This is a genomic window from Asticcacaulis sp. EMRT-3 (assembly GCF_030027245.1).
Lineage (GTDB): Bacteria > Pseudomonadota > Alphaproteobacteria > Caulobacterales > Caulobacteraceae > Asticcacaulis.
Genome location: NZ_JASERT010000001.1, coordinates 2,403,457 through 2,461,127 on the forward strand (window position 1 = coordinate 2,403,457; position 57,671 = coordinate 2,461,127).

Genomic DNA, 57,671 nt, shown 5'->3' on the forward strand with positions numbered 1-57,671 from the left:
GATTGGGATCGAGCAGGCGGCCATAATCATCATTATAATCAATACCCAGCGCCCGCTTGCCGAAATACCATTTGACCGGATCGGGGCTCTGGAACTTCGTCAGGTTGAGGATACCCTGATCGACCACGGCCAGACTGAGGCGCGCGCTTTCGCCGAGCCGCATCCCCTTGATCTGCACTGGCACCTCGATATAGCCGTGGCCATTCTTGTCGTGCTTCGGCGGTTGCGGCTGGTCGCTGGTCGCCAGTTCGACATCGAGCTTGCGCGGCCCCGGATCGAGCGGCACATAGATCAGGCCGATGGCGCGGCGCGGCTTGGGCGAACTGACCGGATCGCGCGCCTGGATCAAACTGACCAGCACATAGGCCCCGCCGCCCCAGTCCGCCGAGGTTTTGAGATGCACGGTCGTGCCATTTTCGCCGACCGAAACGGTTTGCAGGTCGATAATGTGATCGGTGGCCACCGCGATCTGCGCCTCGCCCTTATACGGCCCCTTCAGGGTCAGATCGACCGTATCGCCCTGTTTGTAGGTCTGCGAACCGGCGGTCAGGCGCACGAAATCGGGCGCATCGCCGCCCTGCGAGGGCGAACCCCAGCCCGACGAGAAGCGCGTCACGGTTTTGGCTAAACCGGGCGCTTCGACCTCAAGCCGGTAGTCACCCCAATCGAGGCCGCGTTCGATGGTCAGGCCGGTATTGGCGTTGAGATCATAGGCTTTTTCCGCCACCAGCACATCATGGTGGCTGGAGCGCCAGCGCCATTTGCCGTCGGCGACATACCAGTCATAGTCCCAGACCTCGGAGATCAGCCGCACGGTGACGCCTTTCACGGCGGTCTTTTGCCCCTGCGGCGTCACGCCGACGATGTTGAACTGCATCTGCGGCGTGTCGCGCCAGTTTTTCGTGTCCTTCTGCGTCACCCTGACGCCGAGATAGAGCGGTGAGGGCAGGATTTTCAGCGTCTGGCTTTCCTTGACCGGACGCCCGCCCGGTTCGAACACCGAAGCGGTCAGCAACACGCTCAAGGGCTGGGTGGTCTGACCGGCTGCGGAGGCTGCAAACGGGAAGGTGGCCTTGCCTTGCCCGTCCGTGGTGGTGGCGGGCAGATCGACATATTTCTCATCATAGCCTTGCGAGGCGTCGCCGAAGCTATAGTCCTTAAAGGCCGGAAACGGCGTCGGGTCGGCGCTGATGCGCGCATCACCCGTCACCTGAAGGCCCGAACCGATGGCGCCGTACAGATAGTGGGCCGTCACCGTCACCGGGCGGGTATCCTTGAGCGACAGGATCGGCGTGTCGGCGCTGGCATCGACATCGACGCCGAGGCGCTGCGGCGCGAAATCCTCAACCGCGAAAGAGGTTGAGCCCGCCGCATCGTCCATGCCGTCCAGCTCGACTTTCGCCGACCACTGGCCACGCGGCGCGCCTTGCGGCAGGGTGATATTTTTGCCCGCAAAACCCTGCGGGGTGGCGGCAAAAACATAGCGGAAGGCCTCGACGCCGGAGGGCCGATAGACGACCAGCGCGCCCTTGCGATCCTTGATCACCCGGCCTTGCGCATCGCGCAGCAGCGCCACCAGATGGATGGTTTCGCCGGGGCGATAAATGCCGCGATCGGTATAGACGAAGGAATCGACGCCAAAGGCCGAGGTGCGGCCATCGCCGCTTTCGCCTGCCTGCCGTCCGCCAACGCTGTGCGACGACATGTCCATCGGGGCGCGGGTAATATCGGAGGCCGTGTAATCGTTATTGGGGCCATAGGCCATGACCATCTTGGCCTGCAAGGCATTTTCGCCTTTCAGCAAGGTGCCGGGAAAGGCGACGTGGCCATTGGCGTCGGTCTTCGCCGTGCCGAGCGTATCGCCGTTCATGGCCACCAGATCGACCCTGACCCCGCCCATCGCCTTGGCCGTTTTCAGCGAACGCATGATGACATCAAGTCCGCCCGTGCCTTTGTAGGTGGTCATGGCCATGTCGGTATAGATGACCCAGCGCCGCGCACTGGCCGGCTGATCATCGGCCTTCTTGTCGCGCCCGCCGGATGCGTCGCGCGCCTTGACGACATAGGCTCCCGGTTGCAGGGTTTTCAGCACAGCGCCGAGCGGGAAGACGGTGGTGACGCGCTGGCCGTTATTGAGCTTGACGCCCAGCTTGCCGGTCCACACCTTGACGCCGATGTCGTCGGGCGAATCGTCGCCATAGCTGTAATCATACTCGCCCTCGGCTACCGGATCGGGCGCTGACACCGATTTGCGCACCAGATTGCGATCCGACACGCGCCACACCTCGACGGCGAGCGACGACACATTGACCGTTTCAATGCCCACCCCATCGCCTTCGGCGCGCGGCAGGATGACGCCATTACCGGCAAAGCCGACATAGGCGGGCTTGATGCCAAAGCTGAAATCAAGATCGGCATCGGCCTTCAGCGTATCGCCGCCCCTGGCAGGCAGGCCCTTGAGCAGAGTGATGCGGCGGTCGGAAAAGCCAAAGCCCGACACGCACAGGGTATCATCCTTGACCGAAATGGCCGGGGCTGAAGGCAGGGCGGGCGACACCACCACATAGTCGCCGTAGGGCTGGGCCGGATCGAGCGGGCGCGACATCTGCACGCACGCCTTGGGGCTGTTGCCCGATGTGTCGAGACTCTGGTGCCAGACGGCAAAACCGGCGGGCTTCTGATCTGAGGCGCGCGGAGCATTTCTGGCGCGCGGCTTGCCAAACAGGCCGGTGGCAGGCGTCATCAAATCAGCGGTGGCCACCGCCGCCTTGCCGCCGCTGCCATGACCGAGCGCGTAATCGGTGAGAAAGCCGATGCCGAAACCGGCGATCAGCACGGCAGCGGCCGCCGCGATCAGAGTCCGGTTGTCTCCATTGAGCATCAGCCTGTTCCCCGCCGTCTGCGCAGGCCCGCAGTTGCGCCCCCGCTCATCTTTAGGCGGACTCAAACGTGGAATTCAGCAAAGATCAATCTTTGTTTTGGAAAATGTCAAAACATCATTAGTGATTTGCAGGTCAGGATCAGATTGGCAATGCGGGAGTTCGGCGGGTTTGAGTAATACATTTGCGCGCGTCATGGTGCTGGTGGTCGATGATAATCACTATATGCGGGTGATTGTCTGCACCATGCTGCGCTCTATGGGCATCACCCTGATCCGTGAGGCCTCCGATGGCGTCGATGCGCTGGAAATCGTCCGTGACTGGCGGCCCGATGTCATTATTCTCGACCTGATGATGGAGCAGCTCGACGGCATCGAATTCACCAAGCTGGTGCGCACCGGTTCCGACAGCCCCAACCCCTATGTTCCGATCATCATGATGACCGGCCATACCGACCGTCGTCGCGTTCTGGAGGCGCGCGATGTCGGCATCAATGAATTCATCGCCAAGCCGCTGACCGCGCGCGCCCTGATCGACCGTCTGCGCAGCGTCATCAATAATGAACGCGGCTGGGTGAAATCCTCCTCCTATGTCGGCCCCGACCGCCGCCGCCGCAATATGCCCGACTATAAGGGGCCGTTCCGTCGCGTTTCCGACAAGGCCGAGGGCAAGATCTGAGGCTTACAGCGCCGTTAGATCGTTTCACGGGCAAACAGCCCTCCCTCGGCGCGCGCGCCGCCTTGCGCCTCCGCCTGGATATATTCAACCACAGGACAGCCATGCGAAATCAGGCCTGACTGTATCCCTTCCGCGAGGCCCCGTTCGCCACCGCGAAGGGTAACCGCGTCTGTACCTGTAAGGCCACATCCGGGTCCACAGTGCTGCACTGCCGAAAGAAAAACATTGACGACATCAAAAACTGTTGTTGTTCTTGGTGTTTTCAAGGACAGTTTGCCCTTATGGCGTCTCAGGCACGCATATACGATCAGTACTGGCAGGAGTTGTGCCGTGTTGTGCGGCGCAAATTCGGCGCGGGCCCGCCTGACCCCGAAGAAGCCGCTCAGGCCGCGTTTGAACAACTGATCACGGCGATGAAGACGGGCGAAATTACCAATCCGCGCGCCTTTCTCCACCGCTGCGCCTATAATTATGTTATCGACCACAAACGGCGTCAGGCGGTGCAAAACCGCTATGAGGATGAAATTATTTCCTTAAATGTGACCGGCGGCACTAATGAATTCGATGCCCAGCGCGTCTTAGAAGCAAGAGAACGCCTGACGGGTGTGATGCGCACCGTTCAGGACATGGAAGCAAAGAGGCGAAGGATCCTTTTGTTGCACACGATTGACGAACTGAGTTTTGCCGAGATTGCTCGCAAAATGAGCCTGTCACCCACGCGGGTGATGCAGCTCTTTGCCGATGCTCTGGCTCAGTGCGCGCGTGCGGCCAGGGAAACCGAAGCCCGCACGTCAGACGTTACGGCTATGACGGTAACAGGGAAGCCCCAAGGGAAGAACGGAAAGTGAGCATGTCACAGGACATGGACGATCAGGCGGCTATCGATCAGGCGGCCAGTGAATGGTTCGCGCGCCGACGCCTGAGCCAGGAAACCCATCCGCATGAGGCGGGGGCGGATAATGACGAGGCCGAATTCAAAGCTTGGCTGGAAGCCGATGCGCGTCATGCCGCAGCCTATGGGCTGATGGAGCGCACCTTCGATGATATTTTATGGGCTGTGCCCAATTCCGGTTTTGGCGAACGCACCCGCCGTTTAAGCTGGCGCACATGGACCTATGCCCTGCTGGCCGGGGCGGCCTGCGTGGCCGGGGCGCTGGTCTTGATCAATATGCCCAGCGTACGCACGGAATCGACCGGCATTGGCCAGACGCGGCAACTGGCCCTGGCCGATGGCAGCCAGATCACGCTGGCGGGCCGTTCCTCGGTCGAAATCCGCTATAGCCGCAGCGAACGGCGCGTCACGCTGAAACAGGGCGAAGCCTATTTCAGCGTCGTCCATAATGCGGCGCGTCCGTTTCTGGTGCGTGTTGGCGATGTGGATGTGCGCGATGTCGGCACCCGTTTCGATGTCAATCTGCGCCCGTCCTCGCTCGAGGTCGATGTGCTGGAAGGCCGTGTGGCCGTGGCCTATGCCAAAAGCGCTGACGCGGCCACCCAGCTTGCGGCGGGCGACAGTTTGCGTGTGCCGACCCGACCGCAAGGCGCTACGGATGGCGAAAACTGGCAGGTGCATCATCAGGCCCAGTCCGCCACGGCGTGGAACGAAGGCCGCATGGTCTATGATAATGCGCCGCTGGGCGACATCGTCGCCGATCTCAACCGCTATTATGCTCCGGGCGTCACGATCACCAGCCCGGCCGTGGCCGATCAGCGCCTGACCACCAGCTTTGCCGTGACCGATATCGACACCTTCCTCAACACCCTGCCGGTGGTCGCCAATGTCAGTTTGCAGCGCAATGCAAACGGGGCCGTTGTAATATTGCAACGCAATAAAGACGAATATAACAAATCGTAAATTTATGACCGTTTTTTGACGGTCACCCCCTGCTGATAGGCGCAACTCATCCGTCCCAGAATGTGGAAGCCAGCCAAGAGAGCCGGCTCCTCCCCTCCACATTCACACTTTCCGGGACAAAAGATATGCGTGACGTTGCAGGCTTTTTACGATCAGGCGCCAGCCTGACGGCTATGACCGCCGCCCTGTGCGCCCTGCCCTCTCTGGTGCAGGCGCAGGACACAGACCAGCCCACAGAAGTTATTGTTACAGGGACACGCACGACGGGTCTGAAGGCTGTTGATAGCCCGGCCCCGATCCAACTTGTTGATTCTAATGCGCTTAAGCGCGTTGGCGCGCCCGATCTGGCCGCCGCGCTTTCGCAAAGCGTGCCGTCGTTCAATGTTCAGAGCTTCGGCAGCGACATGGCCAACCAGACCCTGTCGGCCCGCCTGCGGGGCTTAAGCCCCAACCACACGCTCGTGCTGGTCAATGGCAAGCGCCGTCACGGCACCTCCAATCTGGCCGTGCTCGGCGGTTCGTTCCAGGGCGGTGCCGCCGCCGATCTGAGCTTCATTCCCGTGGCCTCGATCGACCATATCGAAGTGCTGACCGATGGTGCTGCGGCGCAATATGGAACGGACGCAATTGCGGGCGTGATCAATATCATTCAGAAGAAAAACGATTCGGGCGGCACGATTGCCCTGACCGGTGGCCAGTATTTCGACGGCGGCGGCAAGACCGGCGACATCAGCTTCAATATCGGCCTGGCGCCGACACCGAAATCCTTCCTCAACCTGACCTATGAGTCGAAATATCACGGCTATTCCGACCGTGGCGCCGCCGATCCGCGCGCGGCCAACTATCCGATCCTCGCCACGGCGCCGGGCTATCCCTACCTCAACCACATTCAGGGCGACGGGATGCAGCGCCTGAATGTGATGGCCTATAATTACGGTTATCAGATCAACGATACCTGGGATCTGTACAGCTTCGGCACCTATGGCCGCAAGGCCGCCGCCTCGCTGGAAAACTGGCGCACGCCCGACAAACTGCCCGCCCTCTATCCGCTCGGCTTCAATCCGCGCGAAGCCGATCACGAAGCCGACTATTCCGCCACGCTCGGCATCAGCGGCATGATCGGCAAATGGGGCCTCGATCTCGCCACCACCTATGGCGAAGACGATATGGATCTCAGCAATTACAGCACGGGCAATATTTCGCTGTACAAGGACACGGGCTTTACCCCCACCGCCTTCTATGTCGGCTCTTTCAAGGGCACGCAGGAAACCACGACGCTTGATCTGACGCGCAGCTTTGAAGTGGGTATGGCCGAACCTTTGAACCTGGCGCTCGGCGTCGAGCACCGCCACGAAACCTATGGCATTACCCAGGGTGATCCCGCCTCGAACTACAAGGAGGGCGCGCAGGCCTTCCCCGGCTTCGCCGCCACCGACGCCGGCTCGCATTCGCGTAACAATGACGGGGTCTATGCCGATGTATCGATGAAGCCGATCGAGCCCCTGCTGGTCGATGTGGCCGTGCGCTACGAAGACTACAGCGATTTCGGCTCGACCACGGTGGGCAAGGTGACGGCGCGCTATGATTTCAGCCCGGCGGTTGCGGTGCGCGGTACGATTTCGACCGGCTTTCGCGCCCCCACTATGGCCGAAGAATATTATTCGGCCACCAATGTGTCGCCCACCTCGGCCTTCGTGCAGTTGCCGCCCAATTCGAACGCGGCCAAACTGCTTGGCGTTGACGGGCTGAAGCCCGAAAAATCGACCAATTACAGCCTGGGCCTCGTCCTGCACCCCACGGCCAAGCTGTCGATGACGGTGGATGCCTACCAGATCGACATCGATGACCGCATCATTGGTTCGGGTTCGATCTATGGGTCGGGCGCTCCGGCAGGCGTGCCCAACCTGTCTGAGGTGACCGCCGCCATCGAGGCCAATGGCAATGTGCTCGATTCGAGCGTGGCCTCCACCGGCGTCAACATGTTCCTCAATGGTGCCGACACCACCACCAAGGGCGTGGACGTGGTTCTGTCCTATCCCACCAGCTTTGGCCATTTTGGCCACGTCGACTGGTCTTTGTCGGGCACCTATGTCTCGACTGAGGTGAAAAAATATCTCGACGCCTCATCCTTGCTGCCTGCCGCCCTGCTGTTCGACTCCACCGTCACCACGCGCCTTGAAAAGCAGTCGCCAACGACGCGGGTGATCGGCAGCGCCCTGTGGAAGATCAAGAAGCTGACCGTCAGCCTCAAGGAAACCTATTATTCCAAGACTTCGTCGGTGACGCTGGGACCGAAATCGGGCACGCCGTTCGTTTCCGAGGTTGAACCGGCCATCCTGACCGATCTCGACATCAGCTACAGGCTGCCAAAGGGTCTGGGCGTGTCGATCGGGGCGAACAATCTGTTCAATCACTATCCTGAAAAGATCAATCCCGGCCTGATGGCCGAATATGAGGCGCTCGGTTACTCGACGGCGGTGTCTCAATACCAGAGCTACTCGCCGTTCGGGTTTAACGGCGGCTATTACTACGCCAAGCTCACCTACAGCTTCTGATGTTACGGGGCGCGGCGGTTTCCAAAACTGCCGCGCCCCGATGCGTTTCAATTCCAGTGTTCATAAGCACACCGCAAGGAGATAGAAGTCCATGATCCATAAAGCATCCAAGGCGATTGCTCTCGTTGGTTTCGCCAGCCTGCTCGCGGCCCCCGCCTTCGCCCAGACGGCTCCCGCCGCCATTTCGCGTCTCTATGCCAAGCCCGACGCCTTTCTGGCCACCAGCGCCGCCGTGCCCGATGGTTACAAGATCATCTATCTGAGCGGCCAGCTCGCCGATGTTGCCGATCCTGCCGCGCCTAAGGGCACGGTGGCTGCCTATGGCGACACCGAAACCCAGACGGAATCGGTGCTGAACAAGCTCGACGCCGCGCTTCAGGCGCAAGGCGCCACCATGAATGATGTCGTCAATATGCACGTCTATCTGGCCGGTGACCCCAATATGGGCGGCAAGATGGATTTCGCCGGCATGATGAAGGCGTATTTGCGCCACTTCGGCACGGCCACAACCCCCAACCGGCCGACGCGCGCCGCCTTTCAGGTGGCCAATCTGGCCGCGCCCGGCTTCCTCGTCGAGATCGAGGTCGTGGCGGCAGTGCCCCAGAAATAAGTGATTTCACGCGGGCGCAGAGGTTCGCGCCTGCTTTCAGCCCTCACAATACATAAAGCCAACATCATGACCGAAAACACATATCGTCCGCTCGTTTCGCGCCGTCGCTTCATTGAAACCGTCGCCGCCTTCGCCGGCACCGCCACGATGGCGGCGGGCCTCGCCTCCTGGGGTGTGGCCACCGCCTCGGCCACCAAGACCCCGCCCAGCCTCAAAGGTTCCGGCACCGGCAAGAAGGTGGTCATTCTGGGTGGCGGCTGGGCCGGGCTCGTCTCGTGCTACGAACTGAGCCAGCAGGGCTATGACTGCGTGATCATCGAGGCCAACCCCTATATCGGCGGCCGCGCCCAGACCGCGCGCAACGGCACCAAGGTGCAGCAACTGGGCAAGGATCCGCTCGAATGCACCTTCGCCGAGGGCGAATACCTCAATTACGGCCCGTGGCGCATTCCGTTCAACCACTATTCCACCCTCTACTATACCCGCCTGTTCGGCATTCCCGTCGAAACCATGGTCAATCAGAACGACGCCGCCTTCGTCTATTCGTCCACCGGCCCGATGGCGGGCAAGCGCGTGCGCCAGTTCGAGATCAAGGCCGATGTGCGCGGCTATACGGACGAGCTGATGTGCAAGCTGGCCGCCAGCGGTCAGCTCGACGGCTATCTGAGCAAGGATGACGAGGAAAAGTTCGTCGAATATCTGATCAGCGAAGGCTATCTGAAGCGCGATTCCAAAACCTATGAAGGCACGACCGGACGCGGCTTTGATGTCAATCCGGGCGCGGGCCTTGTTCCCGGCCCCGGCGTGCCGTCCAAGCCCTTCAGCTTCTCCGATGTGCTCAATTCCAACATGTGGCAATCGGTCAAGTCGGTCGGCGAATTCGAGCAGCAGAACACCATGCTGGAGCCGGTGGGCGGCATGGATCGCACGCCGAAAACCTTCGCCAAATATATCGGCGACAAGATTCGCATGAGCTGTCAGGTCGAGAAGATCGACCAGAACGCCAAGGGCGTCACGGTCAACTATCTCGACAAGGTGACCGGTGCGCACGAAAGCGTTTCGGGCGATTACTGCATCTGCACCATCCCCATTTCGGTGCTGAAGAATATCGACGCCAACTTCTCCAAGCCCTTCAAGGCGGCGATGGATCAGGTCGCCTATGCGGCGGTCGGCAAGATCGGCCTGCAAATGAAGCGCCGCTTCTGGGAAGAGGATGACGGCGTCTATGGTGGCCATGTCTATACCGATAATGAGTTCGGCCTCCTCTCCCTGCCCTCCTATAATCTGATGGGCAAGACCGGCACCATCCTCGGTGGTTATCTGCACGGCGCCACCGGCATCAAATATTCGGCCATGTCCTATAAGGATCAGTTCGACGCTGCCTTGGCCAATGGCGCTCTGGTCTGGCCGAAGACCATGACCGATGAATTCGCGTCCGGCTTCTCCTATTACTGGCACCTCGACCCGCATAATCTCGGCGGCTGGGCCGAATGGAGCGAAGACGCCCGCAAGACCGCCTATCCGGTTCTGCTGGAGCCCGATAACCGCATCTATCTGGCCGGGGAACACCTGTCCTATCTCGGTGGCTGGCAGGCAGGCGCGATCGAATCGGCCTGGCAGCAGATCGAAAAACTGCACCTGCGCGCCAGCGCTGCCTGATCCGTATCTGTTCCTTTTTCCAAGAGACTGCACATGACATCTATCCTCAATACCAAGTGCGCCACCCGTGTGGTGATCGGTCTGGCTCTGGCGGGCGCCCTCAGCGCCGCTCAGGCTCAGGCCATACCGGACGGCCATAGACTGTTCGTACAAAACTGCTCGGCCTGCCATCAGGTGACCGGCAAAGGCATACCGGGTGCATTTCCGGCGCTGGCTGGTGACAAGTTCGTGCTGAACGCCAGGGACGATGTGATCATCCGTACCGTCCTGCAAGGCCGGGCCGGTATGCCCGCCTTCGCGGCCAGCCTGGATGACAACACGCTGGCCGCCATCCTGACCTATGTGCGCTCGGCCTGGGGCAATAAGGCACCCGCCGTCAAACCGGCCTCGGTGGCGCGCATCCGCAAAACCGTCAGCACCGGCGGCAGCAGCCCTATCCATAACTGATACAGGGAGACGCGAAACAGAGATCTCATACTGGCGATTGCCAGGCCCCGGCGTGAAGCGTCGCCGGGGCTTCTTTTTCATATCTGCCGCAACGCACCATTCACATGACCGTGATCCGCAGGCCGGGGCCTGCGGTCATGAAGACGTGTGGTTATAACAGATAATGCATTGTTATTACGTAATTTTATGGTTGCGTATAGCCAATGTGACGCGAGGAAAGCCAGGCGGAAGGGCGCAGCCTTTCACGCCACAATGTTACATATTCAACCATCGTGTCTTTCGCGTGTGCGAGATACGTGCCTATCCTGAACTTTTGACCGGAACTTTTAACCTGTCAGGCAGTCGCCGGAAGGCAGATTTAAGGAAAAGGCCCATGCAGGTCTTGCGACGCCCGTTCATACCGGCCCGGCTCCCGGCGGGAAGCTGTGAGGCGCTATGGTAGGCTGGCCGGGGATGAAGGTGTTGAAACCGCCTGCGGGCCAGCCGTCCTACCGGCCCGGCCCAGAGCTGCGCCTTCGTCTCTGTGTCCTGCTGTTCTGCCTGTTGGCCGTCAGCGCCTTCTTCGTCACCCGCGCCCTGGCCGATGGCGCACGCCTTGGCTACGCCATAGCTGCAAGGCCGCTGGCCCAGGCCCTGCTGGAGATTTCGCGCACCGGCGGCATTGTCGTGGTGGCCCCTTCCGATCTGGTGGCCGGAAAGACCTCCCATGCACTGACGGGCACCTATACACCGCAGGAGGCGCTGGCCCTTGTGCTGACCGGCACGGGCCTGAGCGCCCGCCGGGTATCGGCCAGCAGTTTCGTGCTGATACCTGCGGCGCGCAAAATTCCGGTGGCGCGCAAGCCGCAAGCCCTTGATACGGCGCGCCCTACCGAGGTGGTTGTCACCGCCAGCCGTGATCTGGCCACGCCGCGCTCCGGCGGCATCCTGTCGCGCGACACTCTCTCTGGTGAGCATCTGGCCTTTTTCGGGACGGGCGACCTGCCGCAGGCCCTGACCCAGGCCATACCGGCCATCGCCATGCAGGCCTATGGCCGCGACGCCGCCAACAATACCCCCTCGATCCGCCTGCGTGATCTCAGCCCCAACGACACCCTGACTCTGGTCAATGGCAAGCGCAGGCACGGCACTTCCAGCCTGTCGGTGATCGCCGGGCCGTTTCAGGGCGGGGCCAGCGCCGATGTCCGCATGATACCGGTCAATCTGATCGATCATGTCGAGGTCGTCACGGATGAGCTGAGCGCCGGCTATGGCAGCGACGCCATAGCGGGGGTCGTCAATATTGTGCTGAAATCGCATCAGGGCGGTGGTGCGGTCACCACCACGACCGGCGGCTATTTCGACAGCGGCGGCCAGACCGTCGATGTGGCGGCCAATATGGGCGTCGTCAGCTCACCGACCGCTTTTTTGCAGGTCAGTCTGCAATCGAAATATCACGGCTATAGCCAGCGCGGAGCCGTCGATCCGCGCGTTCTGGCCTATCCCGGACTGACGGCGGCCAAAAACTATCCCTATCTCAATACGGTGTTCGGCGATGGCGCCTATCGCCTCAATGTGTTCGGCTTCAATGCCGGACGCGATCTGGGCGACCACTGGCAGGTCTATGGCTTCGGCATGGTCGGGCTGAAAACGGCCGCCTCGCGCGAAAACTGGCGCGCCCCCGACCGCCTGCCCGACCTCTATCCGCAAGGCTTCACTCCGCATGAAGCGGTCAGGGAAAACGACAGCGATTTCACCCTGGGCCTGCGCGGTCAGGTGCGTGACTGGAGTGTCGATGCCGCCTTCAGTCACGGTGCCGACCATCAGGACATCAGCAATTACGGCAGCGCCAATATTTCGCTCTATCAGGATACGGGCAGCACGCCGACGCGCTTTAATATCGGTGATTTCGCCCGTGACCAGTCCGTGGTCAATCTCGATGTCCACCGCGCGTTTCAGATCACGCCCGCCCGCAGGCTGAGTCTGGCCTTCGGGATCGAAGACCGGCTGGAAAACTATGCCATCGGGGCGGGCGATTACGCCGCGACCTATAAGGAGGGCGCGCAGGGCTTTCCCGGTTTCTCAGCCCAGGATGCGGGCCATTATCGCCGCCGCGACGAAGCCGCCTATATCGAACTTGGGCTGGATGACGGGCCGCTGAAGATCACGGGCGGCGGGCGCATCGTCCATGTCAGCGGCTTTGGCTCCGCCCTGATCGGCCGAATGTCGGCGCATCTGGCGCTCACACCGGTTGTGGCCGTGCGGATGGCCCTTTCCAATGGCTGGCGCGCCCCGACGCTTGCCGAATCCTACTATTCCGCCACCAATGTCAGCCCCAGCGCCGCCGCCCTGCAACTGCCGCCGTCTTCCGCTGCCGTGCGCGCACTCGGCTTAAGCCCGCTCGTTCCCGAAACATCGCGCAATGCCAGCCTCGGTCTGAGCCTGCATCCCGCCCGCAACCTGAATATATCCCTGAGCGGCTACCAGATCGATATTCATAACCGCATCGTCGGCAGCGGCACGCTTTATGGCTTTGGCAATCCCGATGGCCGCAACGCCCCGGCCATCCTTGATGCGATAGCGGCGCGCGGCGTCGTGCTTGATCCCGGCATCACCAAGGCGAGCTTGAGCGTTTTCACCAATGGTCTGGATACGCGCACCCGCGGGCTGGAGATGCTGGCCAATATGGCATGGGCCGCGCAGGGCTGGCGCGTACGTATGTCGCTCAGCGGCAATGCCAGCCTGACGCGCGTCAGCCATATCCGCGTCACACCCGCCTCGCTGCAACCGCAAAGCCTGTTCGATCCCTTCACCCTGTCCAATCTGGAAGACGCCTCGCCCGCCTATCGCTGGATTCTCGACACCCAGATCGTGCGCAATCCGTGGATGTTCGACCTGCGCGCCACCCTCAATGGCCACGCCGCCACCACGCTTGAAAGCAATCCCTATACCGAAGGCGGCGTCAGTTATCCGGCGGAATGGATTCGCTCGGTCATCCATCCGCATGTCGTCTTCGATGTCGAGGCGAGCTACAGGCTGAACGCACGGGTCAGCCTGTATGTCGGGGCCGATAATATCTTCAACCTCTATCCCGAAAAAATCGATGCGCGCCTGTTGCACAGCTACGTCGCGAGCCAATCGAATCTGGCGGTTTATCAATACGCCACCTGGTCGGCCTTCGGCATCAATGGCGGCTATTATTACACCCGGCTGAAGGTGGATTTTTAGAGCCCCGCGTCACCGCCATTGACGTTGCGCCAACGGGGTCGCTAAAGACATGGGCAAGGGAGTCTTCTCATGCGCAACCTGCTGATCCTTGGCGGCGGCACGGCCGGCTGGCTGACAGCCGCCTGTCTGGCGCGTCACTTCGACGCCGCCATGATGGGGCCCGTGCGAATCACCCTGATCGAATCGCCCGCCATCGCCACGGTGGGGGTTGGCGAAGGCACCTTTCCTACCTTGCGCAATACGCTGCGCACGCTCGGCATCGACGAGGCCGCCTTCATGCGCGACACCTCGGCCACCTTCAAGCAGGGCATCCGCTTCAACGACTGGGTGCACACGCCCGAAAATGGCCGTCACGAACACTATTTCCACCCGTTTGAAGCGCCCTGTTACGCCGAAGGGGCGGCGCTCCTGCCCTACTGGCTGCGCATGGATCCGGCCACACGCCCGCCCTTTGCCGAGGCCATGACCTTCCAGAAGCGCGTGGCCGAGGCGCGGCGCGGCCCCAAGCGCCCGCACGAAGGCGCGTTTTCGGGGCCGCTCAGCTATGCCTACCATCTCGATGCGGCCCGGCTCAATGCGGTTCTGGCCGAGCGCGCGCGCCAGCTTGGCGTGCGCCATATCGAAGACACACTGACCGGCGTGGTGCGCGATGAAAACGGCGGCATCGCTCATATTGTGACCGAAGCCCACGGCCACCATACTGCCGACCTCTATATCGATTGCACGGGCTTCCGCGCCGAACTGATCGGCAAGGCCCTGCGCGCGCCGTTTCACAACGTGCGTGACATCCTGTTCGCCAACCGGGCCGTGAGCTGCCGTGTGCCCTATCCGCGTCCGGGCGCGCCGCTCGAAAGCTATACGGTGGCCACCGCCCATGCTGCGGGCTGGAGCTGGGACATCGGGCTGGAACAGGGCCGTGGCGCGGGCTATGTCTATTCCGCCGACCACTGTAGTGATGAAGACGCCGAGACCCTGCTGCGCAGCCATATCGGCGCCGGTGCCGACATCGAGACGCGCATCACCCGCTTCGAGCCGGGCTGGCGCACCACGCCGTGGGTCGGTAACTGCGTGGCCGTGGGCCTGTCGGGCGGTTTCGTCGAGCCGCTGGAGGCCACCGGCATCGTCCTGATCGAGCTGGCCGCCAGTATGATCGCCGAAATGCTGCCCGCCGCCGGGCCGGTTCATGCACCGGCGGCGCGCTTCAATATGCTGATGAATGAACGCTATGAAAATATCGTCCATTTCCTGAAGCTGCACTATGTTCTGAGCCAGCGCAACGAGCCCTTCTGGCGCGACAACCGCGACCCGGCCAGCCTTCCCGCAGGGCTGACTGAGCGGCTCGATCAGTGGCGTTACCGCCCGCCCGGCCGTTTCGATTTCCGCCTCGACACCGAAACCTTTGCCTGGTTCAACTATCAGTATATTCTGTACGGCATGGGCTTCCAGACCGATGTGTCAGGCGCTGATAACGGCCCTGTGTCGTCGGCGGAGGCCGAGCGGATGCTTAAGCGCATCCGGCAGTTCGGCGAACGCGCCACCCTCGACCTGCCGCCCCACCGCACCCTGATCGAGCAAATCTATACGCACGGCTTCAGCGAACCGGCTTAAGGCTTTAAGGCAGAGATTTTACGGCCGTCTTCTGCGGCGGCGCGTCCGGCGACATATTGCCCGACTGGAAGACAAGACCGGCGTGGCGTTTCAGCTTCGGCGCCACCATCGGGATCGACAGCATGGTCGAGGCCACGGCCATCAAAAGCGTGGCGGTAAAGGCCCCGCTGGTGATGATCTGCTTGTCGAGCAGGATGTTGACGAAGATGATCATGATCAGGGCCTTGGTCTGTAACAACCAGCCGATGATCGAGGCCTCGCCCTTTTGCCATTTAAGAATGCGTCCGGCCAGATGAATGCCGGCCAGTTTACCGCCGACCGAAGCCACCAGCAGCACGGCGGCTGCGATAAATACCGCCGCTCCGCCCATTTCCCAGGTCGTGCGCAGACCGGTGGACAGGAAAAAGACCGGCATGATGGCCAGCAAAATATGGTCGCGGAACAGATCCATCTTTTTTTGATCGAACAGATCGGAATCCAGCACCGCCCCGGACAGGAAGGCCCCGACCATGAAATGCAGCCCCGACCAGTCGGCGGCGAAGCCCGACGCGGCCAGCCAGATCAGCGCCAGATACCAGCGGTCGCTTTCGCGGACGCGCCGCATCAGCTTGCGCATCAGCCAGGCGGCCACGGCAAAGGCCAGCAGAAAACCCGCCTGCCGTCCCACCCGCTCCCAGTCGAGCAGGATCAGGGCCAGCACGCCCCAGATGGCCACATCGTCGAGCGAAGCGTAGCGCAGGATGCGCTGGCCAAGCGGCTGGCGCAGCATGTTCAGCTTTTCCATCAGCAGCACAAGAATGGGCAGGGCCGTCACGGCGCAGGCCATGCCGATGCCCAGCACGAACTGCCAGTCATGACCCTTGGGGCCCACCCACAGGGACAGGCTGCCCGTATGCAGGGCGAACATCAGCAGGCCCGCCGCCGCCACGCAGCCGAAGACCAGCGGCGTGAACAGGGCCAGACCGGCGGTGACGGCAGTTTCGCCGCGATATTGCCAGACCTTTTTCAGATCCAGTTCGATCCCCGCCACAAACACGAATATCATCACCGCCCACCAGGCAATGCCGTTCAGCGCTCCGATGGTTTGCGGATTGAAGACGAAATGATAATAGGCCGGAAAGACCGCGCCCAGAATGCCGGGCCCCAGCAATATACCGGCGATAATCTGCACCACCACCAGCGGCGCAAAATAATCGGTTCTGAACAGCCGCCACATCAGATAGGGCACGGTCAGTATGATCAGCATGGCGATCAGAAAAATTTCAGTCGGCCCCATTGTCATTGGCGCTGGTTCCCCGAATAATAAGGTTATTTTTTGCAGACCTAGCCGAAGTTTTTGCACAGCGTCAATCAGAATTTTTAATTATAAGCTATTTATTTTATTCATTATTTTTATGTTGCGATACATGTGGAATGTAGGCATGTTTCTACATATGACGCCTTGCCTCTTCCCGGGGGCATTTTCGGAGACGACCAGATGCCGACCATGACCAGCCGTGAATTCAATCAGGACGCCGGGCGCGCCAAGCGCGATGCGCGCAGCGAACCCGTCTTCATCACCGATCGCGGCAGACCCACCCATGTGCTGCTCAGTTTCGACGCTTTTTGCCGCCTGAGCGGCCAGGGCGAATCGGTGCTCGACCTGCTGGCCCTGGACGATGGTGCCCATGTCGATCTGGAAGCCTCCAGCCTCGGCGCGGGCTGGGACCGGCGCGAGGAGTTCCGCTGATGTATCTGCTCGACACAGGCATTATGTCCGCCCTGCGCCACGCCCGATGGGACGCTGCCTGCGCGCCGCTGGCACAGTGGGCGCGCGGCATAACCCCCGCCCGCCTGTTTATTTCGGCCATTACCCTGCTGGAGCTGGAAAATGGCGTCGCCCATGTACAGAAGGACAGGCCCGATGAGGCGAAAGCCCTGCGCGTCTGGCTCGACAATCAGGTGGCCACGACCTTCGATGGCCGCATCCTGCCGGTCGATGCCGCCGTGGTGCGCCGCCGCTGTGGCCTCAACTACGCCGATGGCCGCGACGGCCTGATCGCCGCCACGGCGCTGGAACACAGCCTGACACTGGTGACGCGGCGGCCTTCGGCCTATCGCGCCGGACGGGTCAGGCTGCTTGATCCGTTCGCGGCCCACCCGGCAAGCGACGCCGCGCCTCAGGAAAGCGAATGGGCCGGGGAAGCGCGCAGCGGTCAGGGCTGGCTGCGCAATCTCTTTCTGCGCTTCTGAGGGGCTTCGTCCCGGCCACGGCCCACAAAGAAGGGCGAGCCTACCAGGCCCCGCCCAGCGCGCGGATCAGGCCCACGGTCGATTCGTAGCGGGCGGCGCGCACACGTAAGGCCTGACGGCGAACGGCCAGTTGCTGGCGTTCGGCGTCGAGCACGTCTAGCTGCGACGACGAACCATTGGCATAGCGCGATTGCGACATGGCAAGCGCCCGGTTGGCCGCCTCCAGCCCCGCATCCTGCGCGGTCTGCTGCTGGCGCAGATAGCCAAGGTCTGACAACTGATCCTCGACATCGCCGAGCGCCGTCAGCACCTGCTGCTGATAGGTGGCGAAGGCCGCATCGAGGCCGCCTTGCGCATAGTCGATACGGGCACGCCTTTGCCCGCCGTCAAAAACCGCCTGTGACAGCATGGCCGCCAGCGACCAGCTCGTTGAGGTCGATTTGACCAGCGTATCGAGATCGGGTGACAGATAGCCGCCCGAAGCGGTCAGGCTGAGGCTGGGCAACCAGGCGGCTTTCGCGATGCCGACGCGCTTTTGTGCCGCGAACAGACTGGCCTGCGCCGCCTTCACATCGGGACGGCGCGCCAGAACATCGGCGGGAATCCCGGCGGGGATGGCGGGCACAGAACCGGCCCAGGGCTGGCTGGCCCAACGGCTGGTCGTCACGTCGAACGTGCTGGCCGGTTCGCCGACCAGAATGGCCAGGGCATGGGCCAGTTCGGCGCGCTGCTGATCGAGCGCCGCGCCTTCGGCCTCGGTACTGGCCACCTCGGTCTGCATCCGCGCCACATCCAGCTCGGCGATGTCGCCTTCTTTGAAACGCTTTTGCGTCACGTCCAGACTGCCGCGATAGGCCGTCAGCGTATCGGCCACGATGGCGCGGTCTTCATCGAGCGCGCGCAGGGCGAAGTAGCTCTGCGCCACCTGCGACTGGATCAGCAATTGCGTTTCATCCAGCAAGGACTGCGCCGCCTCGGCATCGAGATGCGCCGCTGACGCCGCTTTTGCCAGCCGCCCGGACAGATCGACCTCATAGGACAGGTTGAGATCGAGCGCGTGACTGGTGGCGGCCTTGCCCTGCGGCTGCAAATAGGTCGATTGCGAGGGATTATAGCTCACCCCCGCCTGCGGCCACAGATCGGCATGGGACGATTTCAGCAAGGCGCGCGCCTGTTCGAGGTGGGCGGCGGACAGGCGGATGTCGTTATTCTGCTGGCTGGCCCGCGCCATCAGATCGTCGAGTACGGGGTCAGAGAAGATCAGCCACCAGCCGCCCGTTTGCGGCGCAGGCGTGGAGGATGCCTCCGAGGCGGTGGCAAAGGCCGCGGGCGTGGCAAAGCTGGGCGGCGGAAGCGGCGCGCTGGCGCAACCACTGAGCAGGGCGGCGGCGAGGCTGACAGCCGGGAGCGTTTTGAACAGGGTCATGAGGCCCTCCTTAGAAGCGCACCCCCGAAAAGTGTGACGCACTTTTCGGATCCAGATGCGCGTTAAAACAAAAGGATTAGAGCGCCGATCTGAGTTTCTCAGATCGGAACACGATCTAATCAATAAAAAGAACGGGTTGCGCTTCGGGTAGGTCGGGCGTGTCATCGCCTTCACCCGCCAAGGTCGAGACGTGCGATTTCAGTGGCCGGTTGCCCGACAGGGCGCGCAACAGAACGTAGAAGAAGGGCGTCAGGAACAGACCCAGAGCCGTGGCCCCGATCATGCCGGCAAAGACGGCCACCCCCATAGCGTGACGCATCTCCGCCCCCGCCCCCTGACTCAGCACCAGAGGCAGGACGCCCATGATGAAGGCGATCGAAGTCATCAGGATCGGTCGCAGACGCAGGCGGCTGGCGCGGATGGCGGCTTCACGCGGATTGAGGCCGGTCAGTTCGAGTTCGCGGGCGAATTCGACGATCAGGATGGCGTTCTTGGCCGACAGCCCGACCAGAACGAACAGGCCGATCTGGGTGAAGATATTGTTGTCGCCATGACTGAGCCAGACGCCGATCATGGCCGATAACAGTCCCATCGGCACGATCAGGATGATCGCCACCGGCAGAACCACGCTTTCATATTGCGCGGCCAGCACAAGGAAGACGAGGATGATGACCAGCGGGAAGACCAGAGCCGAGGAATCACCGGCCAGAATCTGCTGATAGGTCAGGTCGGTCCATTCATAGCCAATACCTTGCGGCAGGGTTTCTTTGGCGATCTTTTCAATCGCCGCCTGCGCCTGACCGGACGAATAGCCGGGGGCGGGCCCGCCCGAAATATCAGCGGACAGGAAACCATTATAGCGGCTGGCCGTCACCGGCCCTGCGGTCTGATCGACCTTGAGCACGGCGGCCAGCGGCACCATCGAACCATTGGATGAGCGCAGTTGCAGCTTGCCTATGTCCTCAGGATTGGCGCGGAAGGGCGCGTCGGCTTGCAGACGCACGGAATAGGTGCGGCCAAAGCGGTTGAAGTCGTTGACATATTGCGAGCCGAGATAGATCTGCATCGTCTGGAAGATGTCGCTGACCGAAACGCCGAGCTGACGGGCGCGCGTGCGGTCGATGTCGGCGAAAAGCTGCGGCGTATTGACGTCATAGCCGCTGAAGACACCGGCCAGTGCGGGGGTTTGATTGGCTTTGGCCACGAAGGCCTTGGTGGCGGCGTCCATCGCGGCATAGCCCAGGCCCGCATGGTCTTCCAGTTGCAGCTTGAAGCCGCCCGTCGTGCCCAGCCCCAGAAGCGGCGGCGGCGGGAACATGACGGCATAGGCTTCCTTGATGCCGCCCAGCTTGGCGTTGAGCGCACCGGCAATCGCACCGGCGCTTAAGGCCGCGCCATGACGATCGGCAAAGGGTTTCAGCGGCATGAAGACAACCGCCTGATTGGACGCAATGGTGAAGCCATTGATCGACATGCCGGGGAAGGCGATGGCGTGGGCCACGCCCGGTTGCTGCATGGCGATCCGGCTGACTTCGCGGGCTACGGCCTCGGTGCGGTCGAGCGTCGCGCCATCGGGCAATTGCACCATGCCGATCAGATAGGCCTTGTCCTGTTGCGGAATAAAGCCGCCCGGCACCACCTTGAACATCAGGAAGGCGCAGGCCGCCAGACAGGCATAGAGGCCGAGCATCAGGGCCTTGCGCGACACGATGCCGCCCAATGAGCGGCCATAGGATTCCGAGCCGCGCTTGAACAGCTTGTTGAAGCCGCCGAAAAAGCCGCCCAGAGTCGCATCCATAAAGCGCGTCAGGCCATCTTTTTTGGCGTCGTGGCCTTTCAGCAGCAGGGCGGCCAGGGCGGGCGACAGGGTCAGGGAGTTGACGGCGGAAATGACGGTCGAGATGGCGATGGTCAGCGAGAACTGGCGATAAAACTGACCCGACAGGCCGGTGATGAAGGCCAGCGGCACGAAGACCGCCACCAGAACCAGCGCGATGGCGATGATCGGGCCGGACACTTCGCGCATGGCCTGATAGGTGGCCTGACGCGCCGTTTTCCCGGCTTCGATATTGCGCTCGACGTTTTCGACCACCACGATGGCGTCATCGACCACGATCCCGATGGCCAGCACCAGACCGAACAGGGTCAGGGCATTGATGGTGAAACCGAACAGGTGCATCACCGCAAACGTGCCGATGATCGAGACGGGCACCGACAGAAGCGGAATGATCGAGGCGCGCCAGGTCTGCAAGAACAGGATGACGACGATGACGACCAGCAGCACGGCTTCCAGCAGGGTGTGGATCACCGAATTGATCGATTCATGGACATATTCGGTCGTGTCATAGGCGATCTCATACGACACGCCTTCCGGCATCGATTTTTTCAGCTCGGCCATCGCCTTGTGGACATCGGCCGACAATTGCAGCGAATTGGCCCCGGCGGTTTCAAAGATCGGAATACCGACGGCGTTCTTGTTATCGAGCAGCGAGCGCAGCGAATAGTCGGATGCGCCCATTTCAACGCGGGCAATATCGCCCAGTCGGGTCACCGCGCCATCCGCCCCGGTCTTGACGATGATGTTGCGGAAATCTTCGGGCGTGCTGAGACGGCCCAGCGCATTGACCGACAATTGCAGGGCCAGACCCGGCACGCCGGGCGACCCGCCGATCACACCGGCGGCGGCCTGCACATTCTGCGCGCGGATGGCGTCAGCGACATCAGAAGGCGACAGGCCGCGCTCGGCCACTTTTTGCGGATCAAGCCAGACGCGCATGGCATAGTCACCGCCACCAAACATCTGGATCGGCCCGACGCCGGGAATGGCTTGCAGGCGATCCTTGACGTGCAACAGGGCGTAGTTGCGCAAATAATTAACGTCATAGCGGCCATTGGGCGAGGTGATATGCACCACCATCGGCAGCGAAGACTGGCTCTTTTGCGTGGTAATGCCCAGCGCGCGCACATCGGATGGCAGGCGCGCTTCGGCCTGACTGACGCGGTTCTGCACCATCTGCTGGGCCAGATCGGGATTGGTGCCCAGCTTGAAGGTGATGGTCAGGGTCATCTGGCCGTCAGCCGTGGCCTGCGAGTTCATGTAGAGCATGTTCTCGACGCCATTGACCGATTCCTCGATTGGAGCAGCCACGGTTTCGGCGATGACCGACGGGCTGGCCCCCGGATAGACGGCGTGGACCACGATCTGCGGCGGCACCACTTCGGGATATTCCGACACGGGCAGGATGCGCAGGCTGAGCAGCCCGGCCATCAGGATCAGCACCGACAGCACACCGGCGAAGATCGGCCTGTCGATAAAGAATTTGGACAGATTCATAGCGTTCGACCCTTTATGGTCTACAGAAATTCGTTTAATTTTAAGGGGTTACAAAATGACCCTTACGCGTTGGGCACCTTGGCATCCATGCTGACCATCTGCTCGGCGACCAGCGCACCGGGCATGACGTGTTGCAGGCCGTTGACCACGATGCGCTCGCCCGGCTTCAGGCCGGAGGTGACGATGCGCAATCCGCCCGATGTGCCGCCCAGCGTCACTTCGCGGTAGGCCACCTTGTGATCGGCCCCCACCACATAGACGAAACGCTTGTCCTGATCGGTGCCGACGGCCAGTTCCGACACCAGAATGGCCGGTTTCGAAACCGCCGAACCGAGCCGGACGCGGACGAACTGGCCGGGGATCAGCCTGCCGTCGGGATTGTCGAAGACGGCGCGGGCGCGGATCGTGTCGCTGGAACCATCGAACTGGTTGTCGATAAGCTGCAAATGGCCGGTGATCACGCCGTCTTCGTCATTGCCCGTGGTCAGGGTGACCGGCACATGATCAAGCGCCGCCTCGCCCGTGGCGGTTTTCAGGTCAGACAGGGTGTTGTCGATGACGGTTTCGTCGGCGTCGAAGCTGGCATAGATGGGGCTGACCGATACGAGCGTGGTCAGAACCTCAGCCTGCGGGCCTGCGGCCACCAGATTGCCCGCCGTCACCTCGATGCGGCCGACGCGGCCCGAAACAGGCGCGCGCACCTGCGTGTAGCTGAGATTGAGATTGGCGGTCTGCAAGGCGGCCTGGGCGGCCTCAAGACTGGCCTGCGCCGTCTTCAGGTCGTTGACGCGGCTCTCGACATCGGCCTGCGCAATGGCGTGGTCGGCCCACAGGCGCTGCGCCCGCGCCTGCTCACTGGTGGCCAAAGTCAGACGAGCCTGAGCGGCGGACACATCGGCCCGCGCCCGCGCCGCCTCGGCCAGATAGGGGGCCGGGTCGATGGTGACCAGCAGGTCACCGGCCTTGACCAGCGCGCCTTCGCGGAAATGGATGGCCTTGATGGCGCCCGATACGCGCGGACGAATATCAACGCGGTCCACCGCTTCGAGATGGCCGGAGAAATCCTGCCAGTCGGTGATGTTTTGCTGGCTGACCACGGCGACCGAAACGGGCGTGGCGGCAGCGGCAGTCTGGGATACGGCGTGCGAAGAGACGCTCAGCACGCCGATGGTGGCCACGGCCACGACACTCAATGAGGCTGCGCCGATCAGGAGCGCTTTGCGCGTGCGCAAAGAAAGGGCCGAAAGGCCGTGAATATGAGACATGAAAGCCTCCTTCGGGGGAGAAAGGGGGGGACAGGAAAGCAAAAAGAAACAGGCGGAACACCGGAAGCGGACTTGTCCGCCGCCAGACCGCACCTATTTATGTACTGATCCGCAAGTTAATAGGGGCGGGCCGCCATTATGTAAACATATTTTTGTACCATTTCGCACATAAATATGTTTGACATTGTTTTTATTGGTTTTAATCTTGGAAATCATGAAAAATCTTGACCGCGGTTTTCGCTATAATGCGGCGCTGCGTCAGAATGTGGCACTGGTCAGGCCGCAAAAAGCGCGCTAAGGTCGCTCATCACGGCTGGCTACGGCGAAAAACACGGCAACGGACTGTCACGAGATCAGCAGGGGCGACACAAGAGGAGTTTTCGCGTCTTCATGGACGACATCACAGCAGCCCCATCGAACCACCTTGTTCCCGGCCTCATGGAAGATATGGCCTGTGCCGGCCAGGGCGCTGACTCAGGTGCCTGCGCAACCTCGCGCAAACGCGGTCGCCCGCGCGCCTATGATTATGACGATGTGCTCGAAAAGGCGCTGGAGGTTTTCTGGACCAAGGGCTTTTCCGCCACCTCGCTCGATGATCTGGTCGAGGCCACCGGCGTCAACCGCCCCAGCCTCTATGCCGGTTTCGGCGACAAGGAGGCGCTGTATGTCAAGGCGCTCAACTTCTACAGCAAGACGATCAGTGACCAGCTCGACGAGGTGCTGACCTGTCAGGGGGCGGGCGACAGTATTCTCGGCATCATGCAGCGCTATTTCGACGTAATGATCAAGGCCTATGCGGGCGAAAACGATAGCTGCCTCGGCTGCGCCTTTATCTGTGGCGCGGTCAATGAGGCGCCGCAGCACGAATCGATCATGGAAATGGTGCAGGGCGCGCTGGCCCGCTTCGACCAGCGCTTCGAGGCTTTTTTTCAGGCCGCGAAGGATCAGGGCATTATCGCCGCCGATCAGGATCCCGCCGTCCTGTCGCAGATGGTGGTGGGGCTGACGGCCAATATCGGGATGCGCGCCCGCGCCGGGGCCAGCCGCGAGGAGCTGCAAAAGATCATCAGGGCGTCCACGGCTTTTCTGTTCCGCTGACGCAAAGCCCGCATATCGTCGGCCAGCGCCTATATTGCCGTATTTCCTTATGGGCCGGGTTCGCCTTGTGATCGAAATCTTACAATCGGCGGGTTAAGCACGCCTATGGACAGGCAGGACGCCCCGAAAAACATACCGGCAGACCCGACACAGAAAGAGCCGGCGGATTTAGGCGACTACGCCATTATCGGTGATTGCCGCTCGGCTGCCCTAGTGTCGCGCTTTGGAGCGATCGACTGGCTCTGCCTGCCTGATTTCGCCTCTTTCCCCTGAAAGAATGAGGGCGTTGATACCGGAACCGGCGCACCGCTTGGCAATATACCGCAGGCCTTTTCCCATGCCGGCCTGATCAATTCGATCATGATGCGCGATAAGGGCCGGGGACAATACAGCAATCATCCGGACGCGCAGCCCGCAAGCGAGGCGTCATGAGCGAGGTTCTGCATCATCCTGACTGGCTGTTCCTGTGGGGAATGCTATTTTCACAGGCCCTGTTCGGCCTGATCCTCGGCGCCACCTATCCGATGTGAGGCGTAGAAGCGCGCCGCGCACGTGATCCATTATGATCAAAATGCGACATATAATCAAAATCGACAACATATAATACAATTTGCGCAGGATTTTGGCGCACCCGCCGTATAAGGGGCAGGAACCGTGAAAAAGGTTCGAATCTGATGCCCGGAGGCTGTCCATGAAACCGTTTCGCGCCCTTATTCTGCTTGCCGCCGCCGCCCTGTGCGCCGGTATTCCGCTCACCGGCTGGGCGGATGACGGCCACGCCGTCACGGTGACCGATAATGGCAATTCATGGACGCTCGACAATGGCATCGTCAGGGCGACGATTGCCAAGGATACCGGCTACATGCCGTCGCTCATCTATCATGGCAAGGAGCTGATGTCGGCCAATAAGGGCGGCTCATGGGAGCATACGCCCGAAGGTGCGCCGCACGTCACCAACAGCATCACTATCGATCCCGCCAGTAATGGTGGCGAACGCGCCGAGGTGTCGGTCAAGGGCGTGACGGACGGCGTCTATACGCTGAGCCCCCATGCGCCGGGCGGCGGAGCGCAGGCCGATATGGAGATTCGTTATGCGCTGGGGAAGGGGGATTCCGGCATCTATGTCTATGCCATCTGGGATCACCCGGCCAGCTATCCGGCGGGCGGCACGGGGCCGGAAGACCGCTTCATCACCCGCCTCAGCCACGATTTCGACTGGATCACGGTCGATAAGGATCGCAACATGCTGGAGGCCTCGCCCAAGGACTGGGGCGCAGGCGTGGTGGTGCACGCCAAGGAACAGCGCATCATGTCCACCGGCGTGTATAAGAACTCGGTCGAGCACAAATATTCCTATTCGGGGATGCAGTATCGTCAGCCAGCCTATGGCTGGTCGTCCACCAAAGACCATATCGGTATCTGGTTCATCAATCCGACGACCGAATATCTGAGCGGCGGGCCGACGCGCATCGATCTCGACGCCCACTTCGATTCCGATAATGATCCCGATCCGATCATTCTCGACTACTGGCATTCCGGCCATTATCTCGGTGCCAGCACGCCGCTCAAGGCGGGCGAGGCCTGGCGCAAGGTGATCGGGCCGATCTTCGTCTATGTCAATGCGCTCGACCATCCGGCCCCGACCACGGCGGCCGAACTGAAAACCCTGGCCGAGACGGCGGGCAATCCGACCGTGCCTGCAAGCTGGACGAAAAACGCCGATGCCCTGTATGCCAATGCGCTGGCCGAAGCGAAAACGCAAAACGCCGAATGGCCCTATGGCTGGGTCAAGGCCCCCGGTTATACGCCCGCCGATCAGCGCGGCACGGTGACCGGCCATATCGTGCTTGACGATCCCTTAGCACCGGCGGGCACGCCCAAAACCCTGCCCGATCTGGTGGTCGGCCTGACCCAGCAGGATGATGACGCCGCCACCCCGCCGCAACCGCCCGCCAATATGCCCGCACGTTACGCCGCGCGTTACGCCGAACAGTACAAGACCCTGCATACCGGCCCTGACGCCTGGCGGCACGATGCGCGCTTCTACCAGTTCTTCAATGACGGCAAGGCTGACGGCAGCTTCGCCATCACCAAGGTGCGCCCCGGCACCTATACGCTGCACGCCTGGGCCGATGGGGTATTGGGCGAATACAGCCAGGCCAATATCACGGTTGAGCCGGGCAAGACGCTCGATCTCGGCAAGATCGACTGGCAGCCGGTGCGTCATGGCCGCCAGCTCTGGCAGATCGGCTACCCTAACCAGTCGGCCAGCGAATTTTTCAAGGGCGATCAGGCCTGGTTGTGGGGCTGGAACCTGCGCTATGCGCTGTTGTTTCCGCACGACCTGACCTATACGATCGGCAAGAGTACGCCTGCGAAAGACTGGTTTTTCGAAGAGGTGCCGCACGCCACCGACCTGTCCTTCGTCAATCCGGCGGCGAAAGACCCGGCCAATCAGACGTTCGGCTGGGTGAAGACGGAATCGCTCGATCAGTATCCGCAAACCGACCATACCGGCCCGTGGCGCATCTATGGTAATGGCCGCGCCACCACATGGACGGTGAGGTTCAACCTGCCGCAGGATGAACACGGCACGGCCTATTTGCGCGTGGCGCTGGCGGGCGAGGACGGCATGGACGGCCAGTTGCCGGTAGCGGTCAATGACCAGAGCATAGGGGCCATCGGTGACGGCAGCTCGCCGGACAATGCCCGTATGCTGCAAACCAACGCCATCCGCTACAATACCGACCGCGGGCTTTGGCAGCAGCGCACGCTCAGCTTCGATGCCGCAAGGCTGAAAAAGGGCTGGAACACAATGAGCTTCACCGTACCGGCGGGCAGCCTGCAAAGCGGCGTGGTCTGGGACTATCTGCGCCTCGAACTGGCCGATGCGCCTTCTCAGCCCTGATCAGGTATGAGCTGAGAAGGCTCTGGGCGGCGGCGGACGGAAAACGCGGCTGGTTCAGGCTGCGCATCAAGCCGCAAAGGTGCAGCCTAGAGCAACGAGCGTTTAATTTGACTTACAAATTGAATGCGAGATGCGGAAAAACGTAAAATGTAGAGTGGGTTGCATGCCTTTGACCGATTCAGTCAGAAGGCAAACCGCTCTAGATGAGGCCATTTCATGCGCCTTTTCAGCATAAATACCCTTCGCAAATTTACCGGTTTCGCGCTAAACAGCTTCTCATGTCCGATATCGCCACCTCCTCCTTCGGTTTCCGCGACGTTGACGCCCGCGAGAAAGTCGCGCTCGTCCACGGCGTGTTCCGCAATGTCGCGCCCAGCTACGACCTGATGAATGATGTCATGTCGGGCGGCATCCACCATCTGTGGAAGGACGCCGCCTGCGCGCGCCTCAATCCGCAGCCGGGTGAAATCATCGTCGATTGCGCCGGCGGCACCGGCGACATTGCCCGCCGTCTGGCCAAACTGGCGCGGCGCGCCAAGGCCCGACGTGAGGCGCGCGGTCATGCGGCGAAAGACGTCGAAATCCGCATCATCGATTATAATGAAGCGATGATCATGGCCGGGCGCGAGAAATCGGCCCGCCTGCGCCACGACGAACACGAAATTTCGTGGTCGGTCGGCGATGCGATGAATCTGGCCCTGCCCGGTGATGCGATCGACGCCTATATCATCTCGTTCGGCATCCGCAATGTCGCCGATGTGCAGGTGGCGCTGAATGAAGCTTACCGCGTGCTGAAGCCGGGCGGGCGCTTCTTCTGCCTCGAATTTTCGCACCCCACCTCATCCGTGGTCAGCAGGATTTACGAAGCCTACAGCTTCAAAATCATCCCCTTTATGGGCGAACTGGTGGCGAAAGACCGCGACAGCTATCAATATCTGGTCGAAAGTATCCAGCGCTTCCCCGATCAGGACAGCTTCAAGGCCATGATGGCCAAGGCCGGTTTCAAGCGCTGTTCATACACCAATTTCTCCGGCGGGGTTTGCGCCCTGCACGAAGGCTGGAAATAGGGCGGCATTGGATGGCGTCACCCGGTTCATGGCTGCGCATGATGCGCGCGGGATTCGTTCTGCTGCGTTATGACGCGCTGATTCCGAAAGAGGCCTCGCACCACCTGCCTGCCGTGCCGCGCGCCCTGGCAGGCCTTTTGCGCCTTGTCTTTTCGCGCCGCAGCCATTTGCGTCCCGGTGAGCGTTACGCCATCGCCTTCCAGCAGTTAGGCCCCGCCTTTATCAAGCTCGGACAGGTACTCTCGACGCGCGGCGACATCTTCGGCGAACAGTTCATCCGCGATCTCAGCCACCTGAAGGACAGCCTGCCGCCCTTTCCGAAAGCCGTGGCCGAGGCTTCGGTGCGCGAATCGCTCGGCAAACCGGTCGAGAGCATTTTCGCCGAATTTGGCGAGGTGATCGGCTCGGCCTCCATCGCTCAGGCCCACGAGGCCGTGCTGCATGACGGGCGCAAGGTGGCGGTCAAGATCCTGCGCCCCGGTATCGAAGACATCATCGCGCGCGACATCGATATGCTGACACTGGGCGCAGGGCTTTTGGCCTTTGTGTCCAAAAACTCGCGCCGTCTGGAACCCAAGGCCTTTGTCGAAACCGTGGCCACATCGTTGCGCCTCGAACTCGATCTGCGGCTGGAGGCTTCGGCCTGTGACGAGATTGGCAAGATCATCAATGGCGAGCCGTGGATGAGCGCGCCCGCCGTGGTCTGGCATCAGGTATCGCGGCGTGTGATCGTCACTGAATGGGCGAAAGGCACGCCTTTGTCACGCGCCGAAGCGCTCGACCTGCCGGGCCTCGACCGTAAGGAACTGGCCGATAATCTGATCCGCGCCTTCCTGTCGCAGGCGCTCGATCATGGCGTTTTCCACGCCGACCTGCACGAGGGCAATCTGTTCGTCACCGCGCCCGCCCACCTGACCGCCATCGATTTCGGCATTGTCGGCCGCCTGCGCCCCAAGGAGCGGCGCTATCTGGCCGAAATGCTGTGGGGTTTCCTGCGCCGCGATTACAAGCGCGTGGCCGAGGTGCATTTCGAGGCCGGTTACGTGCCATCGCACCATAATGTCGATTCGTTCGCGCAAGCCCTGCGCGCTGTCGGTGAGCCGGTGCTGGGCCAGAAGGCGACCGAAGTGTCGATGGGCCGCCTGCTCACCCAGCTTTTCGAGATCACCGCCCAGTTCGACATGCACCTGCGCCCCGAACTGGTTTTGCTGCAAAAGACGATGGTGTCGGTGGAAGGCGTGGCGCGGCGCATCTATCCTGAGCATAATCTGTGGGAAGCGGCCCGCCCTGTGGTAAAAGACTGGATCGCCCGCGAACTGTCGCCGCTGGTCGAGGCGAAGCGCCTGCTGGAAAAGCTGGTCGAGCGTCTCAACCATGAACCCGCCGACCGTGACCTGCTGCTGCAAAAGCACAGCGAAAGCTTACGCTCTGACATCCGCCGTGGTCAGGGACTGGCCGTGGCGGCGCTGATCGTGTCGTGCGCGGCGCTGGCCGTTATGGTGTGGCTGGTGGTGCGGGCCTAAGATCCTTGCGGATATAGGCGGTCACGCCCTCATTGATCTTGCGCTGGGTGGGCGAAAGCCGGTCTGTGGCCAGCGGCACATAATCGGCCATCAGCGCTTTTGTTTGCGGATCGGCGGCGATCCAGCCCGGCCAGTCGAATGGCCCCAAGCCGACCAGCACAATATCGGGGCGCTTTGTTAGATCATGATTGACAGCACGGCGATCCACACGCAGCCAGTTTTCAAGACGGGCGCGTTTGGCCGGATCGGTTTCGATCTGCAAAAGATAACGGGCATTGAGCGTGATCCAGCGGCTCGAATAGGTGCCGACCCATGTGCCGTGCACTTCGGTGGTGATCGGATGACCGGGGCGCTGATCGAAGGTAATCGACATCACGGATGGATGCTTAACGGCCGCACGAATGGCCGGTACGACACCTCCGCCCAGATAGCCGAAGAGAAGGAAGTAGCCGAGCGGACTCGTGGCCAGCACCAATGCCGCCAGACTGGCCAATAAGCGGCGCTCACCGCGCTGGTCGTTCGGGCGGGTAAAGCCCGTCTCGGTGCATAATAACACCGCCAGCAAGGTGGGCAGGATAAACATCATCGCATGGTACGGCCAGCCGCGTCCCTGCTCAACGAAGCTGACAACAAACCCTGCCGATGCGGTCATCAGAACCAGGGGTGCCGGATCAAAAACGCGCTTGCCGCACGCCGCATACAGGCAGGCAATGGACAGCAGCCACATCATGACCTTTACCGATATGCCGGGCGCAAAAAAAGACAGCCGCATCGGCGCATAAATATCATACAACATCGGCACAATATTATGCAGATAGACCGGTATTTCGCGCCAGACCCAGACGGCGTACAACACGGTCAGACTGGCCGCCAAGAGGGCTTCCGGGCAAAGAAGCAGGCGCAGATTGCGCCGCCGAACAGCCAGAATCCCATAGACGGCCACGATCCCGTACACGAAAAACGGTTTGATCATCGGGGCCATGCCCGCGCCCAGACCGGCGATCAGGATCAGCCAGACCGGTACAGTTTGGCGGGCCATGCGCAGCATGGCAACGCCCAGAATCGGCGTCAGCAGGAGTAGGGCAACATGCTCTCTTTGACCAAAGGCCTCCAGAGGCGCGACCAGCAAAACCATCAGCATGACCGGCAACAACCATGCCGTCGTCTCACCGGCGCGGCGGGCGCAGATGCTCAGTACCCACGCGGCACCGCTACCGCCCACCAGCATCATGGCCGTGAAGACAGCTTCGGCGGGGAGGTGGGTCAGTTTTTCGATAACCGCCGCCGGCATGTAGATAAAAATGGCCATCGGCGGATTGGTTTCGACGATGTCAACATACAACCGCTTACCTGACAAAACAGCGCGGCAGACACTCATCAGCCAGTCAATATCGGCGTCCAGTGGCGCGAACACCCGGATCAGCACGGCCAGAAAAATCACCGCCACGCTGACAGTGCGGGGATCGACGAACGACCAGACACCAGCGGGTCTGGCCGTCTGGCTTTCCGGTGTGGGGGCTGGCGCGCGTTCAAACATGGCCGCCAGACTAGCGGCCAGCGGTTACAATACCGCTAAAACGGCCTCAGGTTTTCGCGGCGGGCGTGACGCCGAGATGGGCCAGCAGGTCGCTGATCCTGATCGAGGCGAAATGGATGCTCGAATCGGCCACGCCATAGGGCATGAAGATCCATTCGCCGCAGCGCATGGCCCCGCAGGTATAGATGACATTGGGCACATAGCCTTCGCGGTTGTCTTCCGAAGGCGACAGCAAAGGCTCTTTCGAACGCGCCAGCACAATGCGCGGATTGTCCTTGTCGAGCAGGGCCGCGCCCAGCGAATAGCGCCGCACCGCGCCGACGCCGTGGGTCAGCACCAGCCAGCCCTCGTCCAGCTCGATCGGCGAGCCGCAATTGCCGAGCTGGATCAGTTCCCACGGCTCCTCCGGCCCCATCAGGCGCTCGCCATTGTTCCAGCTATATTTGTCGTCGCTTTCAAGGTAAAAAATGCTCTCGTGATCGAGCCTGCCGATAGCCGCCCAGCGGTCATTGAGCTTGCGCGGGAAAAAGGCCAGCCCCTTGTGCTGCGAGGCCGCGCCCACGAACGGGGTCAGGCGGAAACTGCGGAAATCGCTGGTTTCAAAGCATTCGCAGGCGATTTCGCGGCCATTATAGGCGGTATAGGTGCCCATGAAACTGGTGGCACCCACCTCATCACGAAACATCACCATGCGCAGGTCTTCCAACCCGTTGGTCTGGGCGCGCGTCACCGGAAACAGCACGGTTTCGCTGATCGGACAGGCCTGATGGCCCTGCACGGTCACCGCCCCGTCGAGCGGTGCATGATGGGCGGGCTTGGCGGCCACGGCATAGTCGGCTTCCGGCTTCAGCACAATGGTGCCGTCTTTGTGGAAGGTGCCTTCGCGGAACGAGATGGTCGAGATATGGCCCTCGCCCACCGTGCGCGTGGACATGATGAAGTTGGTGCCGCCATTGGCCCCTGTCTGATCGGGGTGCGGCACGACGCTGGGATTCATCACAGCCGCTGCCTGATAGCTGTATTCATGGCAGAAATAGGCACCGACCAGCGCCATATGGTCTTCGTCCAGACCTTCCAGCCCGCCATTCATCTCCTTGATCTGGCGGAAGCGCTCCAGAAAGATGCCGCGCGTCTGCCAGTGACGGCCGGTGAAGTCGCGGTTGACCATTTCCAGCTCGTCGCGCACCTGATCGGCGCTCATGGCGGCAATGGCCTGACAGACGCGGTTGACACGCGACATGGCCCCCATCGCGCTGTCACGCGGATTGATCGAGATCGAAAAGGGCAGGATAACCACGCGGTCAGCATTGGCGCGCAGCATGACAGGGCTGATCTGCATCGGCGTCAGCCTGCGTAAGGCGCCATCGCTTTTGGAATCGGACATGGTTAAGTTCATACGGTCTCTTTACAGAAGGTCTTTTTTTAAAGCGGCCCAGCTCAGGGGATAGGCGAGCAGGGATTCGGCGCCTTGATTCTCGTTGCAGCCATGCGGCGTCAGGCCATCATAACAGCCGCCTTCGCCATCAAGCAAGGACAGGCCCTGCGTATTGTCGCCAAGAAACCAGTTAAAGGCGCGGATGGCCTCGTCTTTCCAGTGGAGATCGCCGGTGAGGCGCGCCGCGCTCAGACAGGCGTCGATCGTGGCCAGCACCTCCAGCGGCTGCTGGTCGTAGATCGGATGCGCCTGACCATCTTCACAGAAATGCGAGGTCGGCACCGGCAGGAAACAGCCGTCCGGCGCGGTCTGGCGCGTCATCAGATAATGCAGGCTGGCCAGCCCGTCGGAGATCATATCAGCCTCGGCCAGGAAATGACCGCCGATGATCAGGCCTTCGCTGAGGCGGCCATTATCATAGGACAGGCTCTCATCGAACCACACCTTCTGACCGCCGGCGTGCGCCTTCAGGCTGCCGTGCAGGCTCAGGCACAGGTCGCGCGCCGTGGCCTGGATAAACTGGCCGTCACCAATAACGCCGAAGCTGCGCGCCAGCGCCTTGATCATGACGGCGCGCGCCCGCAGCGAAGGCCATGCAGCGGCATGGACGATGACGCGGCTGCCCAGTTCCGTGGCCCACTGGCGCAGATCGGCGGGCAGGTTGGAACGCGCCACATCGACCAGGGATTCATACGAGCGGGCGCAGCAATCGTCGGAGCCGCCATCATCGAGCCACTGGCGGCCATACGACATGAAGTTGCGAAAGCGCCCGTCAGGATTCCAGGCATGGTTCATAAAGGCGGCGTAGCGATAGGCCAGCGCGGTCTGATCGGGGGTCAGGGGGGCCAGATGCGAGGCGCGCGCCACCCATGACAGGGCGCGGGCATTGTCATCGGCGCAATAGCCGTGCTGGCGGTCGGGCAGGCGGTACTTGCCATGCTGGAAGATGCCGCAATCATCGCTCATCCGGGCGATGGCCGCCCATGAAGGCGCGGTTTTCAAGGCTTCCGGAAGGGCCTCATGCGTCACGCGCGGTGTCAGGATGGCGGCTTCGGCGCGCGCCACATAGGCCTGGGCCACAGCCGACCAGCGCGATGGCCGCGCCGCCTCATAGGCGCGCTTCGTCATGGCGGCGCGAATCTTGTCCGACGACATCAGGCGGGCAATGGCGGTGGTGAAGGCCTCGGTATCGCCGAACGGGCACAGGATGCCGACGCCATCGGCCAGCGCTTCTTTGGCGTGCCAGTAGGGGGTGGAAACGACCGGGCGGCCCAGCGCCAGGGCATAGGCCAGCGTTCCCGACGTAATCTGGGTTTCGGTCAGATAGGGGGTGACGTAAACGTCGCTGGCCTGAAGAATGTCGATCAGGTCATTGTCGTTGATGAAGCGGTTGATGAAGCGGACATGACCGGACACGCCCAGTTCGCGCGCCATGACTTTCAACTTGTCGCGGTAAGCTTCACCCTCGGCGCGGATCAGGTGGGGATGGGTGACGCCGATGACGAGATAGACGATCTCCGGGCAGGTCTTGATCAGTTCGGGCAGGGCGGCAATAATGGTTTCGATGCCCTTATTGGGCGACAAAAGGCCAAAGGTGGTCAGGGTCTTGCGGCCCGACAGATTGAGGCGATCCTTGAAGTCATCCGTGTCGTGAATCGGGCGCGAGGGCGCGCCGTGCGGCACCACGCTGATCTGGCTGGACGGCACGCCATAGATGCGGCGCAGGATTTCCGCGCCCTTTTCCGCCATCGTCACCAGGGTGGCGGACAGGCGGATCAGTTCGCGCATCACGCGACGCTGTTCGGGGTTCGGGTTTTCGAGAATGGTGTGCAAGGTGGTGATGATGGGCATGGACAGCCGCTCCAGCAGCCCGATCAGATAGGCACCCGAAGGGCCGCCATAGATGCCGAATTCGTGCTGGACGAACAGAATGTCGGTGCCGTCGCTGTTCAGCGTGTCGGCCAGCGCCCGATAAGCCTGGGCGTCGTTCTGCGGCAATTGATGGGTCACATCATCGGGATAGGCGTAGGCTGCGCCCGGATCATTGATGGCGATGACATTCCAGTGGGCCTTGGGCAGAGCGGCGCTCAGACACGAGTACATGTCGCGCGTAAAAGTAGCCAGGCCGCACTGGCGCGGCGGGAAATTGCCGATTATGGCGGGTCTTTTGATGCAGGTCTTGACCTCTGGCGGGGGTAAAAGCCCGGAAATATCGCGCAGGCTGACGTCTTCATGCGCCACTTCAAAACTATTGGCCTGCAACATATCCGATCTCCGCTATATACACTGTCGCACCGCAATATCATCGCGCTTCAGGCGCGGCCCGATCTTCCGCGCAATCCACAGGAATTGCCCTTATCTGGCCGTCAGCTTTGCAGAATGAAATTCGTGTAAGAGATGATGACCATGCAGGAGGCGCAATAAAGATGCAGTATGGAAGCGCGTGCTTTGCAACAAAAGCACAGAACTCCCGGCCCCTTAACCGTTGCCGCCCGCCGCTTCGATCTGTTTTTGCTGCGCCCAGTACCCGGCCCCTTCGGGCGGGCGGTAGAGCTTGCGCGGTGCGCCATCCTTCGTCATCACCGCGAAGATATTGTCCTGCGCATTATACAACAACGTATCGCCATTGCGGCGCTTCAGGGTTTCCGTGCCCGCTGGTGGATGGTGGATAAAGCCATGCACCCGGGCCAGAAAATCGCCATAGGATGTCGCGCCGATTTCCGCGCCGTGATGGGCATATTGATAATGGGCATTATTATCGGCGGAATATTGGCGGCTCTGCGACCACAGGGGCCAGTCGCCATAATGGCTGGTGGTGATGGCGGCGCGCGCACCGTCCGGCAGCGGCAGCGGCAGGGGCTGGCCCATTTTCGGCGGATCGACGGCCACGGCTGGGGCATCAGGCGCATCGATCACGGCCATCGAGGCCTCTTCGGTTCCGTCCGAAGCTGCGGCGGCCCAGACCGGCTTTTTCGTCTCAGGCTTTTGTGCCGGGGCCTGACCCTGACCATCCTGCACCACGGCTGAAGGCCCGGCATCGCAGCCCGCTAAAAGCAGGCTCATCACGATCATGACCTGAATCCACCGCCTCACCCGTTTCCCCTTGCAGCTTGCCCTCAGCCCCCCACCTATGGCACAAGCCCGCCAACAGGAAAAGGCCAGCCGCATGGATCATCAGCCCCCACAAAAGCGTATTCTGCTGATCATCGGCGGTGGTATTGCCGCCTATAAGTCGCTGGAATTGATCCGCCTGTTGAAAAAGGCCGGTCATGCCGTGCGCGTGGTGCTGACAAAAGCGGCGCATGAATTTGTGACGCCACTCTCCGCCGCCGCCCTTTCTGGTGACAAGGTGTATAGCGACCTGTTCGACCTGACCGACGAAACCGAGATGGGCCATATCATCCTGTCGCGTCAGGCCGATCTGGTGGTGGTGGCCCCGGCCACCGCCCATCTGATGGCGAAGCTGGCCACCGGTCAGGCCGATGATCTCGCCACCACGCTCCTGCTGGCCACCGACAAGCCGGTTCTGATGGCGCCCGCCATGAATGTGCGCATGTGGAACCACCCGGCTACGCAGCGCAATCTGGCTACCCTGATGGCCGATGGCGTGGGCTTTTGCGGCCCCGATGACGGCGAAATGGCGTGCGGCGAATTTGGCCCGGGCCGGATGAGCGAGCCGCAGGCCATTGTCACAGCCATCGCAAACGCCCTCGACACCGCGCCGAAGCCGCTGACCGGCCAGCGCATCGTCGTCACGGCGGGGCCGACTTTTGAGCCGCTCGATCCGGTGCGCGGCCTGACCAACCGTTCGTCGGGCAAACAGGGCTATCTGATCGCCGAAAAGCTGGCGCGGGCCGGGGCGCAGGTCACACTCGTCTCCGGCCCCGTGGCTTTGGCGACGCCGGAGGGCGTGGAACGCATCGATGTCGAGACGGCGCAGGCCATGTATGGAGCGGTTCATGCCGCCCTGCCGTGCGACGTCTTTATCGGCGTGGCGGCGGTGGCCGACTGGCGCGCTGAAGCGCCCGCCGCCGAAAAGCAGAAGAAGAGCGCCGAGGACAGGCTGACCCTCACCCTCGTCAAGAATCCCGACATTCTGGAGAGCGTGTCGAAGCATCTGGAGCTGCGCCCACGCCTCGTCATCGGCTTCGCCGCCGAGACCGAAGCGCTGGAAACCTACGCCAAGGCCAAGCTAGCCTCCAAAGGCTGCGACGCCATCATCGCCAATGATGTGTCGCCCGGCAATGCGTCGGAAGGCGTGTTCGGTTCGGCGCACAATCAGGCCACGCTGGTCGATCTCGACGGCTTTACGCCCATCCCCGGCAGCACCAAGGCCGAGATCGCCGATTTTCTGGTCGGATATATCCACAGACGATTAAACGAAAGAGATGGCGTCTGAGCTGGAGGGGTGGGGATCAGGTCGGAATCGTGCCATTAAGCTTTTGTTAACTTTTGAAGGCCACCCGACCATGAATGCCCATACCGCTTCCGAAACCACCGCCTTTGTCGTGCAATTGCCGCACGCTGCCGGTCTGGCCCTGCCCGCTTACGAAACCGACGGCTCGGCGGGCCTTGATCTGCGCGCCGCCATTGCGGAAGGTGACGAGCTTGTGCTGAAACCAATGGGCCGCGCCCTGGTGCCGACCGGTCTGAAAATGGCCGTGCCGCAGGGTTTTGAGGTGCAGGTGCGCCCGCGTTCGGGCTTAGCGCTCAAATTCGGCATTACCTGCCTCAATACGCCGGGCACGATCGACAGCGATTATCGCGGCGAGGTTGGCGTCATCCTGATCAATCTGGGCAGCGAAGACTTCATCATCCGTCGCGGCGACCGTATTGCCCAGATGGTGGTGGCGCGCCACGCCCGCATCGTCTGGCAGGCGTCAGACAGCCTCGAACAGACGGTGCGCGGCGAAGGCGGCTTCGGCTCGACCGGGCGCTGATCAGAAGCCGAGCACGTCCTGCATATCATAGATGCCGGGCTTCTGGCGGCTGCCCCACAAAGCCGCCTGCACCGCGCCGCGCGCAAACAGGCTGCGGTCGCGCGCCGAATGCGACAGGGTGATGATCTCGTCTTCCGAAGCGAAGATGGCGGCGTGTTCACCGACAATGCCGCCTGCGCGCACCACCGAAAAGCCGATCGTGCCGCTTTCGCGCGCACCGGTTATGCCGTCGCGCGCCGACACCTTCACCGCATCGAGATCGACGCCGCGTCCGGTTGCTGCCGCCTCGCCCAGCATCAGGGCCGTGCCCGAAGGCGCATCCACCTTGCGCCTGTGGTGGGCTTCGAAGATTTCAATGTCCCAGTCTTCGGCTCCCAACCGCGCCGCCGCCTGACGGGCCAGACCCGCCAGCAGATTGACGCCAAGCGAGAAATTGCCTGACCGGATGATCACCACCTGATCAGCAAAAAGAGCCAGCTTATCGACCTGTTCGGACGTAAAACCGGTGGAGCCGATCACCTGCACCAGCGGCTTGGGGCGCGCCAGGGCCTCGGCGGCGCAGGCTTCGAGCAGGCTGAGCGAGGCCTCCGGCGTCGAGAAATCGATCACGACATCGGCAGCGGTCAGGTCGATCTCATCCCCCTTGTCGAAGCGCGCCGTGACCGTATGGCCGCCTGCATCGAGCACGCGCGCCACGGCCTGACCCATGCGGCCCTTGGAACCATTGATGGCGAAACGGATGGCGGACATGCGGCTTGCTCCGGCAGAAAGATACGGCCTGTCTGGATAGGGGCTGGCGGGGCTGGCGTCAACACATCAGCTTGATGGCAATCCAGCCCCGTCTATTGCGCCGCCGTGCCGGTGATGTCGTCCCAGAAGCGGCGGGCGCGATGCACAAAACCCTGCGACTGACTATAGGACTGCGCTTCCGAAATCGCCGAAAATTCCTTCATCAGCTCTTTCTGGCGGGCATTGAGATTTTTCGGCGTCTCGATGAACAGCTCGACGATCAGATCACCCTTGGCGCGCGAATTGAGCCCCGGCATACCGCGGCCCTTCAGCTTGACCTTGTGGCCGGTCTGCGCGCCTTCGGGGATGGCGACCTCCAGCTTGCACTGGCCATCGCAGTTTTCGCCGCCCATCAGACACGGCACATCGAGCACACCGCCTAAGACCGCCGTGGCCATCGGCACGGGAATCGAACAGTGCAGATCAAGCCCGTCGCGCTCAAACAGGTCGTGTTCGGTGACGCTGAGGAAAATATAGAGATCGCCCTTGGGCCCGCCTTTGAAACCGGCCTGACCCTCGCCCTTCAGCAGGATGCGCGCGCCGTCATCGACTCCCGCCGGGATGCGCACCTTCAGATCCTTGTCGTGACGCACCTGACCGTGGCCGTGGCAGGTGGCGCAGGGCTCTTTGATCGTCTGGCCCTGGCCGCCGCAGGTCGGGCAGGCGCGCTCGACGGCGAAAAAGCCGTTCGAGGTGCGCACGCGGCCATGACCGGCGCAGGTCTGGCAGGTTTGCGGGCGCGAACCGGCCTTGGCCCCGCTGCCCGAACAGGTTTCGCAGGTCATGGTGGTGGGTACGGTGATCTCGATCTCCGCCCCCTTATAGGCCTGCTCCAGCGTAATTTCGTAATCGAAGCGCACATCGGGGCCGCGCTGCGGGCTTTGCGGGCCACCGCGCCTCTGGCCCTGCTGGCCAAAGATGTCGCCGAACATTTCGGAGAAGATGTCCTCGACGTTCGAGAAACCGGCCCCGCCGGCGAAACCGCCGCCAAAGCCACCCTGGCCGCCGCCCTGGCTGCCATTGACTCCGGCGTGGCCGAAACGGTCATAGGCGGCGCGTTTCTGTGCGTCCGACAGCACGCTATAGGCCTCATTGACCTCTTTGAAGCGCGCCTCGGCCTCGGCGTCACCCTGATTGCGGTCGGGGTGGTGCAGCATGGCCTTCTTGCGGAAGGCGGATTTCAGCACCCCGTCGTCGCAACCGCGCTCGACTTCCAGCACTTCGTAATAACAACGCTTGCTCATTTACCTTGCCCCGATACCCGCCACACAGAATGAAACGCCGCAGCTTTCGCAGGCGGTGTCAGCCTTGCGGCCCTGTTCGTGTGTCTGGAATACAGTTTGTGCCGCGATGGCGACGAGGAGTCAAACCCCGCCGCCATCCGCATCTTTTCAGCGAACAGCGCGCCCATAACGAAAATACCGCGCGTGTTCATGACAGATCGCCCTTAAGCGCCCTTCTTGTCGTCGTCAACTTCCTCGAACTCGGCATCAACCACGCCGTCGTCCGGGGTTTCGGCTTCCGTCGCCGCACCTTCAGCGCCGGGCTGGCCATACATGGCTTCACCGAGTTTCATCGAAGCCTGAATCAGGGTCTGCGATTTCGCCTTGATGTCGTCGGCGTCTTCGCCGTCCCTGGCTGTTTTCAGATCGGCCAGAGCGGTTTCAATCGCCGTCTTGTCGTCCGCCGATACCTTGTCGCCGAATTCCTTCAGCGATTTTTCGGTGGAATGGATCAGGGCGTCGGCCTGATTGCGGGCTTCGATCAGGACTTTGCGCTTTTCGTCCTCGCCCTTATTGGCTTCGGCGGTCTTGATCATCTCCTCGATGTCGGCATCCGACAGGCCGCCATTGGCCTGAATGCGGATCGAGTGTTCCTTGTTGGTGGCCTTGTCCTTGGCGTGAACCTGCACAATGCCGTTGGCGTCGATGTCGAACGTGACCTCAATCTGCGGCACGCCGCGCGGTGCGGGCGGGATACCGACCAGATCGAACTGGCCCAGCGTCTTGTTGTCGGCGGCCATCGGGCGTTCGCCCTGGAAGACGCGGATCGTCACAGCCGACTGGTTGTCGTCGGCGGTCGAGAAGGTCTGCGACTTCTTGGTCGGGATGGTGGTGTTGCGTTCGATCAGCGGGGTGAACACGCCGCCCAGCGTCTCAATGCCCAGCGTCAGCGGGGTGACATCGAGCAGCAGCACGTCCTTGACATCGCCTTGCAGAACACCGGCCTGAATAGCCGCGCCGAGTGCCACCACTTCATCCGGGTTGACGCCCTTGTGCGGTTCGCGGCCGAAGAAGTTTTTCACCGCTTCCACCACCTTGGGCATACGGGTCATGCCGCCCACCAGCACCACTTCGTCGATGTCCGAAGCCTTGAGGCCTGCATCTTTCAGCGCCTGCTGGCAGGGGCCGACCGTCTTCTGGATCAGGTCTTCAACGAGGCTTTCCAGCTTGGCGCGGGTCAGTTTGAGGTTGAGGTGCAGCGGGCCCGAAGCGTTCATCGAGATAAACGGCAGGTTCAGGTCGTATTGCGCGACGGTGGACAATTCCTTCTTGGCCTTTTCCGCCTCTTCCTTCAGGCGTTGCAGGGCCAGCTTGTCGGTGCGCAGATCGACGCCGTTTTCCTTCTTGAACTCATCCGCCAGATAATCGACGATGCGCATGTCGAAATCTTCACCACCTAAGAAGGTGTCGCCATTGGTCGATTTCACTTCAAAGACGCCGTCGCCGATTTCGAGCACCGACACGTCGAACGTGCCGCCGCCGAGATCGTAAACCGCGATCTTCTTGTTATTGTCCTTATCGAGGCCATAGGCCAGAGCCGCGGCGGTCGGCTCATTGATGATGCGCAGCACTTCGAGGCCGGCGATCTTGCCAGCGTCCTTGGTGGCCTGACGCTGGGCGTCGTTGAAATAGGCCGGAACCGTGATGACGGCCTGGGTGACGGTTTCGCCAAGATAGGCTTCGGCGTCTTCCTTCAGCTTCATCAGGATGAAGGCCGAGATCTGCTGCGGTGAATAGTCCTTGCCGTGGGCCTTGACCCAAGCGTCGCCATTGGGGCCCTTGGCGATGTCGTAGGGCACCATGCCCTTGTCCTTCTGCACCATCGGGTCGGTAAAGTTGCGGCCGATCAGGCGCTTGATGGCGAAGAAGGTGTTGGACGGGTTGGTGACGGCCTGACGCTTGGCAGGCTGGCCGACCAGACGTTCTGAATCGTCCACAATGGCCACCACGGACGGCGTGGTGCGCACGCCCTCGGCGTTTTCGATGACCTTGGGGTTCTTGCCGTCCATAACGGCGACGCACGAATTGGTGGTGCCTAAGTCGATGCCGATGATTTTAGCCATGATTCTTAAATCTGCTCCGTTGAGGCGAATGAATAATCTTGCAGGCGGCCTTTTAGGATCAAGCGCCGCGATTATCCATCCCCGTTAAGATGAAGTTGCGGGAATTTTCAAGCCCCGGCGTGTTGTGATCCGCACCGGAGGCCCGAAAGCTGTCACGGATATGGGAAACGAGTCGTGCCCTTCAAGGCATGTTTTTGTAATGGTCGCAACTTTTTTAAGGTTTTATACCAGTCGGCACGGCCATTTCCGGCCTGGGTTTACGGTTTTGTCAGGTCGTAATTCATATTGGGCCATTCATATCGTGGCCAATTCATATTATGCAGGGCCGATGGAAGTTTCGCCCGATCTCAGCCTTAATCCGCGCGCCGATGTCAAGATCCGCGTCCTTGGCCATGAGCGCCAGCCTCTGGTGGTGATCGATCATGCCCTGAGCGCGCCCGGCGACATGGTGGCGCTGGCCGCTCACGCCCCTTTTCGCGCGCCCCAAACCCTCTATCCGGGCCGTCATGCGCCGTCGCCGCCCATCTATACGCAAAACTTAAGCCGGGTTTTACGCCCCCTGCTCGATCAGGTGTTCGGCATCCCCGCCGATATAGCTTTGCGCGCTTCCAGCTTTTTCGCTCTGGCTCAGGCCAGCCCTGTCGATTTGCAGCCCGTGCAAAAGGTGCCGCACCACGATTCCAACAACCCCTTTATGATCGCTATGGTGCACTATCTTTGCCATGACCGGCCAGACGCACCACAAGGCGGCACGGCCTTTTTTCGTCATGCCGCGACCGGCCATGAATATATCGACGAAGCGCGTTTCAGCGCCTATGAGGCTGCCATGCGCGCCGAGCTGCAAGTCCTGCCGCCCACCGGCTATGCCGGGCCGCACAGCGCTCATTACGAGATGATCGACAGTGTGGATTGCGTCTATAACCGCCTGATCCTCTATCGCAGCACCAGCCTGCATTCCGGCCTGCTGGAGGCTTCGACCCTGACCGACGATCCGCTGAGCGGGCGGCTGACGCTCAACACGCTGATCGAGCCCGCGCCAAAACCGGCATAAAAAAGCCTCCGCACATAGCAGAGGCTTTTTCTGGGCAGAGGCTTTTTCTGGATAAGGCTTTACGCCTTGGTGTCGATATTCTCGCCCGTATCTTCTTCGTCATGGGCGTAGCCGTTAGGCTGAGGTGCGGCGCTGGCGACTTTACGCGCCGCCACGGCCACCATAGCCGGACGGATAACGCGGCCAAACAGCTCATAACCGGCCTGCATCACCATAATCACGCCGCCGCCTTCGACATCCTCGGACGGCTGTTCGGTGACGGCCTGATGCAGGTGCGGATCGAACTTGTCGCCCTTCATCGGCGCGATTTTCTTGACGCCATTGCGTTCAAAAGCCCCGGCCAGTTCCTTTTCGGTCATATCGATCCCGGCCAGGAAGTTCTTGAAGGCCGGATCGGCGATTTCAGACGGGGCCGACGACAGGGCGCGTTGCAGAATATCGGCCACGCCCAAAAGATCGCGTGAGAAACGCTGGATGGCGAAGGCGCGCGCATCGTTCATTTCGCGTTCGGCGCGGCGCTTGATGTTTTCGGCCTCGGCGGCATAACGCAGGGCCTGTTCCTTGAGGGCGGCGTTTTCAGCCGACAGCTTTTCCAGCTCGGCATTGAGCAGGGCGTCGGCGTCTTGCTCCAGATCGGGCTGTTCCATATCCGGGGTTTCGGGAGGGGTGTCGCTCATCGTCTCAGTCGTCCTTACAAAATATCTGTCGCGGCAAAATCTCTGTCGCGGAATGTCGGGTCGCCGCGCCTATTCGAGCAGCCGACCCAGAATCCGGGCTGTGTAGTCCACAAGTGGGATAATGCGGGCGTAATTCAACCGGGCTGGCCCGATCACGCCGATCGCGCCCACCACCTTCGCCGCACCCGTCTTGGGTTGCTGCACCATGTAGGGCGCTGCAATAACAGCCGAGCCCGATAAAGAAAACAGTTTCGACTCGGCACCGATGAAAATTCTTACGCCCTGCGCTTCCGTCACATCGCCCAAAAGATCGATCAGCTCTTCTTTTTGTTCGAGATCCTCAAACAGGGAGCGCACGCGCTCCAGATCGTCAAGGCTTTGCGTCGCTTCGAGCAGATTGGCGCGGCCACGCACGATCAGGGCGCGCTTTTCCGGATTGCCGCCCGACCAGACGGCCAGACCGGTTTCGATCAGGGTGGCCGCGGCCTCATCGAGCTTGCGCCGCTCGACCTCCAGCTCCGCCTTCAGTTCGACGCGCGCCTCCGATAGCGTGCGTCCGCGCACATGGCTGTTGAGATAATTTGACGCCTCGGCCAGCACGGAAGGCGTCATGCCCGCCTGCAAGGCCATCAGGCGGTTTTCGACGCGGCCATCATTGAAGACCAGCACGGCCAGCGCCTGTTCCTGACCAAGCGCGATGAATTCGACGTGTTTGACACCCGCCTCGAAAGACGGCGTCATCACCACGCCTGCCCCGCCCGCCAGACCCGACAACAGATGGCTGGCCTCGTGCAAGGCCTGATCGAAGTTTAAGCCCCGCCCGCTTAAGCGACCCTCGATCTCACGCTTGTCGTTTTCGGGCAGGTCGCCGATCTCTAACAGGCCATCGACGAACAGGCGCAGACCCTGATGGGTGGGCAGGCGGCCCGATGAGGTGTGGGGCGCCGATAACAGGCCGAGATGGGCCAGATCCTGCATGGTGTTGCGGATCGAGGCCGGTGACAGATGCACCCCGCCCTTCGAGACGGTGCGCGATCCGACCGGCTCGCCCGTTTCGAGATAGGTTTCGACCACCTGGCGGAAAATATCGCGGGCGCGCGCGTCCATCTCGCTCAAAGAGGCGGCGGAATTGAGCAGGCTGGTTGGGAAGGACGGTGGTTTCATATGCCGCCAACTCTAGCAAATGCGTCCGCCCTTCGCCAAGCGCCGAATAATAATCCTTCCCCTTAAGTGGCTCAAGCTGTTAGGCAGGGGAATATTTCAGGAGCTTCTCATGTCGTCCGATCCGTCCGTTGACACCCATTCTTTAAGTAGCCTGGCTGCGCTCAAGACCTTGCGCCCGTCGGGCCGCAAACCCGACCAGATGCGCGCCGTCAGTCTGGAGGTGGGCGTCACCCGCTATGCCGAGGGTTCGTGCCTTGTTACCTTCGGCCACACCAAGGTACTGGTGACGGCCTCGCTCGAACAGGGCGTGCCGTCGTTTCTCAAGGGCAAGGGGCAGGGCTGGGTGACGGCGGAATACGGCATGTTGCCGCGCTCGACCCATACGCGCTCGCGCCGTGAAGCCGCCGCCGGCAAGCAATCGGGCCGGACGCAGGAAATCCAGCGCCTGATTGGCCGCTCGATGCGCGCCGTGGTTGATCTGAAGGCGCTGGGCGAACGCCAGATTACGCTCGACTGCGACGTTTTGCAGGCCGATGGCGGCACGCGCACCGCCGCCATTACCGGTGCCTGGGTGGCGCTGTCACAGGCCTGCGACAAGCTGGTGAGCGGTAAACTCATCGCCGCCTCGCCGATTATCGATCAGGTGGCGGCGATTTCATGCGGTATTTATGAAAATACGCCGGTGCTCGATCTCGATTATGACGAGGATTCCAGCGCCGACACCGACGCCAATTTCGTCATTACCGGCACCGGCGACGCGGTCGAAATTCAGGCGACGGGCGAAAAGCGCGGCTTTTCACGTCATGAATTCAACACCCTGTTCGATCTGGCCCTGAAAGGCACGGGCGAATTGTTTGCGCTGCAAAAGGCGGCCCTGGGGCGATAAAATGGGCAAAGGCGGCTTGCCGGGCCGTTTATGCTGCATCACAATATAATTGAACCTGTCGTAATCAATTGGCAGCTATCGCATGTTAGTGTTAGCCTGACTGTTAACGGTAACCGAGTTCAAAGCCTTCATGCTCTATTCTCTGCACGAATACGCCTATTATACAGCGGCCCCTTTCCGGGCTATGGCGCAACTCACCCGTGATTTCTGGGGATCAAAGCTCAATCCGGCCGCTGATACGGCGATGGGGCGCAATATCTACGCCTCAGCCGAGCTGTTTTCCAATGTCACCAAACGCTATAACAAGCCGGAATGGGGCATAGATCAGGTCAATATCGGCGGTCACGATATTCGCGTGCGCATTATCGAAGACTGGTCGAGCCCGTGGGTGAAGCTGCTGCGCTTCCAGCGCGATGTCACCGATCTGCGCCGCGCCGGTATCCGCAAGACCCAGCCCGCCGTGCTGATCGTGGCCCCGTTATCGGGCCACTACGCCACGCTTCTGCGCGGCACGGTGCAGGAATTTCTGCTCGATCACGATGTTTATATCACTGACTGGGCCAATGCCCGTCAGGTGCCCGTGCTGGAAGGCCGGTTCGATTTCTACGCCTATATGGATACGATCCGCGATATGCTGACTGCCATCGGCTCGCGCGTCCATGTGGTGGCCGTTTGCCAGCCCGGCCCGCCCGTTCTGGCCACGGCCTGCCTGATGGCCGAAGACAAAGACCCGGTGCGTCCGGCTTCGATGACCTTTATGGGCTCGCCGATCGACGCGCGCTTCAATCCCACCATCACCAATGATCTGGCGCAGGAAAAACCGTTCGCCTGGTTCCGCGCCAATATGGTGCATACCGTGCCGCCGCCCTATCCGGGCGTGGGCCGCCGTGTCTATCCGGGCTTTGTGCAGCTCTATTCCTTCATGAGCATGAACGAGGAGCGCCATACCGACGCCCATTGGGACTATTTCAATTCGCTGGTCGATAATGATGGCGATGGCGCGGCCAAGCATCTGGAATTCTACGACGAATATCTGTCGGTACTCGATCTGAGCGAGGAATTCTATCTGCAAACCATCGATCTGGTCTTCCAGAAATTCGCCCTGCCCAAGGGTGAGCTGGTGCATCATGGCCGCAAGGTCGATACCGCCGCCATTACCGACATCGCCCTGATGACGGTCGAAGGCGAAAAGGACGATATTTCCGGCGTCGGTCAGACGCAGGCGGCGCATAAGATGTGTTCCAATATTCCGGAAACCATGAAGGAACTGTACGTTCAGAAGGGTGCGGGCCATTACGGCGTCTTCAATGGCCGCCGTTTCCGCGAGGAAATCTATCCGCGCATCCGCGATTTCATCGCCCGCCATGACGCGGTCGTTTAGCGAAATTTTCAAGCCCAGAGCGGGGTTTGCGCCCGATCAGGTGATCGATTGCGGCGATTATAACCTGCGCCTGAAGGTCAATCCGCGCGCCCGGCGCATTTCGCTGCGCCTCGACAGCCGCACCGGCGAGGTGGTGGTCACCGCGCCGCGCCCGCGCCTGCTCGGCGATGCCGTGGCGTTCGCACGCAGCCGTCACGACTGGATTTTGAAAACCCGTCGCGCACCGCCACCGGTGCAGAGCTTCGCGCCCGGTCTGCGCCTTGACATCAAGGGGCACAGCGTCGTGCTGGCGGAAAGCGCCGGTGTGATTACGCCGCGCCCGGTGCAGGACGTGGACGGCGGTTGGCGGCTGGTGTCGAGTGGTGACGCCAAAACCTATGCAAAGCGCATCGAACGCTATCTGCGCCAGCAGGCGCTGAAAGCCTTCCAGACGCAAACCGACCTCTATGCCGCCAAACTGGGCGTCAGCGGCGTCAAGGTGACGCTGTTCGACGCCAAGGCGCGCTGGGGCTCCTGCACACCGGGGCGCAAGGCTATCCGCTATAGCTGGCGCGTGATTCTGGCTCCCTATGAGGTGTTGACCTATCTGGCGGCGCACGAGGTGGGCCACCTGAAACATCCCGATCACAGCCCGGCCTTCTGGGCCACGGTAAGCGAGCTTTATGGCGGGGATTACCGTCAGGCTAGACAATGGCTGAAGGAGCAGGGCCACAGCCTGTTTCGCTATATGTAAAAGGCCCCGGCGGAACCGGAGCCTTTTTCTCATTGCGCCTTCTTCTGGGCCTGCGAGAAGATGTCGTCGAGCGACGGGTCGGCGTTCTTGGCAGGCGGTGTTTTATTACTGCTATTGTCGCCCGGATTGGGAATAGGCTGCATGGTGACCACCGGCGGCAAACCATTTTCGTCCGTATTATCATTCGCCGCCTGTGAGGCCTGCACCGCGTCGGCTTGCGAACCGAGCAGATCGCGCAGCGCATCCTCGGCCACCGGATTGAGCGTGCCCGTGGCGGGCGGCCCATCGGGGATCGGCGACACCTGAATGCGTTTGAGCGCCGAGGTCATATAGGCTTTCCAGATGGCGGCGGGCGCCATGCCGCCGGTGATGCCGCGCATGGCCGTATTGTCGTCGCGGCCGACCCAGACTACGGTGACGAAACCGCCCGTATAGCCATCGAACCAGGCGTCATGGAAATCGCTGGTCGTGCCGGTCTTGCCGGCCAGGTCATAGCCGGGAATGGCCGCGCCCGTGCCGGTGCCGCCATGCATGACGGCGCGCAGCATCTGGTTCATCTCCATCAGTGGCGGATTATTGATCACACGCACCCGCCCGCCATCCTCAGCCGGATCGCGGTACTGGTACAGCACCTTGCCGGTGGTGGTGCGGATGCGGACAATGCCGTGCGCTTCGGCGCGATAGCCGCCATTGGAAAACGGGACATAGGCTTGCGCCATCTCAAGCGGCGACGCATCCGATGTGCCGAGCGCCATCGCCGGATCGGTATTGATCGGCGAGGTAATGCCTAAGCGGTGGGCAGTGGCGGCGACGCGACTCTGACCGACATCATTGGCCAGACGCGCCGCCACCGTATTGATCGAATCTTGGAGCGCCGTTTGCAGATCAATCAGCCCCAAATAGTTTCTTTCGTAGTTCTGCGGCGACCAGGTGCCGAGCGTGAAGGGCTCGTCCACCACCGGCGTCGAGGGCTGGTAACCGGCCTCCATCGCTGTCAGATAGACGAACGGTTTGAAGGACGAGCCGGTCTGACGCCTGGCCATCGTGGCGCGGTTATATTGCGAATCGGCATAGGAGACGCCGCCGATCATGGCACGGATGCGGCCCTCGCCATCCACCGACACCAGCGCCGCCTGTTCGACGCCCCTTTTGGCGTAAGCCGGCATAATCGTCTGGACAGCGCGTTCGGCATCGGTCTGGATCGGCAGGTCGAGCGTGGTTTCAACGATAAGATCGTCGGTATTCTTGGGATCGATCAGGCCGCGGATCTGGGTGTCGAGCCAGTCAACGAAATATTGCGCATGGGCCGAGGCGAGGGTTTTCGACACATTGATCGGCGTGTGCAGGGCCTGATCGCGCTGTTCGGGCGTGATCACCCTGGCTTCGACCATTTCATTGAGCACGATCAGGGCGCGTTTGCCGGCGCGTTCCTGATCCGACAGCGGCGAATAGGAGTTGGGTGCCTTCATCAGCCCGGCCAGCATGGCGGCCTCGCCGATGCTCAAATCCTTGGCGGGCTTGTTGAAATAGCGCTGCGAGGCGGCCTCGATGCCGTAGGCGCCCGCGCCGAAATAGACGCGGTTGAGGTAAAGCGCCAGAATCTGCTTCTTGGTATATTTATGCTCCAGCCAGACGGCCAGCATCAGCTCCTGCACCTTGCGCTTGATATTCTGGTTGGATGACAGAAACAGATTGCGCGCAAGCTGCTGGGTGATGGTGGAGCCACCGGCCAGATTGCCGCCCTTCTTGCGGAGGAAGATGTCGTATATCAGGCCGCGTGCCATGCCGATGGGGTCAAAGCCCGGATGGGTGAAGAAGCGCTTGTCCTCGACGGCCACGAAGGCCAGAGGCACATAATCGGGCAGTTTATCAATATCGACGGGCGCCGAGGCCTGCGAGCCGCGCACGGCGATCAACGCGCCCGACCGGTCGAGATAGGTGATGGACGGCTGCTTGTTCACCTTGTCGAGCGTCGAGGTGTCGGGCAGGTCGATGGCCATGAAGCCCAGAAAGGCGACCCCGAAAATCGCCACCCAGATGGTGATGACCGTGCCCCAATATAACAGGGCCTGCAACGGTGTGCGGCGGCCTCTGCCCTTGCCCCCCTGCGGAGCGTTTCCTTTAGCCATGCGTCTTCCTCATATCAGAACCGTCAGCGACCGGTTCTTGCGTCGCGCCTCGACCTGCCCTCTATAGCCAATCCGCGCAGCCGTGTCGCGTGAAAGATATTTGAGATATTAAGCAGCTCAAGCGCCGCATGGCTCCTCGCAAAAGCTCGGGCGGCCAGTCGGCCTTGCCAACTTGTAATTACAAGTTGGAATTACCTGTCTCTTTTGGTCAAAATAAGGGTTAACAGCGCAGGCGAAGCGCCTTAGGGCAGAGGGACATGCCCGATCTGCTCGAAATCCCGACGGCCAACGCCTCTGCCCGCCATGATATGGCGGCGGCGGAAGAGATTCTGCGCCGGGTCTTCGGCTATGCCGATTTTCGCGGCAAACAGGCGCAGGTGCTGGAATCTGTTCTGGCCGGGCGCGATACGCTGGCCGTTCTGCCGACCGGCGGCGGCAAGAGCCTGTGCTATCAGATACCGGCCCTTCTGCCGAAAAATGGCCCGTCAGGTCTTGTTCTGGTCATTTCGCCACTGATCGCCCTGATGAGCGATCAGGTGGCGGCGCTGAAAAGCCGTGGCGTACGCGCCGAACGCTTTGACTCATCACAATCGGGTGAGGCGCGCTCGCAAATCTGGGACGAGGCCCGTTCCGGCGCGCTTGACCTGCTCTATCTCTCGCCCGAAGCCCTGATGCAGGGCTTTGTCCTCGACCGGCTGGTCAAGCTGAAGCCGCGCCTAATCGCCATCGACGAGGCGCACTGCGTCAGCCAGTGGGGCCATGATTTCCGCCCGGAATACCGCGCGCTGGGCCAGCTCAAGGCGCTTTTGCCCGGCACGCCGACACTGGCCCTGACCGCCACCGCCGACGCCCATACCCGCGCCGACATCAAGACGGCGCTCAATATCCCTGATGCGGTCGAGATCGTGGCCGGTTTCGACCGCCCCAACCTGTCCCTGCGCTTCGTGCGCCGCAAGGGCCCGGTGCTCAAGGCTATCGCCGACATATTACGCCGCCAGAAAAACACTTCGGGCATCATCTATTGCGGCTCGCGCGACGGCACGGAAAAACTGGCCATCGCCCTGGCCAGGGAGGGCCATGTCACCGCCGCCTATCATGCCGGACTGTCCCCCGCCGTGCGCGAACGCAACCTGACCGCCTTCATGAAGGGCGAGGTGCGCATCATGGTGGCCACCATCGCCTTTGGCATGGGCATCAATAAGGCCGATGTGCGCTTCGTCATCCATGCCGATCCGCCATCCTCGATGGAGGCCTACTGGCAGGAGGTGGGCCGCGCCGGACGTGACGGCCTGCCCGCGTCCGGCATCTGTTTTCATGGCTCCGGCGATCTCGGCTGGGCCGTCAGGCGGCTGGCTTTGCGCGAAGAGGCGGGCGCTTCCGATCAGGAGGTGCAAAAGCAGAAGGCGCGTGATTTCTTCGCCTTCATTCTCGGCCATGACTGCCGTAAACAGGCCGTGCGGCGCTATTTCGGCGAAGACGCCGGTGAGGCCTGCCGCACCTGCGATACCTGTTTGTCACGCGGGCCGGTCAGGGACATTACCGAAGCCGCCCAGATGCTGATGTCGGCGCTGTACCGGCTGAATGGCCCGCGCGGCCGCAAGAAACTGATCGACCATGTGCTGGGCAAGTCCGACAAGCCCGACTATACGACACGTATGCCCACCTTCGGCGTGGCGAAAGGTCAGGATGCAACGGTGCTGGCCCATGCGCTCGACCAGTGCGAAGCCACAGGCCTGATTGAGGAAAGCCTCTATGACGGACGGATGCCGATTGTCGGCCTGCGTGACGCCGATGGCGTGCGCCGCCTGTTCAAGGGCGAGATGCGCTTTGCGATGAAGGTGTGAGCCGGTAAGGCTTAAGGCAGTGTTTTAGGCTGAAAAGCAAAGAAGATTTAAACCACGGAAACCACGGATCGCCGCTTTGCGGCGTCACGGAGAGATAGTGAAATCCGGATGGCGGCAAGCAATTTCTCTTTCTTATCTGTGTCATGGCCAAAGGCCATGATCCGTGTTTTGCGTGGTTAAATCCTGTTTTTCTCCTTCAAAGCGTGAAACGCCCACGAACATCTGTGTGTATCTGTGGATGCGCTCCCTAAACCCACCCTCAGCCGCCGTAATGGCCCTTGAAGACGAGACTGGACAAGGGCTGACGATCAGACGGCAGTTCGCGTTCGCGCAAGCCTTCCGGCAGGCTTTGCGGATCGCCGCGATAACCGATGGCGACGGCGGCCTCGATCCTGACATTATCGGGCAGGCCCAGCACCAGCGGGGCCTTTTCGAAATCAATGCCATACATGCCGTGCGTGATCAGGCCCTGGCTATGCGCCTGCAAGGCCAGAGACATCCACGCTGCGCCCGTATCGAAGCTGCCGGTCGGCACCGGGCGTTCGCCGTCGAATGAGGTGATTGAGGTCAGGAACACAAGCGCGGCGGCATCCTTGGCCCAGCCTTCGTTGAACGGCACGAGCAGGCTTAACAGGGTGGCAAATTCCGGCTCGCCCTTCAGCCCGTAGATAAAGCGCCACGGCTGGAGATTGGAGGCCGACGGCGCGAAACGCGCTGCTTCGAGCACGGTCAGGAGTTCGCGTTCGCTGACCGGCTTATCCAGAAAAGCGCGTGGCGACCAGCGTTCGAGGAATTGCGGCTGAACAGGCAGATCGGAATGGCGAAGCGGCTGGGTCATGACGGAAAGCTTTCTTAAATAGGCGCTGCAACAGGAAAGACTGGCTTTGGCGGGCGAATTCTGATCCACACAAGGGGAGTGTGAACTAAATCCGTAACTAACATTGTGTCGGTTACATATTAAGTCAAGAGGCGCGCGCGTGCTCGATAGCCTTGCCCACAGATTTTCGATGCTGGAGCCCGCCATCCGGGCCTATGGCCCTGACGATGACCAGCCGCGACCGGCGGTTTTGCTGTTTCATGCCTGCAATGGCGTGCGCGAGCATATTCATGCCTATGCCATGCAGGCGGCGGCGCTCGGCTATCGCGCCTATGTCGTTGATTCGTTCGGGCCGCGCGGCTGGGACCATCAGGCAGCGATGAATCTGGTTTGCACGGGGCTGGCCCTGCATGGCTATGAGCGTTCCGGCGATGTGCTGGCCGCCCTGTGGGGGCTGGGGCAAAGGCCTGAGGTCGATGCAGGCCGTCTGGTGGTGGCCGGCTGGAGTCACGGCGGCTGGGCGATCATGGATCTGATGACCGAGCGCCTGACACGCGAAGGCGAGGCGCGCCTGAAAGACCCGACGCCCGAAGCCATGCAGGGCGTCAAGGGTGTGTTTCTCGTCTATCCCTATATCAATTTTCCGGCGCGCAGTAACAGCCACGCCTGGGTGCATCGCCCGAAGACACTGGCCATACTGGCGCGGCAGGACTTCCTGACCGGCCACAGCCACGCCGAACATATCCTTAACCATCTGCGCAGCGAGGGCGTGCCGGTCGAGATGCAGGTGATGGAGGCGACCCATTGTTTCGATGAGGATTCCGCGCTTCATTTCGGGCCGCTGATGGCCTATGATCGACCCAGCCATACTGCCACCGAAGCCGCTTTTGCGGGCTTCTTAGCGGAGGTTCTGGGGGCGGAGACTTAAGGGGGTCTGATCAATGGATACGATGGCGCAGCGCTATGCCCGGCTGGCCCCCTTCATGCGCTGGTATGGCCCTGATGATGACAAGCCGCGCCCCGTCATCGTCTTTTTCCACGGCTGCGGGGGCTTACGTCCACACGTTACCCATTATGCCGAAGCCGCCGCCAGAACCGGTATTCGCGCCCTTGTCGTCGATTCGTTCGGCCCGCGCGGCTGGGATCGCAATTTCGCCGTCAGTCTGGTCTGTTCAGGGGCAGTGTTTCAGGGTTATGAACGCGCTGGCGATGTGTTGAGCGTTTTGTGGGGCCTAAAGCAGGAAGGCCGCATCTCCGAGGTCATGCTGGCCGGTTTCAGCCACGGCGGCTGGGCGATCATGGACCTGATGACCGATCCGCTCACGCGCCCCGGCGCGGTCAAGATCGCCGATCCCGATGCAGGCCTGGCCGATGCGGTGCGCGCCCTCTTCCTCGTCTATCCCTATATCAATTTTCCGGCGCGCAGCTCATCGCACAACTGGGTGCGCAAACCGGAAACCTTCGCGGTTCTGGCCAGCAAGGACCACCTGACGCCGATCCGCCATTCGCGCAAGGTCTTCATGCGGCTTGAAGAAGACGGCCTGCCGGTGGAAACGCTCGAACTCAATGCCACCCATGCCTTTGACGAAGAAGACAATAAGGGCATAGTCATGCGCTATGATCCTGTGGCGGTGGCCGCCTCCATCGCCGCCATGCAGGGCTTTATCGAGCAGGTATTCGGCGCGAAAGTTCTTCTTTAGAGCGTTCCGCGATTAGGTTGAATCGCGGGGGATTCCCAAATCGGTCGAATAATGATTCAAGATAGGGGCCGGATTTAGGAGGCCGGTTCCGATGGCGAAGGCTTATTCTCAGGATTTGCGTGACCGTGTAATCAACGCAGTTTTGCATAAAGGTTTGAGCCGGCGTGCCGCCGCCCGGCATTTTGGCGTGAGTGACGCTTCGGCTGTTAAATGGTTGCAGCGTTATGAGCGTTTGGCTGACCGTCGCCCTGCTGGCACGGGCGGGCACCGTCCCTCGAAGGTAAAGCCGGAACGTGTCTGGCTTTTGCGCCGGATCGACGAGGTGGCTGACCTTACCTTACAGGCGCTGTGCGACCAGCTTTTGGCCGAGCGCGGCGTGAAGGTGGACACCGGTATGCTGTCGCGTTTCTTTCGTGAAGAAGGGATCAGCTTCAAAAAAAAGCGTGCTGCCCAGCGAGCAGGATCGGCCGGATGTGGCGCGCAAACGGGAACGTTGGCGCAAGTATCAGAACCGGCTTGATCCCAGGCGGCTTGTCTTCATCGATGAAACCTGGGCCAAGACCAACATGACCCGCACCCACGGCCGATGCCGCAAAGGTCGGCGGCTACGGGCCAAAGCGCCCTTCGGTCACTGGAAAACCACCACTTTCCTTGCCGCCTTGCGCCACGACCGCATCGACGCACCTTTCGTCGTCGATGGCGCCATCAATGGCGACATCTTCAAAGCCTATGTCGAGCAGGTTTTGATCCCGACGCTTTCACCTGGTGACATTGTTATCCTCGACAATCTGGGAAGCCATAAAGGCAAGGCGGTGCGAAGCGCCTTCCGCAAGGCCAAAGTCCACCTGCTGTTCCTGCCGCCTTACTCGCCTGATCTCAACCCTATCGAACAGGTCTTCGCCAAGCTCAAAACCCTCTTGCGAAAAGCCGCCGAACGCACGGTCGAAACACTGTGGAACAGGATCGGCAAGTTGCTCGACCTCTTCTCTCAACAAGAATGTGCGAATTATCTCAGAAACTCAGGGTATGCGTAAACCGAGTCTAGCTTAACGCGCCGTTGAGGCGCGGGCGCGGGCCAGATTGCGCTTTGAAGCCACGGCGGGCAGGTCGAGTACGGTCAGAACAGCCTTTTTCAGCGCCTGCTTCTGGCTGCCGGAAAGCTGTGTCTTGCGGAAATGATCGGTGATGTAGAAGGCATCGACGGCGCGCTCGCCATAACAGTCGATATGGGCCGAGGCAATGTCGAGATGCGCTTTGGAAATGACCGACACGATGTCGGCCAGCAGGCCGGGGCGGTCGCGGCCTGACACTTCGAGAATAGTGGCTTCGGGATTGGCGTCGTCGTCAAAGGCGACGGTGGGGGCGATGGCGAAGGCGGCCGTGCGCTGGGCCAGCGGCGACGACCAGCGCACGGCGGCAGGCAGATGACCCAGCGCTGCGGCTTCAAGCTGCGCCTCGGCCTCCTTCATGCGCACCGGATTATCATGGCCGAACGGATCGCCCTGCGCATCCTGCACATAGAAGACATCGAGCGCCTGACCGGTCTTGGAGGTGAAGACCTGCGCCCCCACCACATTGCCGCCGAGATTGGCGAAGGCGCGCGACAGATCGGCGAACAGGCCGGGCCGGTCGGTTGCCGAAATCGAAAAGGCGGTGGCGTGGCGCTGGTCTTCGATGCGCGAGCGCACAGCCGGTTCGGAATCGAAGGTGGACCAGACAAGCGCCGCATGATCCTTGATCTCGTCGGTGGTGAAGGCGAACAGATAGCTTTCGTCCATCGTTTCCAGCCAGGCCGTCATATCGGGATTGTCTTCGCTCAACGTGGCGCGGCGGCGGGCGGCGCGGGCATTCAGGCCTTCGCGCACGCTGTCAGCAGCATTGGCGGCGGCATTGGGGCCGCGTCCGCCGCGGAAGGCGTTTTCAGTGGCGGCGAACAGTTCGCGCATCAACTGGCCCTTCCAGCCGTTCCACACGCCGGGGCCGACGGCGCGAATATCGGCCACGGTCAGGATCAGCAGCAGGCGCAGGCGCTCCGGCGTTTCGACGATGCGCGCAAAGGCCGCCACGGTTTCAGGGTCGGAGACGTCGCGTTTCTGGGCATAGTCGCTGAACACCAGATGGTGGCGCACCAGCCAGGCCACCTGATCGGTTTTCCAGTCTTCCAGCCCCAGCCGCGCACAGGCCTTGCGCGCGGCGCGTTCACCGGCGATTTCCTGACCGTCCTCGCCGCCCTTGCCGGTATCGTGGAGCAGCATGGCCAGATAGAGGCTTTCCTTATCGACCAGTTGCGGCATGATCGATGTGGACAGCGGATGGTCGTCCTTGTAGCGGCCCGTATCGACGCCGTGGATGATGTCGATGGCGCGCAGCGTGTGCTCGTCCACCGTATAGGCGTGGTACATATTGAACTGGGTCTGGGCGATGATACGACCGAATTCGGGGATATAGCGGCCGAGAAGCCCGGTTTCGGCCATCAGGCTCAAGGTTCGGTAGGGGTTTTTACCGCGCACCAGCAGATCGAGAAACAAACGCGCCGCTTTCGGATTGCGGCGCAGCGACGGCGTGATCAGATCGAGATTGCGCGTAATGGCGGTGAAGGCGTCAGGATGCAGGTCAAGCTCCAGCCGGTCGGCCATCTTGAACAGCAAAAACATGGCGACCGGCGAGTCATTGAAAACATCAGCCGACTGGATATTGAGGCGGCCATTGGTGACGACAAAACCCGGATGATCGGCGCGCGTCAGGTTCATCAGCCCGGACTGGATCAGGCCGGACAGGCGGGCCAGCGGCTTGGCCTGCTGGGTTTCCAGCTTGGTGCAGAAGGTGCGGGTCAGCGCCCCCACCTCCTTGGCGGTGATGAAATAACGGCGCATGAAACGCTCGACATTCGG

At 61.4% G+C, this 57,671-nt stretch carries 42 protein-coding genes (2 of these 42 only partly in view); 25 read left to right on the top strand and 17 right to left on the bottom strand.

Annotation, left to right across the window (positions count from 1 at the left end; genetic code table 11):
* Positions 1-2,881 carry the 5' portion of an alpha-2-macroglobulin family protein gene (locus QB905_RS11415; RefSeq protein ID WP_282975148.1) on the bottom strand. It extends 2,105 nt beyond the left edge of the window, so only the first 2,881 of its 4,986 coding nucleotides appear in the window; the start codon lies at positions 2,879-2,881; its stop codon lies off the left edge, out of view.
* A gap of 169 nt (positions 2,882-3,050) precedes the next feature.
* On the opposite strand from QB905_RS11415, the gene QB905_RS11420 reads away from it, so the two are divergent.
* The 9 genes from QB905_RS11420 (at position 3,051) to QB905_RS11460 (ending at position 15,498) form a co-directional block, all read left to right on the top strand.
* On the top strand, positions 3,051-3,557 hold the full coding sequence (locus tag QB905_RS11420; protein WP_282975149.1) for a response regulator: 507 nt from the start codon (positions 3,051-3,053) through the stop codon (positions 3,555-3,557).
* Positions 3,558-3,838: 281 nt separating this feature from the next.
* Positions 3,839-4,405, top strand: coding sequence for an RNA polymerase sigma factor (locus tag QB905_RS11425; RefSeq protein ID WP_282975150.1), 567 nt, complete (start codon positions 3,839-3,841; stop codon positions 4,403-4,405).
* Between the two features lie 2 nt (positions 4,406-4,407).
* On the top strand, positions 4,408-5,412 hold the full coding sequence (locus QB905_RS11430; protein WP_282975151.1) for a FecR family protein: 1,005 nt from the start codon (positions 4,408-4,410) through the stop codon (positions 5,410-5,412).
* A gap of 125 nt (positions 5,413-5,537) precedes the next feature.
* Positions 5,538-7,967: a TonB-dependent receptor plug domain-containing protein gene (locus QB905_RS11435; RefSeq protein WP_282975152.1), complete on the top strand. Its 2,430-nt coding sequence runs from the start codon at positions 5,538-5,540 to the stop codon at positions 7,965-7,967.
* A 91-nt stretch (positions 7,968-8,058) separates the two neighbouring features.
* Positions 8,059-8,577, top strand: coding sequence for a RidA family protein (locus QB905_RS11440; protein ID WP_282975153.1), 519 nt, complete (start codon positions 8,059-8,061; stop codon positions 8,575-8,577).
* A gap of 66 nt (positions 8,578-8,643) precedes the next feature.
* Positions 8,644-10,236, top strand: a complete 1,593-nt coding sequence (locus QB905_RS11445) for a flavin monoamine oxidase family protein (RefSeq protein ID WP_282975154.1) — start codon at positions 8,644-8,646, stop codon at positions 10,234-10,236.
* A 33-nt stretch (positions 10,237-10,269) separates the two neighbouring features.
* A complete protein-coding gene (locus QB905_RS11450; RefSeq protein WP_282975155.1) occupies positions 10,270-10,683 on the top strand; it encodes a c-type cytochrome in 414 nt (137 codons plus the stop codon).
* Between the two features lie 453 nt (positions 10,684-11,136).
* On the top strand, positions 11,137-13,890 hold the full coding sequence (locus QB905_RS11455; RefSeq protein ID WP_282975156.1) for a TonB-dependent receptor: 2,754 nt from the start codon (positions 11,137-11,139) through the stop codon (positions 13,888-13,890).
* A 69-nt stretch (positions 13,891-13,959) separates the two neighbouring features.
* Positions 13,960-15,498, top strand: a complete 1,539-nt coding sequence (locus QB905_RS11460) for a tryptophan halogenase family protein (RefSeq protein ID WP_282975157.1) — start codon at positions 13,960-13,962, stop codon at positions 15,496-15,498.
* Between the two features lie 4 nt (positions 15,499-15,502).
* Here QB905_RS11460 and QB905_RS11465 read toward each other — a convergent pair whose 3' ends face one another.
* On the bottom strand, positions 15,503-16,780 hold the full coding sequence (locus QB905_RS11465; protein ID WP_282975158.1) for a cation:proton antiporter: 1,278 nt from the start codon (positions 16,778-16,780) through the stop codon (positions 15,503-15,505).
* Between the two features lie 204 nt (positions 16,781-16,984).
* On the opposite strand from QB905_RS11465, the gene QB905_RS11470 reads away from it, so the two are divergent.
* Positions 16,985-17,227: a type II toxin-antitoxin system Phd/YefM family antitoxin gene (locus tag QB905_RS11470; RefSeq protein WP_282975159.1), complete on the top strand. Its 243-nt coding sequence runs from the start codon at positions 16,985-16,987 to the stop codon at positions 17,225-17,227.
* Positions 17,227-17,730 carry a PIN domain-containing protein gene (locus tag QB905_RS11475; protein WP_282975160.1) on the top strand — a complete coding sequence of 168 codons (504 nt, stop codon included), beginning with the start codon at positions 17,227-17,229 and terminating at the stop codon, positions 17,728-17,730. The genes QB905_RS11470 and QB905_RS11475 overlap by 1 nt, the downstream gene beginning before the upstream one ends.
* Positions 17,731-17,770: 40 nt before the next feature.
* On the opposite strand, the gene QB905_RS11480 is transcribed toward QB905_RS11475, so the two are convergent.
* From QB905_RS11480 to QB905_RS11490, 3 genes are all read right to left on the bottom strand, one after another.
* Positions 17,771-19,156 (bottom strand): efflux transporter outer membrane subunit, encoded by a 1,386-nt coding sequence (locus QB905_RS11480; RefSeq protein WP_282975161.1) that lies wholly within the window; start codon positions 19,154-19,156, stop codon positions 17,771-17,773.
* Between the two features lie 115 nt (positions 19,157-19,271).
* On the bottom strand, positions 19,272-22,490 hold the full coding sequence (locus tag QB905_RS11485) for an efflux RND transporter permease subunit (protein ID WP_282975162.1): 3,219 nt from the start codon (positions 22,488-22,490) through the stop codon (positions 19,272-19,274).
* Between the two features lie 62 nt (positions 22,491-22,552).
* Positions 22,553-23,755, bottom strand: coding sequence for an efflux RND transporter periplasmic adaptor subunit (locus QB905_RS11490; RefSeq protein ID WP_282975163.1), 1,203 nt, complete (start codon positions 23,753-23,755; stop codon positions 22,553-22,555).
* 390 nt (positions 23,756-24,145) lie between these two features.
* Between QB905_RS11490 and QB905_RS11495 the strand changes: the two genes are divergently transcribed.
* From QB905_RS11495 to ubiB, 4 genes are all read left to right on the top strand, one after another.
* Positions 24,146-24,853 (top strand): TetR/AcrR family transcriptional regulator, encoded by a 708-nt coding sequence (locus QB905_RS11495; protein WP_282975164.1) that lies wholly within the window; start codon positions 24,146-24,148, stop codon positions 24,851-24,853.
* Between the two features lie 691 nt (positions 24,854-25,544).
* Positions 25,545-27,761 (top strand): polysaccharide lyase family protein, encoded by a 2,217-nt coding sequence (locus QB905_RS11500; protein WP_282975165.1) that lies wholly within the window; start codon positions 25,545-25,547, stop codon positions 27,759-27,761.
* Positions 27,762-28,039: 278 nt separating this feature from the next.
* Positions 28,040-28,828, top strand: coding sequence for a class I SAM-dependent methyltransferase (locus QB905_RS11505; RefSeq protein WP_282975166.1), 789 nt, complete (start codon positions 28,040-28,042; stop codon positions 28,826-28,828).
* An 11-nt stretch (positions 28,829-28,839) separates the two neighbouring features.
* Positions 28,840-30,351: a 2-polyprenylphenol 6-hydroxylase gene (gene ubiB, locus QB905_RS11510; protein WP_282975167.1), complete on the top strand. Its 1,512-nt coding sequence runs from the start codon at positions 28,840-28,842 to the stop codon at positions 30,349-30,351.
* On the opposite strand, the gene QB905_RS11515 is transcribed toward ubiB, so the two are convergent.
* From QB905_RS11515 to QB905_RS11530, 4 genes are all read right to left on the bottom strand, one after another.
* Positions 30,323-31,888 carry a hypothetical protein gene (locus QB905_RS11515; protein WP_282975168.1) on the bottom strand — a complete coding sequence of 522 codons (1,566 nt, stop codon included), beginning with the start codon at positions 31,886-31,888 and terminating at the stop codon, positions 30,323-30,325. The two genes, ubiB and QB905_RS11515, sit on opposite strands and share 29 nt — an antisense overlap.
* Before the next feature lie 46 nt (positions 31,889-31,934).
* The gene (locus QB905_RS11520) at positions 31,935-33,272 is read right to left on the bottom strand and encodes a glycoside hydrolase family 130 protein (protein WP_282975169.1); all 1,338 of its coding nucleotides are present in this window, start codon (positions 33,270-33,272) and stop codon (positions 31,935-31,937) included.
* A gap of 21 nt (positions 33,273-33,293) precedes the next feature.
* Positions 33,294-35,588, bottom strand: coding sequence for a glycosyltransferase family 4 protein (locus QB905_RS11525; protein WP_282975170.1), 2,295 nt, complete (start codon positions 35,586-35,588; stop codon positions 33,294-33,296).
* Between the two features lie 213 nt (positions 35,589-35,801).
* The gene (locus QB905_RS11530) at positions 35,802-36,416 is read right to left on the bottom strand and encodes a hypothetical protein (RefSeq protein WP_282975171.1); all 615 of its coding nucleotides are present in this window, start codon (positions 36,414-36,416) and stop codon (positions 35,802-35,804) included.
* Between the two features lie 73 nt (positions 36,417-36,489).
* On the opposite strand from QB905_RS11530, the gene coaBC reads away from it, so the two are divergent.
* Complete coding sequence (gene coaBC / locus QB905_RS11535; RefSeq protein ID WP_282975172.1) at positions 36,490-37,722, top strand: bifunctional phosphopantothenoylcysteine decarboxylase/phosphopantothenate--cysteine ligase CoaBC; 1,233 nt, start codon at positions 36,490-36,492, stop codon at positions 37,720-37,722.
* 70 nt (positions 37,723-37,792) lie between these two features.
* Positions 37,793-38,263 (top strand): dUTP diphosphatase, encoded by a 471-nt coding sequence (dut, locus tag QB905_RS11540; protein ID WP_282975173.1) that lies wholly within the window; start codon positions 37,793-37,795, stop codon positions 38,261-38,263.
* Here dut and dapB read toward each other — a convergent pair whose 3' ends face one another.
* From dapB to dnaK, 3 genes are all read right to left on the bottom strand, one after another.
* The gene (gene dapB, locus QB905_RS11545) at positions 38,264-39,013 is read right to left on the bottom strand and encodes a 4-hydroxy-tetrahydrodipicolinate reductase (RefSeq protein ID WP_282975174.1); all 750 of its coding nucleotides are present in this window, start codon (positions 39,011-39,013) and stop codon (positions 38,264-38,266) included. It lies immediately after the preceding gene.
* 92 nt (positions 39,014-39,105) lie between these two features.
* Entirely contained in the window at positions 39,106-40,296 is a 1,191-nt protein-coding gene (gene dnaJ, locus QB905_RS11550; protein ID WP_282975175.1) for a molecular chaperone DnaJ, read from the bottom strand.
* A gap of 203 nt (positions 40,297-40,499) precedes the next feature.
* Positions 40,500-42,398 (bottom strand): molecular chaperone DnaK, encoded by a 1,899-nt coding sequence (gene dnaK, locus QB905_RS11555; RefSeq protein WP_282975176.1) that lies wholly within the window; start codon positions 42,396-42,398, stop codon positions 40,500-40,502.
* A 301-nt stretch (positions 42,399-42,699) separates the two neighbouring features.
* On the opposite strand from dnaK, the gene QB905_RS11560 reads away from it, so the two are divergent.
* The gene (locus QB905_RS11560; RefSeq protein WP_282975177.1) at positions 42,700-43,449 is read left to right on the top strand and encodes a DUF6445 family protein; all 750 of its coding nucleotides are present in this window, start codon (positions 42,700-42,702) and stop codon (positions 43,447-43,449) included.
* Positions 43,450-43,508: 59 nt separating this feature from the next.
* Here the strand turns inward: QB905_RS11560 and grpE are convergent, their stop codons facing one another.
* Positions 43,509-44,126, bottom strand: coding sequence for a nucleotide exchange factor GrpE (grpE, locus tag QB905_RS11565; RefSeq protein ID WP_461781784.1), 618 nt, complete (start codon positions 44,124-44,126; stop codon positions 43,509-43,511).
* Between the two features lie 69 nt (positions 44,127-44,195).
* Positions 44,196-45,290, bottom strand: coding sequence for a heat-inducible transcriptional repressor HrcA (gene hrcA / locus QB905_RS11570; protein ID WP_282975178.1), 1,095 nt, complete (start codon positions 45,288-45,290; stop codon positions 44,196-44,198).
* A gap of 169 nt (positions 45,291-45,459) precedes the next feature.
* On the opposite strand from hrcA, the gene rph reads away from it, so the two are divergent.
* The 3 genes from rph to QB905_RS11585 all read left to right on the top strand — a co-directional run bounded on the left by rph (position 45,460) and on the right by QB905_RS11585 (position 48,290).
* A complete protein-coding gene (rph, locus tag QB905_RS11575; protein ID WP_282975626.1) occupies positions 45,460-46,176 on the top strand; it encodes a ribonuclease PH in 717 nt (238 codons plus the stop codon).
* A gap of 130 nt (positions 46,177-46,306) precedes the next feature.
* Complete coding sequence (locus tag QB905_RS11580; RefSeq protein WP_282975179.1) at positions 46,307-47,557, top strand: polyhydroxyalkanoate depolymerase; 1,251 nt, start codon at positions 46,307-46,309, stop codon at positions 47,555-47,557.
* Complete coding sequence (locus tag QB905_RS11585) at positions 47,541-48,290, top strand: M48 family metallopeptidase (protein ID WP_282975180.1); 750 nt, start codon at positions 47,541-47,543, stop codon at positions 48,288-48,290. Before QB905_RS11580 ends, QB905_RS11585 begins: the two co-directional genes overlap by 17 nt.
* Before the next feature lie 29 nt (positions 48,291-48,319).
* Here the strand turns inward: QB905_RS11585 and QB905_RS11590 are convergent, their stop codons facing one another.
* Entirely contained in the window at positions 48,320-50,419 is a 2,100-nt protein-coding gene (locus QB905_RS11590; protein ID WP_282975181.1) for a transglycosylase domain-containing protein, read from the bottom strand.
* Between the two features lie 257 nt (positions 50,420-50,676).
* Here QB905_RS11590 and QB905_RS11595 point away from each other — a divergent pair, with 257 nt between their 5' ends.
* A complete protein-coding gene (locus tag QB905_RS11595) occupies positions 50,677-52,263 on the top strand; it encodes a RecQ family ATP-dependent DNA helicase (protein WP_282975182.1) in 1,587 nt (528 codons plus the stop codon).
* Between the two features lie 259 nt (positions 52,264-52,522).
* Here QB905_RS11595 and QB905_RS11600 read toward each other — a convergent pair whose 3' ends face one another.
* Positions 52,523-53,101, bottom strand: coding sequence for a nitroreductase family protein (locus tag QB905_RS11600; protein WP_282975183.1), 579 nt, complete (start codon positions 53,099-53,101; stop codon positions 52,523-52,525).
* Positions 53,102-53,240: 139 nt separating this feature from the next.
* Between QB905_RS11600 and QB905_RS11605 the strand changes: the two genes are divergently transcribed.
* The 3 genes from QB905_RS11605 to QB905_RS11615 all read left to right on the top strand — a co-directional run bounded on the left by QB905_RS11605 (position 53,241) and on the right by QB905_RS11615 (position 55,814).
* Positions 53,241-54,008 (top strand): dienelactone hydrolase family protein, encoded by a 768-nt coding sequence (locus QB905_RS11605; protein WP_282975184.1) that lies wholly within the window; start codon positions 53,241-53,243, stop codon positions 54,006-54,008.
* A gap of 13 nt (positions 54,009-54,021) precedes the next feature.
* Positions 54,022-54,780, top strand: a complete 759-nt coding sequence (locus QB905_RS11610; RefSeq protein ID WP_282975185.1) for a dienelactone hydrolase family protein — start codon at positions 54,022-54,024, stop codon at positions 54,778-54,780.
* 91 nt (positions 54,781-54,871) lie between these two features.
* Positions 54,872-55,814, top strand: a protein-coding gene (locus QB905_RS11615) for an IS630 family transposase (protein WP_282975186.1) whose coding sequence is annotated in 2 segments (ribosomal slippage) — positions 54,872-55,213 and positions 55,215-55,814 — 942 coding nt in all. Because the reading frame shifts where the segments join, the coding sequence is not laid out codon by codon here.
* Between the two features lie 12 nt (positions 55,815-55,826).
* Here the strand turns inward: QB905_RS11615 and QB905_RS11620 are convergent.
* Positions 55,827-57,671, bottom strand: partial view of a [protein-PII] uridylyltransferase gene (locus QB905_RS11620; RefSeq protein ID WP_461781785.1) — the 3' portion only. The gene runs 1,008 nt beyond the window's last position; only the last 1,845 of its 2,853 coding nucleotides appear in the window; the start codon falls outside the window, past its right edge; its stop codon occupies positions 55,827-55,829.

Excerpts from the sequence above, each read along its gene's own strand:
- QB905_RS11425 (WP_282975150.1), top strand. The coding sequence starts at position 3,839 with ATGGCGTCTCAGGCACGCATATACGATCAGTACTGGCAGGAGTTGTGC.
- QB905_RS11430 (WP_282975151.1), top strand. The coding sequence starts at position 4,408 with ATGTCACAGGACATGGACGATCAGGCGGCTATCGATCAGGCGGCCAGT.
- QB905_RS11435 (WP_282975152.1), top strand. The coding sequence starts at position 5,538 with ATGCGTGACGTTGCAGGCTTTTTACGATCAGGCGCCAGCCTGACGGCT.
- QB905_RS11440 (WP_282975153.1), top strand. The coding sequence starts at position 8,059 with ATGATCCATAAAGCATCCAAGGCGATTGCTCTCGTTGGTTTCGCCAGC.
- QB905_RS11445 (WP_282975154.1), top strand. The coding sequence starts at position 8,644 with ATGACCGAAAACACATATCGTCCGCTCGTTTCGCGCCGTCGCTTCATT.
- QB905_RS11450 (WP_282975155.1), top strand. The coding sequence starts at position 10,270 with ATGACATCTATCCTCAATACCAAGTGCGCCACCCGTGTGGTGATCGGT.
- QB905_RS11455 (WP_282975156.1), top strand. The coding sequence starts at position 11,137 with ATGAAGGTGTTGAAACCGCCTGCGGGCCAGCCGTCCTACCGGCCCGGC.
- QB905_RS11460 (WP_282975157.1), top strand. The coding sequence starts at position 13,960 with ATGCGCAACCTGCTGATCCTTGGCGGCGGCACGGCCGGCTGGCTGACA.
- QB905_RS11465 (WP_282975158.1), bottom strand. The coding sequence starts at position 16,780 with ATGACAATGGGGCCGACTGAAATTTTTCTGATCGCCATGCTGATCATA.
- QB905_RS11470 (WP_282975159.1), top strand. The coding sequence starts at position 16,985 with ATGACCAGCCGTGAATTCAATCAGGACGCCGGGCGCGCCAAGCGCGAT.
- QB905_RS11475 (WP_282975160.1), top strand. The coding sequence starts at position 17,227 with ATGTATCTGCTCGACACAGGCATTATGTCCGCCCTGCGCCACGCCCGA.
- QB905_RS11480 (WP_282975161.1), bottom strand. The coding sequence starts at position 19,156 with ATGACCCTGTTCAAAACGCTCCCGGCTGTCAGCCTCGCCGCCGCCCTG.
- QB905_RS11485 (WP_282975162.1), bottom strand. The coding sequence starts at position 22,490 with ATGAATCTGTCCAAATTCTTTATCGACAGGCCGATCTTCGCCGGTGTG.
- QB905_RS11490 (WP_282975163.1), bottom strand. The coding sequence starts at position 23,755 with ATGTCTCATATTCACGGCCTTTCGGCCCTTTCTTTGCGCACGCGCAAA.
- QB905_RS11495 (WP_282975164.1), top strand. The coding sequence starts at position 24,146 with ATGGACGACATCACAGCAGCCCCATCGAACCACCTTGTTCCCGGCCTC.
- QB905_RS11500 (WP_282975165.1), top strand. The coding sequence starts at position 25,545 with ATGAAACCGTTTCGCGCCCTTATTCTGCTTGCCGCCGCCGCCCTGTGC.
- QB905_RS11505 (WP_282975166.1), top strand. The coding sequence starts at position 28,040 with ATGTCCGATATCGCCACCTCCTCCTTCGGTTTCCGCGACGTTGACGCC.
- ubiB (WP_282975167.1), top strand. The coding sequence starts at position 28,840 with ATGGCGTCACCCGGTTCATGGCTGCGCATGATGCGCGCGGGATTCGTT.
- QB905_RS11515 (WP_282975168.1), bottom strand. The coding sequence starts at position 31,888 with ATGTTTGAACGCGCGCCAGCCCCCACACCGGAAAGCCAGACGGCCAGA.
- QB905_RS11520 (WP_282975169.1), bottom strand. The coding sequence starts at position 33,272 with ATGTCCGATTCCAAAAGCGATGGCGCCTTACGCAGGCTGACGCCGATG.
- QB905_RS11525 (WP_282975170.1), bottom strand. The coding sequence starts at position 35,588 with ATGTTGCAGGCCAATAGTTTTGAAGTGGCGCATGAAGACGTCAGCCTG.
- coaBC (WP_282975172.1), top strand. The coding sequence starts at position 36,490 with ATGGATCATCAGCCCCCACAAAAGCGTATTCTGCTGATCATCGGCGGT.
- dut (WP_282975173.1), top strand. The coding sequence starts at position 37,793 with ATGAATGCCCATACCGCTTCCGAAACCACCGCCTTTGTCGTGCAATTG.
- dapB (WP_282975174.1), bottom strand. The coding sequence starts at position 39,013 with ATGTCCGCCATCCGTTTCGCCATCAATGGTTCCAAGGGCCGCATGGGT.
- dnaJ (WP_282975175.1), bottom strand. The coding sequence starts at position 40,296 with ATGAGCAAGCGTTGTTATTACGAAGTGCTGGAAGTCGAGCGCGGTTGC.
- dnaK (WP_282975176.1), bottom strand. The coding sequence starts at position 42,398 with ATGGCTAAAATCATCGGCATCGACTTAGGCACCACCAATTCGTGCGTC.
- grpE (WP_461781784.1), bottom strand. The coding sequence starts at position 44,126 with ATGAGCGACACCCCTCCCGAAACCCCGGATATGGAACAGCCCGATCTG.
- hrcA (WP_282975178.1), bottom strand. The coding sequence starts at position 45,290 with ATGAAACCACCGTCCTTCCCAACCAGCCTGCTCAATTCCGCCGCCTCT.
- QB905_RS11580 (WP_282975179.1), top strand. The coding sequence starts at position 46,307 with ATGCTCTATTCTCTGCACGAATACGCCTATTATACAGCGGCCCCTTTC.
- QB905_RS11585 (WP_282975180.1), top strand. The coding sequence starts at position 47,541 with ATGACGCGGTCGTTTAGCGAAATTTTCAAGCCCAGAGCGGGGTTTGCG.
- QB905_RS11590 (WP_282975181.1), bottom strand. The coding sequence starts at position 50,419 with ATGGCTAAAGGAAACGCTCCGCAGGGGGGCAAGGGCAGAGGCCGCCGC.
- QB905_RS11595 (WP_282975182.1), top strand. The coding sequence starts at position 50,677 with ATGCCCGATCTGCTCGAAATCCCGACGGCCAACGCCTCTGCCCGCCAT.
- QB905_RS11600 (WP_282975183.1), bottom strand. The coding sequence starts at position 53,101 with ATGACCCAGCCGCTTCGCCATTCCGATCTGCCTGTTCAGCCGCAATTC.
- QB905_RS11610 (WP_282975185.1), top strand. The coding sequence starts at position 54,022 with ATGGATACGATGGCGCAGCGCTATGCCCGGCTGGCCCCCTTCATGCGC.